General features: G+C 67.7%; 43 protein-coding genes. 32 read left to right on the top strand and 11 right to left on the bottom strand.

Annotated elements, in window-relative coordinates:
* Positions 1–212: 212 nt before the first annotated feature.
* From MZC64_RS19770 to MZC64_RS19760, 3 genes are all read right to left on the bottom strand, one after another.
* The gene (locus MZC64_RS19770) at positions 213–1,148 is read right to left on the bottom strand and encodes a hypothetical protein (RefSeq protein WP_247758242.1); all 936 of its coding nucleotides are present in this window, start codon (positions 1,146–1,148) and stop codon (positions 213–215) included.
* Positions 1,149–1,348: 200 nt separating this feature from the next.
* Positions 1,349–2,233, bottom strand: coding sequence for a hypothetical protein (locus MZC64_RS19765; protein ID WP_247758240.1), 885 nt, complete (start codon positions 2,231–2,233; stop codon positions 1,349–1,351).
* A 59-nt stretch (positions 2,234–2,292) separates the two neighbouring features.
* Positions 2,293–3,093 (bottom strand): endonuclease/exonuclease/phosphatase family protein, encoded by an 801-nt coding sequence (locus MZC64_RS19760; RefSeq protein WP_247758239.1) that lies wholly within the window; start codon positions 3,091–3,093, stop codon positions 2,293–2,295.
* Between the two features lie 77 nt (positions 3,094–3,170).
* On the opposite strand from MZC64_RS19760, the gene MZC64_RS19755 reads away from it, so the two are divergent.
* Positions 3,171–3,980, top strand: coding sequence for a hypothetical protein (locus tag MZC64_RS19755; protein WP_247758237.1), 810 nt, complete (start codon positions 3,171–3,173; stop codon positions 3,978–3,980).
* A 46-nt stretch (positions 3,981–4,026) separates the two neighbouring features.
* Here the strand turns inward: MZC64_RS19755 and MZC64_RS19750 are convergent, their stop codons facing one another.
* Positions 4,027–4,263 (bottom strand): hypothetical protein, encoded by a 237-nt coding sequence (locus MZC64_RS19750; protein WP_247758235.1) that lies wholly within the window; start codon positions 4,261–4,263, stop codon positions 4,027–4,029.
* Positions 4,264–4,453: 190 nt separating this feature from the next.
* Here MZC64_RS19750 and MZC64_RS19745 point away from each other — a divergent pair, with 190 nt between their 5' ends.
* Positions 4,454–4,879 (top strand): hypothetical protein, encoded by a 426-nt coding sequence (locus MZC64_RS19745; protein ID WP_247758233.1) that lies wholly within the window; start codon positions 4,454–4,456, stop codon positions 4,877–4,879.
* A gap of 177 nt (positions 4,880–5,056) precedes the next feature.
* Here the strand turns inward: MZC64_RS19745 and MZC64_RS19740 are convergent, their stop codons facing one another.
* On the bottom strand, positions 5,057–5,377 hold the full coding sequence (locus MZC64_RS19740; protein ID WP_247758232.1) for a hypothetical protein: 321 nt from the start codon (positions 5,375–5,377) through the stop codon (positions 5,057–5,059).
* A gap of 108 nt (positions 5,378–5,485) precedes the next feature.
* Between MZC64_RS19740 and MZC64_RS19735 the strand changes: the two genes are divergently transcribed.
* The 5 genes from MZC64_RS19735 (at position 5,486) to MZC64_RS19715 (ending at position 12,159) form a co-directional block, all read left to right on the top strand.
* Positions 5,486–6,421, top strand: a complete 936-nt coding sequence (locus MZC64_RS19735) for a hypothetical protein (protein ID WP_247758230.1) — start codon at positions 5,486–5,488, stop codon at positions 6,419–6,421.
* Positions 6,422–6,486: 65 nt separating this feature from the next.
* Entirely contained in the window at positions 6,487–7,200 is a 714-nt protein-coding gene (locus MZC64_RS19730) for a dirigent protein (RefSeq protein ID WP_247758228.1), read from the top strand.
* A gap of 723 nt (positions 7,201–7,923) precedes the next feature.
* On the top strand, positions 7,924–9,798 hold the full coding sequence (locus MZC64_RS19725) for a hypothetical protein (protein ID WP_247797723.1): 1,875 nt from the start codon (positions 7,924–7,926) through the stop codon (positions 9,796–9,798).
* A gap of 548 nt (positions 9,799–10,346) precedes the next feature.
* Positions 10,347–11,303, top strand: a complete 957-nt coding sequence (locus MZC64_RS19720) for a hypothetical protein (RefSeq protein WP_247758225.1) — start codon at positions 10,347–10,349, stop codon at positions 11,301–11,303.
* A 331-nt stretch (positions 11,304–11,634) separates the two neighbouring features.
* Complete coding sequence (locus MZC64_RS19715; protein WP_247758224.1) at positions 11,635–12,159, top strand: hypothetical protein; 525 nt, start codon at positions 11,635–11,637, stop codon at positions 12,157–12,159.
* Positions 12,160–12,663: 504 nt separating this feature from the next.
* Here the strand turns inward: MZC64_RS19715 and MZC64_RS19710 are convergent.
* On the bottom strand, positions 12,664–13,272 hold the full coding sequence (locus MZC64_RS19710) for a hypothetical protein (protein WP_247758222.1): 609 nt from the start codon (positions 13,270–13,272) through the stop codon (positions 12,664–12,666).
* A 9-nt stretch (positions 13,273–13,281) separates the two neighbouring features.
* Positions 13,282–13,440: a hypothetical protein gene (locus MZC64_RS19705; RefSeq protein ID WP_247758221.1), complete on the bottom strand. Its 159-nt coding sequence runs from the start codon at positions 13,438–13,440 to the stop codon at positions 13,282–13,284.
* 196 nt (positions 13,441–13,636) lie between these two features.
* Here MZC64_RS19705 and MZC64_RS19700 point away from each other — a divergent pair, with 196 nt between their 5' ends.
* Positions 13,637–15,397 carry a hypothetical protein gene (locus MZC64_RS19700; RefSeq protein ID WP_247758219.1) on the top strand — a complete coding sequence of 587 codons (1,761 nt, stop codon included), beginning with the start codon at positions 13,637–13,639 and terminating at the stop codon, positions 15,395–15,397.
* A gap of 249 nt (positions 15,398–15,646) precedes the next feature.
* On the opposite strand, the gene MZC64_RS19695 is transcribed toward MZC64_RS19700, so the two are convergent.
* The 3 genes from MZC64_RS19695 to MZC64_RS19685 form a co-directional block, all read right to left on the bottom strand.
* Positions 15,647–16,105 (bottom strand): Imm1 family immunity protein, encoded by a 459-nt coding sequence (locus tag MZC64_RS19695; RefSeq protein ID WP_247758218.1) that lies wholly within the window; start codon positions 16,103–16,105, stop codon positions 15,647–15,649.
* A 362-nt stretch (positions 16,106–16,467) separates the two neighbouring features.
* On the bottom strand, positions 16,468–17,016 hold the full coding sequence (locus MZC64_RS19690) for a GNAT family N-acetyltransferase (RefSeq protein ID WP_247758217.1): 549 nt from the start codon (positions 17,014–17,016) through the stop codon (positions 16,468–16,470).
* A 3-nt stretch (positions 17,017–17,019) separates the two neighbouring features.
* Positions 17,020–18,036: a hypothetical protein gene (locus MZC64_RS19685; RefSeq protein ID WP_247797722.1), complete on the bottom strand. Its 1,017-nt coding sequence runs from the start codon at positions 18,034–18,036 to the stop codon at positions 17,020–17,022.
* A 1,045-nt stretch (positions 18,037–19,081) separates the two neighbouring features.
* Here MZC64_RS19685 and MZC64_RS19680 point away from each other — a divergent pair.
* The 6 genes from MZC64_RS19680 (at position 19,082) to MZC64_RS19655 (ending at position 21,999) form a co-directional block, all read left to right on the top strand.
* A complete protein-coding gene (locus tag MZC64_RS19680) occupies positions 19,082–19,672 on the top strand; it encodes a hypothetical protein (RefSeq protein WP_247758215.1) in 591 nt (196 codons plus the stop codon).
* Positions 19,673–19,675: 3 nt separating this feature from the next.
* A complete protein-coding gene (locus tag MZC64_RS19675; RefSeq protein ID WP_247758214.1) occupies positions 19,676–19,945 on the top strand; it encodes a hypothetical protein in 270 nt (89 codons plus the stop codon).
* Between the two features lie 238 nt (positions 19,946–20,183).
* Positions 20,184–20,699, top strand: a complete 516-nt coding sequence (locus tag MZC64_RS19670; protein ID WP_247758212.1) for a hypothetical protein — start codon at positions 20,184–20,186, stop codon at positions 20,697–20,699.
* Positions 20,696–21,040: a hypothetical protein gene (locus MZC64_RS19665; RefSeq protein ID WP_247758210.1), complete on the top strand. Its 345-nt coding sequence runs from the start codon at positions 20,696–20,698 to the stop codon at positions 21,038–21,040. Before MZC64_RS19670 ends, MZC64_RS19665 begins: the two co-directional genes overlap by 4 nt.
* On the top strand, positions 21,037–21,450 hold the full coding sequence (locus MZC64_RS19660; protein WP_247758209.1) for a hypothetical protein: 414 nt from the start codon (positions 21,037–21,039) through the stop codon (positions 21,448–21,450). Before MZC64_RS19665 ends, MZC64_RS19660 begins: the two co-directional genes overlap by 4 nt.
* Positions 21,451–21,537: 87 nt before the next feature.
* Positions 21,538–21,999 carry an Imm1 family immunity protein gene (locus tag MZC64_RS19655; protein WP_247758208.1) on the top strand — a complete coding sequence of 154 codons (462 nt, stop codon included), beginning with the start codon at positions 21,538–21,540 and terminating at the stop codon, positions 21,997–21,999.
* 17 nt (positions 22,000–22,016) lie between these two features.
* On the opposite strand, the gene MZC64_RS19650 is transcribed toward MZC64_RS19655, so the two are convergent.
* A complete protein-coding gene (locus MZC64_RS19650; protein WP_247758206.1) occupies positions 22,017–22,223 on the bottom strand; it encodes a hypothetical protein in 207 nt (68 codons plus the stop codon).
* Between the two features lie 478 nt (positions 22,224–22,701).
* On the opposite strand from MZC64_RS19650, the gene MZC64_RS19645 reads away from it, so the two are divergent.
* From MZC64_RS19645 to MZC64_RS48735, 18 genes are all read left to right on the top strand, one after another.
* Positions 22,702–23,583 (top strand): hypothetical protein, encoded by an 882-nt coding sequence (locus MZC64_RS19645; protein ID WP_247758205.1) that lies wholly within the window; start codon positions 22,702–22,704, stop codon positions 23,581–23,583.
* 195 nt (positions 23,584–23,778) lie between these two features.
* Positions 23,779–24,363: an ATP-binding protein gene (locus tag MZC64_RS19640; protein WP_247758204.1), complete on the top strand. Its 585-nt coding sequence runs from the start codon at positions 23,779–23,781 to the stop codon at positions 24,361–24,363.
* A 639-nt stretch (positions 24,364–25,002) separates the two neighbouring features.
* Entirely contained in the window at positions 25,003–25,416 is a 414-nt protein-coding gene (locus tag MZC64_RS19635) for a hypothetical protein (RefSeq protein ID WP_247758203.1), read from the top strand.
* A gap of 133 nt (positions 25,417–25,549) precedes the next feature.
* Complete coding sequence (gene cas3u / locus MZC64_RS19630) at positions 25,550–28,510, top strand: type I-U CRISPR-associated helicase/endonuclease Cas3 (protein ID WP_247758202.1); 2,961 nt, start codon at positions 25,550–25,552, stop codon at positions 28,508–28,510.
* Between the two features lie 505 nt (positions 28,511–29,015).
* Complete coding sequence (locus MZC64_RS19625) at positions 29,016–29,906, top strand: hypothetical protein (protein ID WP_247758201.1); 891 nt, start codon at positions 29,016–29,018, stop codon at positions 29,904–29,906.
* A gap of 124 nt (positions 29,907–30,030) precedes the next feature.
* Positions 30,031–30,180: a hypothetical protein gene (locus tag MZC64_RS19620; protein ID WP_247758199.1), complete on the top strand. Its 150-nt coding sequence runs from the start codon at positions 30,031–30,033 to the stop codon at positions 30,178–30,180.
* A gap of 274 nt (positions 30,181–30,454) precedes the next feature.
* Positions 30,455–30,589 carry a hypothetical protein gene (locus MZC64_RS47910; RefSeq protein WP_282105470.1) on the top strand — a complete coding sequence of 45 codons (135 nt, stop codon included), beginning with the start codon at positions 30,455–30,457 and terminating at the stop codon, positions 30,587–30,589.
* Positions 30,590–30,843: 254 nt separating this feature from the next.
* Entirely contained in the window at positions 30,844–31,014 is a 171-nt protein-coding gene (locus tag MZC64_RS19615; RefSeq protein WP_247758198.1) for a hypothetical protein, read from the top strand.
* Positions 31,015–31,300: 286 nt separating this feature from the next.
* Positions 31,301–32,182: a hypothetical protein gene (locus MZC64_RS19610; RefSeq protein ID WP_247758196.1), complete on the top strand. Its 882-nt coding sequence runs from the start codon at positions 31,301–31,303 to the stop codon at positions 32,180–32,182.
* 1,250 nt (positions 32,183–33,432) lie between these two features.
* Positions 33,433–33,837, top strand: a complete 405-nt coding sequence (locus MZC64_RS19605; RefSeq protein ID WP_247758195.1) for a hypothetical protein — start codon at positions 33,433–33,435, stop codon at positions 33,835–33,837.
* 435 nt (positions 33,838–34,272) lie between these two features.
* Complete coding sequence (locus tag MZC64_RS19600; protein ID WP_247758194.1) at positions 34,273–35,331, top strand: hypothetical protein; 1,059 nt, start codon at positions 34,273–34,275, stop codon at positions 35,329–35,331.
* A gap of 91 nt (positions 35,332–35,422) precedes the next feature.
* A complete protein-coding gene (locus MZC64_RS19595) occupies positions 35,423–35,881 on the top strand; it encodes a hypothetical protein (protein WP_247758192.1) in 459 nt (152 codons plus the stop codon).
* A gap of 139 nt (positions 35,882–36,020) precedes the next feature.
* On the top strand, positions 36,021–36,608 hold the full coding sequence (locus tag MZC64_RS19590) for a hypothetical protein (RefSeq protein ID WP_247758191.1): 588 nt from the start codon (positions 36,021–36,023) through the stop codon (positions 36,606–36,608).
* Between the two features lie 31 nt (positions 36,609–36,639).
* Positions 36,640–37,440, top strand: coding sequence for a hypothetical protein (locus MZC64_RS19585; RefSeq protein ID WP_247758190.1), 801 nt, complete (start codon positions 36,640–36,642; stop codon positions 37,438–37,440).
* Positions 37,441–37,511: 71 nt separating this feature from the next.
* Positions 37,512–38,390 carry a DNA-processing protein DprA gene (gene dprA, locus MZC64_RS19580; RefSeq protein WP_247758188.1) on the top strand — a complete coding sequence of 293 codons (879 nt, stop codon included), beginning with the start codon at positions 37,512–37,514 and terminating at the stop codon, positions 38,388–38,390.
* A complete protein-coding gene (locus MZC64_RS19575; RefSeq protein ID WP_247758187.1) occupies positions 38,387–39,184 on the top strand; it encodes a M48 family metallopeptidase in 798 nt (265 codons plus the stop codon). The genes dprA and MZC64_RS19575 overlap by 4 nt, the downstream gene beginning before the upstream one ends.
* 643 nt (positions 39,185–39,827) lie before the next feature.
* Positions 39,828–41,633 carry a hypothetical protein gene (locus MZC64_RS19570; protein ID WP_247758185.1) on the top strand — a complete coding sequence of 602 codons (1,806 nt, stop codon included), beginning with the start codon at positions 39,828–39,830 and terminating at the stop codon, positions 41,631–41,633.
* Between the two features lie 522 nt (positions 41,634–42,155).
* The gene (locus MZC64_RS48735; protein ID WP_247758184.1) at positions 42,156–42,863 is read left to right on the top strand and encodes an acyltransferase; all 708 of its coding nucleotides are present in this window, start codon (positions 42,156–42,158) and stop codon (positions 42,861–42,863) included.
* Positions 42,864–43,075: the final 212 nt, after the last annotated feature.

Below are 43,075 nucleotides of genomic sequence, written 5' to 3'. Positions count from 1 at the left end.
TCGGTCCTCACAAACTGATCTTGAACACCCTTCGTCCGTCTCCGGACACCACCCAGACTTAGGACTTACTCATCTAGTACAGATGCTGCAGCCGTTGCCCGGGGGGCCAGGTTCGCGCGGCGGTAAACAATGTCTGCAGCACCAGTCCAGGCCGGGATAGCTCGGCTGCAGGTCGCCGCGAACGAGCGCGGTCCGCGCCGCGGCCACCGCAGTCATCGGCGACCCGCCTCGGCGCTAGCGGCCAGCTGCCCCAGCCGGATACCGCAGGAGGCGGTGATGTGCCACGCCACCTGCAGTCGGGTGGCGTCATCGGCAGTCACGATGGCCTGCGAAGCCGCCGCGCCCGCGACCGTGTCGCCGCGCTCCACCGCATCCAGCAGGTCGCTCACCAGCCCGGCCACCGGGTCACGGCCGGTGTAGACCCCGGCCAGGGCCCCGTTCTCATCCAGCACCGCCAGACGCCGGCGCCCGCCGCGGAAGAGCACATCCATGAGCGGCATCAGCATCTGCAACTGCGCGTCGACAGGCCACTGGCTGATGTAGTCCACCGCCTCGTCCGCGTTGCCGACCGAGACCGCAGCCAGGGCCAGGGACACCGAGGTCAACGGCGCGAGCAACGTCTCGACGGCCCGGTCTCCGACAGCGGCTTCCAGGGCTTCGGCGACCGCGGCCCGCACGTCGGCGAACCGGCCGTAACCGCCGACGGAGTCCGCCACCGGCGCGGTAGCCGTGGCCAGCACCATCACCAACTCCCCCACGATGCGGTCGCGGAAGGCCCGCCGACCCAGATCCATCAGCGCCTGTTCCTCGGCCCAGGTCCATCCCCGCAGGGAGGCCTCGACCAGCATGCAAGCGTGGCGCAGCACCGCCACCTGGTGTTGCTCGTCGATGGCCTGCCGCACCAGGGCGTCCAATTGTGCGGTGACCTCGGCCTCGGTGTAGGCGCCGCCGAGCATCCGAGCCCAGCTCACCAGCACCGCCACCACACTGCCCTCGGCGGCCAGGTGGTCAAGGGCGGGGGTCCAGGCCGCCATGTCGACCGTGCCATCGGCCCGCCAGGAACCCAGCAGCGCATCGCTGTGCGCCTGCACCTGGCCGTAGACCTCCTCAAAATAGTCCTCGTACTCCGCTTCCTCCGGGCCGATCATCTTCCTTACCTTCCCCCTGTTTCTCAACGCTGCGGCACCGCCACTGGTGAGGTGGCCACCGTGGACTCCAGAATGTCAGGGCTGCCAGCTCAGCGCTTCTGCACCTGGTCGACCATCTCGTGCACGCTAGCCGGAACATGCCTGGTCAACAGCCGCACCGGCCAGGATCACCGGCACGGGTGAGTCCCCCGTGTGCCTGGTCAAGTGGGCAGCAGCATCGGACCGAGCAGCTCATACACCTGGTTCGGCAACTCGGACAAGATCGCGGTCCGTTCAGCGGTGGTTTCAGCATCCGGCCCGAAGCCCACGTGGACCGGGTGCCGCCACGGGGTGATCAGATCCAGGCAGGCGCGCAATACAGCCAGCCGGACACGCAGCGAGCCGTGGTAGTGCGGGTAGGCGGTAAACGAGCCATGCACGACGATGAGGCCCCGCTCCGGTTCGCGGTTCCAGGTCGACCCTGGTGCGACAGCGGCGATGAGCAGGCCCTCATCGACCAGTTCGCCCTGGTAGAACACCCGGATTTGCTCGACCACCGGTTCCCCATTGGATTCCGTGCGCGCCGGATCCGGCAGCCGGGCATAGATCACGCCGAGCAGGCCCTCGGGGTGCAGCCACACCTCACGCTGCCAGACCGGCCAGCCACGGCGGTCGCTGGCGATGTCGTGCACCGGAGTGAACCCGTCCTCGGTGAGCAGTCCGCGGGCGGCGACCAGGGTGCCAGTGCCGGTGGGGTGCCATCCGTCCAGGGCTTGCCGCTGCAGCAGGGTAGTGGTGTGGCTGGTGACCTCCGGTAGCCACTGCATCAGCTGGCGCCGCCATTCACCGGTGACCACCTCCTGGGACAGCCGGATACCTTCGGCGATGAGCGAACGCTCGTTGGCAGGGGCAGCCTCCTCGGCGCGCAGGGCTTCCTCATAACTCAGTGGAGGTGGTGCCGGTGGATACATCGGGTCGTTGGCCTGCCGGTATGCCACCCGGGCCGGGGTCGAGTCACGGGGAGAGCGCAGCTCGCAGTCCCGGAGTCGGCGCAGGCGGTCCAGAGCTTGTGCCCGCCGAGTGGTCGAGGTCTCCACGCTGCCCATGCCGCGATCGTAACCGGATGCGCACGCGGTGCAGCCGGACCGCACCGCGCCCCCTGCTGTTACAGCTCGATGATCAGCGGCCGGTGGTCAGAGGCGGTGTTCAGCTCCGGATCAGCCTGGAGGTCATCCAGCACCCGGTAGCCGCTCACCGCCAGCCCCTGGGCCGTCCACGCCAGGTCCAGGCGCCGGGGCACGTCATTGGGGGAGTAGTAGCCGGCGGTGGGCCGCCGGTTGCCGAATTCCGCGCCCACATCCCGCCATCCGGATGCGGCCAGGGCCTCCAGTGGTGCCCGGTCGACTAGCTCCGCGCCGAGCTGCCGTGAGTTGCCGATCTGGTGGGCGGCCTTTACAGACAGGTCCGGCTCCGGATCGCCTGGCGGCACGCAGTTGGCGTCCATGACAATCAGGCTGGGCAGGCCAGGGCGGAGAGTGTTACGCAGCCACGAAGACTCGATCCGCTGGAGCGTCGGATCGTAGGGATTGAGATGGGCCACGATCAGCTCGACCTGCCCGTGGCGGGGAAGGCCGAGAGTGACCTGGAGGTAGCCGTGCCACCACGCCTCAGCCTGGGGCTGGTGGTAGGCGCGCACCACCTGGATACCCGAGCGGCGGGCCACCGCCAGGGCCATGCAGCACCGCGTTTTCGAGCTGTACAACTCGACATGGTCATCGCCGTGGCTGAATCCGAACGCCTCGAACGCCTCAGCGAACTCCTCGGTGGAGTCGGTGGCCCAGCCCCAGCCCTCAGTGACCGCCAGTACGTCTGGTTGTACCCGCCGGATGACCGCGGCCTGTTGCTCCCGCCGCGTCCGCCCGTCCGGCTGTTCTTCGTCCGGTCGTTCGTAGAGGTTCCAGAACATCACCTTCATGGTGCCCCCAGGTTGGTCATCACTCCAGTCTGATCGCTGTAGCAGCGTTCGCGCACTACGGTGGCCTCATGCGGTCGAACCGGTCATCCCGCGAACCCAACTCCTGGATGAGGACCTGCCCTGGCTATACCCACGCGGTGGAGGAGTTCGCCGAGGCCATCACTCCGCTCATCCGGGCCCGGCTGGCCGCCGACACCGGGCACGCACCACAGGAGATCACCGAGCAGGACCTGGTGGCAGTACTCACCGAACAACCTCACCCCGAGGCACTCCTGGACTGGTGCACCGTGCACCGCGACGCGGACTCCGAGCTCAGCGCCCCTCGCAGGGCGGAGCTGAGGAGACTCGCCCGTGCAGGCCTGCCCGCCTCCGGGATGCCAGTGTCCCCGTGGGAGGAGTGCGCCATCGTGCTGACCTGGTGGATGGGGACCGGTGCACCGGCCGTCGAGGCGGACCATCGGTTCCAGCACTACGACTACGCCAGCGATCACGCCGAGATGATGTGCCGGGTAATGCTCTACATCGTCTCCGGGAACAACCACACCACGCCAGCCACGACGCCCCCGGCCACCGTGGCCGCGGTCGTTCGCGCCATTCGCAATGACGGAGACCCGATCCAGGGCCTGAAAAAGCTGGACACCTGCATCGGGGAATCGATCTCCCTCCGCGGCCACCACACCGACCTGGACAGCGACCCGGTCAGCAAGGCCTTGGTGTGGCTCCGCCAGCCGCACGGCGGCTTCTATCTCACCGACGGCGGATGGGTACCGACCATGGTGCACGGCACTCCGCACCGGCCTATGAGCGAGGCAGTCCGGCCGATGCTGGTGGTCCTCGACGCGGCAGCAGCAGATCCCACACCGATGCCCCGCAGATAGTCAACGGGATTGGCGCTGACCCACCGTAGGGTGGCGCGCGGTACCGTCACACCCGCTCGCCCAGATCCGGAAGCTCCGGCAGTCTGTTCAGGTCGGCACGGCCGTGCTCCTGCTGCTGGCGAATCCACTCGGCCTGCGCCATCGACTGATCACCGGCCGTGGGCGGTGTGGCCGGAGCGGAGGACTCCGCCCACCAGCGGACGAGCACCACCTGCTCCTGCGGCGATGGCGGTGCGCCGAACCGGATCGAGGTGCCATCGGCGGCGGCCGCGGCGAGATCCACCCGCACACCCCCAGGGGGTGGTCTGGACACCATCGGGTCCGCTGGCCAGGTAGGCCACCAGCTTCGGCAGGGATTCGCCGAGGCGGTCGGCGTCAGCGAGTGCGGTCACGCCGGCCATCGTCCCGTGCCGCCGTGGGTCGTCGGGCGCGGTTTCCCTCGCGCCGAGCAGCCACCTGGTTACCATCCGAGCATGCCGATGACCTGGACCGACACCCAGCAGCAGGCCGTGGCCAGGCTGTGGGAGCTGCGGGCCCAGGAACTCACCTGGCCTGGGGACTCAAGCCCGGCGCGGATCGCCGAACGGCGCCTGCACGACCTCGTCTACCAGGTCTGCAACCCCCCGCAGGCGGATGCCCCGGTCACGCTGCAACATGATCACCCCGACGTTGTCCCGCTTCGCCTGGCCGCAGGCATCCGCCCGCCTCAACAGGTGGTTACCGGTGAAGACCGGGCCACGCTGCTGCAGTGGCTGCCCGAGGTCGTCCGCTTCACCACCACGCTCCAACAGCGGATGGCCCTGGACGGGTGGCGCACCAACGAGGACCACTTTGTAGTCGGTTCGCTGGATTCGGCCCGGGAGTTGCTGGCCGGTGAGGGCTTCGCCGGAGGTCCTTGATGTCGACCACGCCGACCCTGCCGAACCTGCCACTGCGCGAGGAACTGCCCTGGGCGCTGGCGCTGCCGGATACCCGCGATCGGCGCAGCGACACAGGACCCGGACCACGCCCACGATCAGCGGCCCGGAACCCGACCGCAGTGCCCATGGCTGTTGCCGACAGCCACAGTACGATGATCAGCGGCCAGGGGCCGGACGGTGTGCCACGGTGCGCGTACGTAGTCCCAGGATCGGCGTGTAGTGCTGACGCAGCCAGTTCTGCTCGAACTGCTCACGGCCCTCTACACTGCGCAGCATGGCGACCGCGCCGTCGGCTCTCTCCTCGGCGGGCCTGCAGATGACCGCCATCAACGCGTGGAAGTAGGCCACCCTCGCGGCCGAGTGGCGCCGGAACCGCCGCGTCTGGTCCCACTCGAAGACAACGCCAGCCAACACAGCGGCCAACACCGTACCGGCCGTGGCCAGCACGGTTGGCCACCACCAGATCAGTCCGTCCATGATGCTCACCGTACCGACGACCAGCCGATGCCGCCGAACCCGTGACCTGCGATCAAGACCGCGCCTTGCACCCCCCCCCAGCAACACCCCGGTCGCTACGGTGAGCCGGTGACCGATTCCAGCCCCGGCACCTCGCCGGAACACCCCAACGACTTCGCCACGGTCCTGCGGTTGACCGAGGCGATCATGGCCGGGATAGGGCCAGCTGGGGAGCTGGACCCGACGGTACTCCAGCCACCCGTCATCGAGATGGGCGACATCGGCGCAACCGGCCTGGTGCTCACCACATGGGCACAGGTCCTGGCCGCGACCCAGCCCTCCAGCACAGAGTCGCTGCTCAGATTCAGCGCCTGGACACCCGAGCCTTGGCGCGCAGGCACCCACCACAATGCCACCCGCATGGTCACCGCTGCGCAGGCGACCATGCGCAGTGATCCAGACACGACCTGGCTGAGCCAGGAGATGTACACCATCCACAAGAGCATGGGCCGCGACATCTGGTGGCTGACCGCCCTCATGGCCCAAGCCACCGCGCCGGTGCTGCGCGCTACCGGCGGACTGGAACGCTTCACCGCGATCCTCGAACTCACAGCGACCTGGGCCGCACCCGGAACGCCACCGTATGCGATCTCGGCCGCCGCTGCCGGGCTCGCATCGATCATCACCAGAGACGTCGATGCGGCCCGCGACTTCCTGGGCATGGTCGACCCGTACCTGCTGATCTGCGCGCTGGTCCCCATCGCCGACCGCGTGTTCCCCGATCGTGGCCAGGCCAGGTTCGCCACCCTGGCCCTGGACAAGGAGACCGGCCTTCCCATCGGTGTCGGACCGGTGGAGGAGGTCTCAGATCAGATAACCAGGCGGCTACTGGCCACCGTCACCACGCCCACACCGGACACCGATCACCTCAAGGTGGTGATGGCCGAGATCAAGGCAGCCGACCTCGACATGCAGGCCCAGGTGTCCTGGATGATGGCCCATACAGTGGGTCACTACCTCGCTCGCACCCTCACTTCCCAGGGCTGGCCAGGCCGACCAGGCTGACCTGCGCGAGGGACCAGCCCCGCCACCATCCACGAACCGGAGCCAGAGTCGCTGCGATGCCGTCCATGACCGAGAAAACCCCCGCCACCGACAACCCCCTCTGGAACCAGGCTCTGGGCCGGGGCGGCGAACTCACCCAGCTCAGCGTCACTGTCTCCACTGGTGCGTCCTGGGACTACGTAGCCACCCGCGGCGTCATCGCCACCGCCCTGTACGCGCTGGCCGTCCGCGGACAGTGCGCAGTCTCCACCGTCGGACTGGATGCCCTGGCCTACCCACTCTGGGAACGCACCGACTACCTCGACCTCGTCACCGCGCAGATGGCCGCTGCCGGACACCGTTTCGACCAGCCCGACCCCACCGACCCGGTCAGCCAGGCATGGGCCTGGCTGAACCGATACTGGCCCACCCGAGATGACCTGCCAGAAGGCATGCCGGCTTGGGACGGGCTGGCTCGTGGGATCGCGCTGGGCCTGCGCCGGACCGCGATCGACATCTGCCTGTTCTGGGCCGCAGCCGCGGTCGGGCGCGCCTTGGAAGCCGAACGCGGCGCCGTGCCCCGCCGAACCCCTGTCGTGGTGAACACAGGCGAGTTCGCTGGTGCACGCGGGTTCGTCGAGTCGACGGTGTGGCCAGTGAACGCGGCGACAATGATCGTGGAGCCAGGGCTCCCTCTTGCCTACATGATCAACCTGGGTAAGGCGCACGGATCCCAGGCCGAGCAGCTGCTCCGCCAGGAGTTTGATCTGATGGCTGACGAGGAGAAGGCAACGCAGTGAACGGACAAGCGGAAGGGGGACACACCTCCGCCTGAACCTGTTTCCCCGGCCAGACTCTGCAACGCCTCGATCGTGATGCACGGCGGTGCACCGCACCAGGGCCTGAGCATGCTTCCAGGGCTAGATTTGCGTCGAGGTCCGAGATCTTCGTGATGAAAGGGCGAGCAGGGTGCATACGAATGCTGACGAACGGGTGCGCATCGTCGAATACGGTCACTACAGTGGCTCGCCACACACGTTCGACGGCACCTGGAGTTCTCGCGTGGACGCAGAGCTCTACGTTGACTTCCTGGCCGCTGAGGCAGCCTTGGCAGGTCGGCGTGAACGATACGAAGTCGTTCCTGCTAGTGGCACGTCGATTTCTGCCTGATCTGCCACAGCCCGATCGACCTGGGCTCAGCTGAACGCATCTGTCACCACGGTGCATCACGCCAGTCCATCTCGATCCGCTCGTCCGGCGAGACAGGGATCGTTCCCGCGTCGATTTCGACCCGGCTCGTCCGCAACAATATCGGCCGCGAACACGTCTCTCGTGACCTCGTCCAGTGGGCAGTCGTTCACCTCGCAGGCGTCCTCCAGCTTGCGGCCGACCATCGCGACCGGTCGGCCTGCCTGTTGTCGACGGACGTGGCACCAACCTCATGAGATGGCACAGCTGGTGGCAGAGATCTCCCGCTCGCAGATGCGGCCACCGGCGGTGAACTGACGACTACGCTAGGCAAGGTGAGTAGCTGGCCGCGATGGCAAGACGCACTGGTCCACGCCCGCACTCTCCATCTGCGATGCCGCCTCGCGAGCCAGAACGGCCGTACCCCGGAGGAACCGGAGCCACGTCGCGCCCAGGAGTTCTACGCCTTGCCGATCCTGGCCATCGCAGGGGAGAACGGTCAGGCACCTGCGACGGTCACCGCCGCGCAGCTACGCCACCGCCTCACCGATCAGACCGAGTACACGCTGTGGCTACACGCCACGCTCCAACGCATGGGCTACCCCCTCAGCCCGCTGCGCGTCCCCGGCTTGGGTGGCCGTGACGCCGACATCGACGCCACGGCCACCCTCCTACAGGAGCTCATCACCAGTGCGAGCCCTGCCTCGGACGACCCGGTGATCACCGTGTGGCGACACGCCGCACGGATCTCAGGTGGCACCAGCGAAATGACCTGCGGCACCGTCGTCGATGAGCCCATGACCTGTCCATTGTGGACTCGACGCGCCGAGATGATCGCCGAGCTGGACACGCTGCTCATCCACGACCACGGCGGCTACCCCGCCGGGACCTGGGTCCGCACTCGCGGCATTCCCGGCTACATCGACCCCAGTGGCCAGACCGCAGCAGAACTTGGCCTGGTTGCCGACCGCGCCCTCATCAGCGGCCCGGCCTGGACCCACGATGAGCAGGCGCGCCAGGTCATCGTCCCGCCCACCTCCTACTTCCTCCGGTTCCGCCCACTCGACCCGTCCCACTGGAGCGCGGCGGTGTCTAGCTCCAGATTCGGCCCTGTGCCCCAGGACAACCTCGAGCTGGACCTGGCCGGGTTTCCTCTCAACACAGCATCTCCCACGCCAAGGCCGCACCCCGCGACGCGTGCAGAACCCGCAGATCCCCACCTGACCCCGCCCGCCGTCGCTCCCGACGGAAGGGAGAGCCCCGACCCCGACTCCGACACCCGTGAGGCCCTCACCTTCCTGGACCCTGACCGCAGTGCTCACCTGCCCCGGGCACTGGCCAACACCGAGGACCCCAGCCGGGCCGCGGCACTGCGGCGCCTGTGGCGTCTGCGCGATCAGGAACTGACCCACTGCGGCGAGACCGACCCCAAACACATCGCCGAGCGCGTCGCCGCGGGATCCTGGTTTCCCCCAGAACAGCCTCGGCACTTCGACGCTCTCCTGTTCAGCGAACAACTCCGACAAACAGGCCACTACACGACCCGGCGGGCGGACTGGTGCGAACCAGATCAACCCCTCCTGCTCGGCGAACCTCGCCAACAGATGCTGGCCTGGCTGGACGCCCTACGCCGGTGCAGCCGCCGGCAGGCCACCGAACTCGACGGGTGGGATCCGCCGGTGAGACTGCCAGCTCTGCGCAGGATGCTGGCCGGAGAGGGGTTCACCGAGGTCCTCGACGTTCACGACAACGTCGATGCCGGCCAGGGCAGCGTCGAACTGTTTTTGGTCCACCACGGACAGGGATGGCTTGCCTCGGTCTCTGCCGTCGACCACGGCGACGGACCCGAGCCGTCCCACGTCACGATCTACTTCAACACCGCCGCAGTGGATCGGGAAATGCTGGCATTACTGCCCTACGACGGCGGCCTGGCCCGAGACAAGCACGACCCTGACGCGGCGACCAACATCCATGCCGGTCACTTCACGGTGCGCTACCGCAAAGGCCGACCATACCGATCCCTGCGGCTGCCCCTGACGATGCTGCTGGCGCTCGGACGCCCCGTGCTGCCGTGGTACTCCCCACCGAGTCTCTACCTGGGCCCAGGCGGCACACCACCGCAAGTCCAGCAGAGCATGCTGGACCGGCTCCCGCCCGAGGTACATACGTTGCTTGGCCCGAACCTCACACTCCGACTTCCCCCGACCTAGATAAGCAAGTCCTGATTCGGTCAGTGGTCGTAGGCGGTCAGGGATCGGGTGACGGGCTGGCCGGTGGCCCGGTTGTGTCAGATGGTCGCGGTGAAGGCGAGGATGCGGTGGTCGCTGCGGGCAGTGACCCCGTCGATGCTGCCTCCACCGTGTGATTCGAGGTCGAATTGGCCTTGGAGGGTGTCACAGGCCGACTCGATGAGCTGCCGGAGCGCCTTGAGTCAGGTGTTGCCCTGGGTGTGGGGTGCGGATGCGGTAGCTGGGGCGCAGCAGTTGTGCCCCAGCTGGTTGGACGGTCCACACACTGCCAACTCAATCAGCACACCGACCCCCCGGCTGCCCCGACCACCTGGGAACGAATCAGGCTCGCCAGACTGCCTGCGGTCGCTCACCGTCAGGCCACAGCTGGCCAGATGCCGGGAGACACCTGAGGATCCGCTCTCCTGCCACCCCCGCACCCTGGCCCAGGCACACCGCCCCAGCCGTGAAAGACACGCCTGGGGGAACCTGTTCGGCATGCCCCAGCGACAGCGGAGATGATGAGAGATGTGAGCGCGATGCCCTTGCCCGCCTATCTGGCCACCGGCCCCTCCGGGCTGCACGTCACTGCCTGCGGCCAGCACCTCGATCTGGCCGCGGCGGCCGGCACCGGCCAGGAACTCACCGTCGGCCCGCCGCCCGCCAGGGGGCAAAGTCACGAACTGGCCACCTGGTGGAGCACAAGATTGACCATCGACCGTGCCCCGCTGCTGTCCTCAGGAGCATTCGCGTGCGTCGTGGCCGCGACTGTGCCAAGCCAGGTCTGGGGACAGCTCCCCGACAGCGACGCCCAGGGCGCCAGGCTGTGGAAGGTGCATGGCGAGCCGATCACCGCCCACACCACCGGCGACACCCCGGTGCCGCTGTGGGTAGGACGCGGCGGTACCGCGCTGTTCACCCGGTTCACCGTGCAGAAGGAGGTGCCGGCGTGGTGGCTGGCCGGACCGTGCGGGCGCACGGTGTTCGGGCTGGCCAAGGACATGCCCGCCGACTGGAACACCCCGGAGGTCAGCGCGAGCGCCGAACAGCTGTGGCGGAAGGTGGACAAGGAGACCGAGCTCATCCACCAGGTCATCGCCAGCGGCCGCAGCGGAGCCCGCTCCTGGGCCGGAGCCGTGGCACGTGCCCTCGCCCCGCAAGGTCTGCTGGCGCACTGGCTGCACACAGTGCTGACCGGCTACGTGATGTCGGACTGGCCAGGCGCTGTGTCAGTGTGGGGTAGCTGGGAACGGCATTTCGGTATGCCAGTACCCACCGGGAGGAAAGCGGCCTATCCCCAGCCACCGATGGCCGCGATCCTGCCCGGCCCGCCCGTGCCGCCAGAGGAGACCACGCGCAGGCTCCGCTGGGAACTCGCTACTGAGCTACAGCGGCTGGAACTCGAACAGGCGTCCCGGCAACGGCATGCCGATGAACTGGTCCCCAGGATCGAGAGGCTGACAGCCCGACTCGCCGAGCTGAACTAAACGACCGCGGGCATCGCGCAGTGTGTGCGGCAGTTCGCCTCGTACTTGTCGCACCAGCAACCACGTCGTCGGCGGTGCACAACCGCATCAGACCCGGCTCGCTGCAGCTGAGGTGATGGCCACCGTGCGCCACTCCACGGTGGCCATCGAGCCTGTGCACATGATCCAGCCCAGCTGCGGCCGTGTACGCGGAGTCTCGGAAAGTCAGGGCCATCCGTGGCGGCCCTGACCTCTGTCGGGAGGTGGCCACATCGATGCTGAGGGGATCCCCGGTGGTGCACCACAGCAGACGGAAACCGGCCGCTGCCGAGGATGCGGCAGAATTGACTCTGTGGCACAGCCCCATCAGCATCAGGACGCCCTGCTGGTCTATCTCAAGGCAGTCCTCGAGGTATGCAGCAGCGTCCCGGTGCCTTCCGATTGGAAGTACGTGCGCCCAGAGGATCTGCTCATGGACCGCGGCCGCTGGTTCCAACCCCACCCGCTGCCAGGCCACTACACCCGGGGAACACCCCGGCGGTGCTACCTCAATGCCTACCGGCATGCCCGCACCACAGGCTCGGTCTATGTCGAGGGCTACGCACTGGACTCCTACGGATTCGGGCATCCGCACGCCTGGTGTTCCACCAGCGATGGCCGCGTTGAGGATGTCACCTGGCAAGACGAAGAAGGCTTGGCCTACCTGGGAATCGGATTCGCCCCGCACGTACTGCAACGACGGCGGAACAGCGACTTTCCAGGACTGCTGACAGACCTGCACTCGACTGATTTCCAGATCCTTCGCCACGGCATTCCGGCAGAGGACCTGCTCCTGCTGGGTGAACCGCATGAGCGGACCGCGCCGGCGGATGACTGACCCACCTCGACTCCGACCTGCGCCACACTGACCGTTCAAGTCGAGGGAACTCCTGCCGAGCCGGAAGTCCCCTTGGCGTCCGGGGCAGGCACGCACTGACCGTGGCCGCGCGGCACCACGGCCTCAGCGAGCCTCCCGGTACCGCCGTCGCCTCCACAGAGACAGTGCTGGCCGATGAGACACGCACATGCGGTCACCGTGCCGAGCACTCGGGTGGTCCTGGCGCCGGCGGAGATATACCTGCGACTGCCCCCGATCAGGGAAGCCTGCCCCCTTCGGCGAGTCCGAGAGACCAGGACGGTCCTTCAGCACACAGCACAGGGGAGTTCCTGGACCAGGTATGGACGCCCAGGGACCGAGGGTGCGCAGTTGCACGGTGCTGGATGACCTCCAGGCTGAGCCGGAACTGGACACCGCCGCCAGCCGCTGATCATCGAGCTGCAGACGAGCGCGCCCTAGGCGTTCTGGCCCGTGGCACAGACCATGGGCCACAACGCCGATGACCTATCGTTCCGGGGTGAGCAGGCGGTCCCCGATCGTCTCGACCATCGTGTTCTCCAGTGCGCGTCGGGCCGCGGCGAACTCCGGCTGTTCCAGCGCCCAGGTGGTGACCGCGGCAGCCGCGTGCACGCAACCGCCCGGATCTGCCATCAGCGCAGCGATGAAAGACTCGCTTGGATACCCGCCCCGCGGGGCCAGCATGTCCGGGGCGAACTCCTCGAGCATGCGCACCCCGGTCTGCCAGCTGCGCACCGGGCACATCACCACCAGGTAGCGGCGAGCCTCGACCGCGCAACGGAGCCAGCTCTCAACGCCCAGATCCGCCGCCGCCCGGTCGGCCGCGAACGGGGCACGGCGCCAGATTCCCTGAAACGAGCCGATCATCATGCTGTCCAGTGTGCGGTCCTGGCCGGGCATCCCCAGGGCCGTGAGTGGGTGCAGGTGGCCCGTGATCGTCTCGACCGCGCGGGCGCGGCGGGCCTCGGCCAGCTCCTCGGTTTCCCCGAAGGACCTCCTGCCCAGGTCCTGCAACGCCTGCACCGGCAGCGCCTGGGTGGAGTCCTCACGAGCACTGCTCAGGTAGGCGGCCAAGGGCAGCAGCGCGGCTATCATGCACACATCCTACGGCGGGTAGCCACCCGGTAACCGGATGAAGCAGGTCCCCCAGTCGAGGGTCACCTCCCACGCCGCGGCGCGGCGTTGGAGGACAGCGAGCTGATCACTGGTGTCCCGCAGTTGCATGCCCAGCATCGCCACATCCACTGCCGTCGCGATCAGCACCGGCGCGCTCCGAGGTAGCGGCTCGTGAACCCGGCAACACCCAGGAACTGAGTGCAGGGACCGAGTTCGCTCCGCATCTCCGAGCCGCTTCTCGAGCAACCAGATCTGCCAGAGTAGGACCACACTGTCACACTGCGCAGATGCGGCAAGTACACCGTGGCCACCGGTCGACGCGCCTCCAGCGGAGCGGACACCCATGAGCCGGTCACCCCGATGGGACGAGGCGCTTCATCACGGCGATGACCTGCTGAGTCACTGCGTCGCCGCGACCAGGGATGCGGTCCCAGTGGCCGTGCGGGAGACGAGATGGTGGGCACTGCTGGTCTATGCCACGGCAGCCCAGCATGAGCTCCCGGTTGGCCAGGTCGAGGCGGCACAGGTGCGGTACCGGCTCACCGACGCGGTGAACTGCCTGGTGTGGCTTGGCGGCATTCTGCACGCCAGAGGACACGCCGTCACCGTGCCGCGTGTGCCGGTGGCCATCGCCACCGGGGAGACCATCCCCTGGGAACTGGCCCGAGTGGAGCGGAGGGAGGCAGGACTTGCCGACGATCCAGTCGTCACAGCCTGGGAAGCGGCCACCGCGTTCGACGAGGGAAGCATCCTGCCCCTTGGCGAGGGCTTCGAGACCGTGACGCCGACGTGTCCACTGTGGACGGCACGGCCTTTCATGGCCACGCTGCTGGATGCCCTGCTCATCCACGACGGCGGAGGTTGGCCTGTCGGTACCCGCGTGCGCACGACCACTGCACTCACCGTGCCCCCAGAAGAAGAGGTCGCCTCGGACCGCGGGATCGTGACGGCCCCGGTCTGGATCCTGGATGAGGCCACCGGCCAGGTCCTGACCCCACCCGCGGGCTACCTGCTCTGCCTTCGCCCCCTTGACGCTGCCTCCGACTTCGGCGGCGTCCCGGTCGAGGTCGCTGCCCACAGCGTGCTCGCCGATCCCGGCGGATGGCCACCACAACCAGAACAGAGCCCCATCACCCCGGTGCCGGCCACAGGAACTCCGACCAGCACGAACCACGCCCGCGGGATCCCGCCTGAGCGCTCTGCGGCCGAACGCGACCTGTTCACCCCGGACCTGCTGACCGCACTGGAGGTCGCAGTCCCCGGCCAGGACCGCTCCACGCTGCCCTACGCCATGGCCGCCACCCAGGAGCCTGCGCGTGTCCGGGCACTGGAGCGGCTGTGGCGGATGAGGCAATCCGAGCTCGACCGCCGCTACGACCAAGCCTCACCGCCGATTGACCTGCCGCTGGTGGGGGAGCGGATGCTGCGACTGGGCGAGGAGACCCTGCACAGGGTGCGCCAGAGCCCTCGCGCCGCCTGGTGCCCGCCAGATACCCGCCTGCTGCGGGACCGGCCGCGGTGGGAGATGCTGGCCTGGCTCGCGCAACTCATCCCCACCGCCACTGCCGATCAGGTTCGCCTGCTGGATTTCGGCGGCCAGCCCGCCAGCATGTCCGGTGTCCGCGCGCTGCTGGCCGAGGAAGGCTTCCTCGAGGTCACCGAGCAACACCCCACCAGTCCGGAGGGATCCGTCGGAGGTGGTGATCTGGTCGCGGTCAACCCTGGCAACGGACGACTGGTACACCTGCAGGTGCACACCGTCGCCGGTAAGGCTGAAGTGGAGAGCGTCACCTTCTGGCACTGCACCGCACTGCTGGATGCCGAACTCGGCGGCTACGGCGCGGGATCGGGAGTTTTCGCCCGCGACGCCGACAATCCGGCTCTGGCTACCAACATCAGTTGCGGCCAAGTCGCATCCATCTACTGCTACGGCGGTGCGCGAGCGGATTCGCTGCGACTGGCCTTCGCCGTCCTGGACGCCGCAGGCGATCCCGTGCTGCCGTGGTACCAGCCACCACCGGGCCTGGATCCCGGACTAGTCGCACGACTGCCGGACTGGGTACACGAACTCCTCGGCCCACACCTGTACCACCGCCACAGGTGAGTCCACCGCATCCGTGGTGCCGAACCCACCACGATCCGACACGCCTTGGCAATGCCAACCTTGCGCGCCACAAGATCGCGATATGGCTGGCGGTCGGCGTTCAGCCTCCTCAATTATTGTGGTGACCGGACCGCACGGATCTCGAACAACTGCAACTCGTGGACAACTAGGTGTTGCAATCACCACTGGAATCTTAGGACAATGCCGGGGCCAACTCGCCACGTCGCCTTCTCTAGGCTGGTCAAAGCCTTACCAGCTCTCCACCGGTTGCCAGTCCACGCAGGTTGGCCGTTGCCCGCCCTGTTCCCAGAACTCAATCAGGGCAGCGCGTACCCGGTCGAGCGGGATCACCGCGTTCGGCGGATACACGGCATCGCCGCCGAGGTCCTGGTACAGCGCCGGCGGATCAGACACGAATTCGGCCGCCAGGGTGATGAACGCACCGCCGCCGTTGAGGTCCGCAGGAACCTCGCCGACATAGGCCAGCGCGCCCAGCCCGCGGGCGTCGCAGACGTCGATCTTGAGTCCGTGATCGGGGATCTGGACCGGGCCGAACCTGGGGCGCTCGAGGATGTGCACCGTCGGGGTGTGGAGGTGACGGGCCACGAGCAACCGGGCCAGCGCCTGCTCCACCGTGCTCTGGCTGGTGGCGATGATCGCCTCAAGCCCGTCGGCGGTCTGGACATCGAACTGCGCGGTCCAGGTCATCGCTCGACTCCGCCCCTGCCTTTGTAGGTGTGTTTGCCCTGATCATCATGGATCTCCTGAGTAGAGCCGAGGGCAACACCCATTCCAGCAACCGGTGACAACCGTAGAGGGCCCTGTCCACCGTGGTGTTGATCGCCAGCGTGAGATGACGTGTTCCGCTAGTGCGCATCCGGGCTGGCCTGGTGCGCCACCGGATCACGCGGACCCCGCCGGGTGTGGGGCCAATCGAGGTGACGAGCCTGGAACCGCGCCGCGTGCTGCGCCCCCGCGCGGTCGAGGGCGGCGGCGTCGAACCACTGTTCTGACCGGCGGGGGCGGAAATGAGTCGGGGCACCCGATGATTGACCAGGTGCCCCGACTCATCAACTCAATACATGGATCTTGCGCTTGTCAGATTCAAGCAGGGAATACAGGAGCGAATTCCGCCACGCGCCGTTTGTATGCACGTGGTCCCTGATCTCGCCTTCTAGCGAGAAGCCAAGCTTGTTTACCAGTTTAATTGACGCCTTGTTCTCTGGGCCGATGGCTGCGCTGATTCGATGCAGGTTCAGCTTGTCAAAGCCAAAGTCGATCAGGGACCTGCATGCGTTGTAGGCGTACCCTTTCCGCCAGTGCTCGGCCGCAACGGCGTAACCTAGCTTCGCGGCATTTACGCCGTTCAGGCCAAGGCGGGCGAATCCAACTAGGCGATCGACGTCGATAGTCGCGATGGCGAAGTAGTACTCAGTCCTTGGGGTAGCGGACGATCGCTTAACGGCGTCGATAAGTCGCTGTTCTTGCTGCTCGCGACTCAGTGGATCGAAGGAAAGATTCCGCGTCACCCTAGGGTCCCCGACGATGCGCATAGAGTCATCGAGGTCGTCGGAACGGAACTCGCGCAGGCGCACCACGTCGCCCCTGATCTCGACCACTTGTTACAGCACCTTCGCGTCAGTGAACGGGTTCTCAATTGACAGTGGGCATCTTCTAAATTCGACAATTTCGTCAGATAGAGACTTTCCGGCTCGCCCCTGATGCGGGATTGTGGAGAGAGTTTTCTCTACCTCTTCAACTGAGGCGACGATTCCGTGGATTCTCATTGGTCGAGGAAGTTCTAGAACAGGTTGGATCGCTTCCGCGGCTCCCTCTATGTTGCCCAGGTGAATCCGTGCGATCGCAAGGTCGCACCTGCTGCCAGCCTCATCGCCGAATGACCGGTTCTCTGGGGATGCCGACGAGTATGCGGCCAATGCGCGACTTGCAAACTCTTCGGTCTCTGTCGCGCAGTCCTTGCGCCCCCGAGCTAGGGCATCGGCGGCGTAGTACAAGCCACGGGCCGGACTGAAGCTGAACAGGCCGCCAATCTCGTCCAACGTGTCAGGAAAGCTGACCTCTCGGATTCGGTCAGCCGCTTCAATCGCCGCCTTCGCCTCGGTGATTCGACCTTGCGCAGCCAACGCGCGAGCCTCGCTGCTTGCGAGCCAAATAGCAGAACTCCCGCGGTTTCCTGGCGTTAGCTCGATCCCGCGCCGTGCAGACCTTGCGGCCTGCGAGTACTGATTTGTCCAGTACTCGATCATGGATCGCATTCCCTCGGCCCACGCTTGCAGGCCAGGATGTCCGGCGAGACTGGCGCATTCAGCAGCTGTCCGCGCATGCGTCATGGCTTCTCGCGGATTCCGAAGGTCATGTGACGCCTTGGCGAGCAATCCGGACGCGACACCGGCCAGTAAATGAAGGTCGATGGAAACAAGCGGAGGTTGCTTGCCTCTCAAGTAGTCGAAGATTTCGATCTGAGTCCGCGCGAGTTCGGGAATCAGGTCCTCAACCGGCTTGACTGGATAGTCGATGGCGAGGGCCTTGATGTCATCGGCTAGTTCTTCAATCTGTGCCCTGCCGACGTTCGATTGACCTGCACCCGAGAGGAATCCGCGAGCTTTCTCGGCGCACATTGCCATCACCTGCCTTTGCCAGTCTGCGTGGTCACGTCCGTGATCAATGTGCCCCAGTCGATGGTGACCAACAGGGAGCCACCTTGGCCTCTCGATCGGCGGACCGAATAGAGTCTCGACGTTTTCGCCGAACATCTCCTCAAGTGCAGCCCTAGAGCTTGGATACGGCAGGGTTTCGATCTCGCGCCTAGCCCACCGATAAGCCTGCCTTGGACTAAGAGGTTTACCGGTCTTCTCCGAGAACCGTTTCGCAAACTCTTCAAACGTCCAGTTCGACTCACGGAGTAGCTGTTCGAGTCTCGTTTGCGGAGGTCCTGCGGCTGCCATCCCCACCTCGGAAGGTCGACGTCGACTACTCCCACAGTACGGCGGACGGGTTCCGAAACGTAAGCCTGTCGCCCAGAAGGCGTCAGAAGTCAGAAGAAGTCAATAGAAGACAACAGTGGCGACATACCGATGTCGCAGGTCGCTGCCGATGCTGATCGGGAACCGAACCCCAGGACGAGCACGGTGCAGCTTCCGGACGGCAGGCCAAACGGGGAGGGCCACCGCGCAGTTGTGGCGCTGTCCGTGTTCTAACGGGTGGACGAGGCGTCCTGGCTCCCTCGCCGAAGGTCCCGTCCATCCGTCCCAGCAGCGGAAGAGGTTGGCGTGCATGGACGGACCACACAAGATCATCAGCACGATCCTGATCGTCGGCTGTTCTACGGGCCTGGCGAGCCTGTGGACCTGGTTTCCGGCAGGCCACCATGACTAACCCCGCCGAGAGACCCAGCCCCACCATGCCGAACCTGACTGCGGACCCCTGCCCTGGCGGCTGCCAAGCCACCGGCACGGTCAACAAGTGGACGCAACTGCCCAACGGGCAATCCTCCCGCGAAGTCCTGTTGTGCCCCAAGCCGGACTGCGAGTACCGCGCCCGCGCCCAGAAGCGGCGGGCCTTAGACGGGGTCCCCGAACTAGCCGGGGCCAAATCCAAGAGGCAACCGGCGCCACCGAAACCGTTGCCCGGCAAGGCAATCTCGATCTGGAAGGCGAGTTGAGTATGACGGCCGCGTTCACATGCGACCAAGGATTCCACCGCTGGGCAAGCCCGATCAACGAACCGCTCGGCAACAGCCTGGTCGAGGCGGACTCAGCCTGCCTGAACCCGTACTGCACGGCGACTCGGACGGTGCTGTTCGGCCCGGTCCACACCATCGGGCAGCCGGAGCTTGCCGCGCCCGGGGCGTTCGAGGTGATCAACGAGGTTGCCGCAGGTGCTCACCTGGCCGAGGCCGACCAGTTGCCCTACCGGCAGGCACTGAGGGAGAAGCGCAGCCCCTACCGGCGGTCGCGCCGCATGTACACGGTGCTGCTCGCGGCACAGTTGTTCGCGGTGGGCGATGCTCTCGTCGGTCTGGTGACGACCGGGCTGGGCTGGGTGCCATTGTGGGGCGGACTGCTGATCATCGCCCTGGCGCTGGTGAGCCTGTTCATGGTCTCCACCGCTGCCATGGCCGAGCGGGAAACCCGACTGGGCGTGCACACGCTGGTGCTGGCCAAGCTGATCCGCCCGGACACCCGTGCGAACAGCACCGGCAAGCCAGACTCCGCCGAGACACCGCCCGGCCCGGCACCGGCGCTGCCCGCCTAGCTCATGCCGTTCTGGCTCCTGGTGCTCGCCCTGGCCGCGGCCGCCGCGCTGGTGCTGGCCGGGGCCGCCGGATACACCGGGACGCTGACCGCGCTCGCCGACCTGCTCGCCCGGCCGGCCGAACCGCCCGGGTCGGTCACGAACGGGCTCGTGGCCACCACCACGCAGCAACGCACCTGGCGCCGACAACACCACCCGGTCCCGCTCTGCCTCGCCTCACCCGCCCCGGCACGGACACCCCGTCACGCCGCATCCCCTCCCTACACCGTTTAGCCGCGGCCGGGCGCTGTCGCCTCCCACCAGGACAGCACCGGCCGGCATGGGGCGCGGGCCACCACCTGCCCGGCCCGCGCCCCCAGTTGACCCGAACCGCCAGCACTACGTGGAGGACGACCCCGTGCCCGATGACCCCACGCCCAGATCGCGGGCACACCTGCGGCTGGTCACCTCACCCCCACCACCCCCACCACCCCCACCAGACCCACCCGCCCTGCCTCCGCGCGCCAGGCCCATGACCCTCGACGAAATCTATGCCCGGGACGCCGAGGCCGATGCGTTCGTCGAGCAGCGCATGCGGGAGGAGGCGGTGAGCCGCATGCGCGTCTCCCTGCTCTGGGAACCCAGGACGGTCGTGACCTTCGGCAGAGTCGACCTCGCGCCGCGTATGAACGTGGTCTTCGCCTGCCCACAGCCCGGCTGCACCATCACCGTGCCGATGTTCACCGAGGCAACCGAAATCCCGCTGATGTGGGACTGCATCCGGCACCGCGCCACCGCCCGGCGCATGGACCCTGTGCCGCTGATTACCGAGGCCCCGCAACCGGATAGGCCGTTCACAGCAGGCACCACCCGGCACGACAAACCGAACCGGGTCGAGCAGACCCCGCGGGTCCGCCTGCATGAACGCCCCCCGGAAGTGGAGCTGATCGCCTCGGCCGAGGACCACCTGGCCAAACTACGCGGCCGCGCGGACCGCGTCCGGACTGGTGCCCGTGCCTCCGCCCCGGAGACCAGGAAGCAACCGTGATCGGGTTCAAGGGATGGCCGACGGAGTTTCCTCGGCCGGTCCTGCGTGAGGCCATCGAGTTCGCCGTCCTCCAGATGGACGGCCGCCCGGAAAAGACGACACTGTGGCAGAGCATCCAGGCCCTGCACGTCACCGCCGAGGAGTGGAACAGGCTGTGCAACACCGGGGAGCGCGGCCCCGAGATGCTGGCGACGGTGACACAACTGCTTGCCGCACGGGCGCAAGAGTTTGCCGAAGCCTCGCTCGCGTACTTCACCGCCAACTCCGACCTCACCGAACAGCACGCCCCGACCATCCAGCGCTACACCGACACCACCGAGGAGGAGGACGAGCCGGAATGAGCGGGGACTTCGACGAGCTGCCCGACGACACGAAGCAGATGCTCTACATCGCCTACGGCTACGGCATGGTCTCGCTGCAAGCCTCACCGGAGGCGCAGCGGCTTGCCGAAGCGCGGCACAACCTGATCGAGCTGTTCGTCGGGTTCGAGCAGGTGGCACAGGCTGAGGTCTCCGCCTTGCCGCCGCAGGAGGTGGTGGGGTACTGGGGCCACTGCATGACCGGCCTGCCGCAGGTGCTTAACGAGCACGGCGCTGCGCTGGTTGCCTACCGGGAGGCGGTGGTGGCCGAGGCGGAAGCGCTCAACGCACTGTTCCCCGACGATCTCTCTCACAGCCAGCGCCGCCAGAGGGACCGGTCCAACAGACGCAAGAAGCGGGCGGTGACCAGCAGAGTACGGCGGAAGCGGTGACCGCGCTTATCCAGCAGGGTTCCATGCTGGTGGTGTGAGAGCGCGGGGCGACCGAACCGAAGGTCCTGAAAGGGAGAAGGCAACGCCGTGACCGAGACCGTGGTGAGCGTGCTGGTCGGCAACAGGCTCCGGTACGCGCGGCAGCCCAGCGAGGTCGAGGCCCTGATTGCCGAGCTACTGACCCCCGGCGCGGCGGTGGTGCAGTGGTTTGTCTCCGACCGGGAGGCGTCCACGGGCGCCGACGGCCGGGAGCGGTACTACCCGGACACCAGGCTGTTGACCTCCGTCGGGGAGGACGGCGTGGTGGCCGCGGTGAGCTACCTCGCCCGGAAGTCTGCGGTGCCCCCGAAGGGGGTGCTTGTGGACTCACTCGCCGCACAGCCAACCCCTGAGCCGGTCGAGTTGATGTTCGACCGGGAGTCACGATCCACCTTCCGTGCGGACTCCGCCGTGCCGATTGCAGCGGTTGCGGAGGCTGCCCGAGAATTCTGCCGGACCGGTGGGCAGCAGCCAACGGCGGTCCTGTGGCAGCCTGGCCAGCACATCTAGGTCCCTGACCTGCGGGTTTATCCCGAATCGGACCATGTCCCCTGGTTCGTTACTTGACCTTCCAGTTCGCGATACCCGAGCTGGGTTAGCTCAAACTCACCGCGGTGGACGCCCTCCAGCCAGGCCAGCCGTTCACCCCTGCCGAACAACAGGACGGTCAGCACGGTGCAGATCCGCACGGCGATGTAGGCCGTGCCGTGCACCTCGGCGACGGCGATCTCCACGGCTTCGGCCGAAGCAGGGAGGTCGCCGAGTCGTCACCAGGTCAGTTGTCGAACGTCGACCAGGCGGGCCGACTTCGCATCGAAGCGGGTCGACAATGCCGACTTCACGGCCCTCTGAGACTGCACCGCCGACGTCAGCCGCCGAGAAACCCCTGACCCACAAGGCATTCAGACAGTTCCAACGCCGACGTCGCCATTGCTGCTCTGCCAGCGCCTTGCAGGCCGGTTTATCCACCATGTGCCCACCGACCCTGGCAACGAACAGGACACCGGCGGGCCCCACGGAGCCGCACTCACCCGGACTGCGGCGACCATCTGCGCGACCGGCCTGAGCGTCCACCCACACCGGTGGACGGAGGTAGCCCCCGGGAAGTGCCACGGAGGGGGCGGCGCATGCCCACCCTGCAAGAACGGCTGCTCGGACGACCCGCCGCCCCACCTCAACTGATCGTCGGCTCAACCCGAGAAGATAGGGACCGTGACACAACGCAGTGAATGGGCAGACCTCCCCTCCCCGGTCCGAGACGCCGTGCAACAGCACTGCGGCGAGGTCACCAGGGTGGAGCACGCCACCGCGGGCATCAACTCCGCGTTCGCCGCCACCCTGCACACCACCGGCGGGCCGGTGTTCTGCAAGGCCACCACGGACCCCACGTCGGCCATGCACAGGACCGAGGTGCAGGTAGCCCCGTTCCTGCCTGCGGTCGCCCCCCGCCTTCTCTGGAACGTCGAGGTGGACGGTTGGCTGCTGCTCGGCTTCACGCATGCTGCCGGGCAGCACGCCGACCTATCCCCGCACTCGCCGGACTTGGCACTCGTCGGCGAAGGAGTGAGCACCCTGGCCAACGAGTTGACCCCGTGCCCACCAGTCCAGGTGCCCGCGCTGGCCGACAAACTCACGCGCGTCGCCCCCTGGCGTCGCCTCCGGCACAACCCACCGGAAGACATGGACCAGTGGGCGCGCGAGAGGTTCGACGAGTTCGTCACCCGGGAGGCGCTGGTGACCGAGGCAGTCCGCGGTGACACGTTGGCCCATACCGACCTGCACCCGCTCAACATCCTGGTCAGCAACACGGCCCACGTCATCGACTGGGCCTGGGCACAGCGGGCTGCTGTCTGGGTCGACACTGCCTACCTGGTCCCGCGCCTCATCGCAGCCGGACACGAACCTGCCGACGCCGAACAGTGGGCCTCCGGCCTGCCCACCTGGTCCAAGGCGTCCCCGGAGGAGATCACAGCGTTCGCCACCACCATCTACGGCTGGTGGGAGTGGCTGCGCGTGCAGTACCCGGCACCGCACCGGGCCCGCCTCGCCGAGACAGCCCGAACCTGGGCAGAACACCGACTCCAGGCCACCTGAGCGAACAAGCAGCGGTCCTAGATGGACAGTTCCCCCATGGCAAAACCGGTTTCTACCAGCGGCTGCTCCCTCACAGCGGAGGCCGCCGTAGCACGGACGAACAGCACAATCCCGTCCATTCCCTTGCGGAAGTACCGGAGAGCCCCAGCCGAGATGACCGCTGCCTCGGCTACGTGGGCGCTACCGTTGATCGTCATGGGCAACCTCGGCCAGCCGCAGCCGCCGCTTCCGGAACCGACTGCCGCACTGATCCGCTGTATCAGCAAGCATGCACCGTGCGTGGTGGTGTTGCTCGGCCCGCCCGGAGCAGGCAAGTCCACGCTCGCCAAGGTCCTGACTGACCAACTGGGAAACAGGACCGCGACATTGTCCTATGCTGCTCACCGCGCCGAGGTGTCCGGAGATCCTGCCGATCCGGCGGCGGACCCGATGGCCGGCACGCTTCTGAGGGAGCGCCTCGCGGACCGAAGCGCCGCAGGGCTGACAACTATCGTCGACGGCACCCACCACCTCGCCCGCACCCGAGCCGCGCTGCTGGCCATCGCAGCCGAGTCCAGCCTGCCAGCGGTCGCGGCAGTGCTCTCCACCCCACTGGAAGTCTGCTTGGCACGGCAACGGGACCGGCCACCACACGAACCGGGCAAACAACACAGCCTGCGTGTTCCAGAACCACAAGTGCGGACACTTGACCGCGCCATCCACGAAGCCCGACCCGACCTCGCCCGCGAAGGATTCATCGTCCACATCCTCGGTCCTGACGCCACAGCAGGAACCAGGTAACCCAGCCCCATCCTCCCGACGACAGGTCTCGACGACCTCTGCCGCGGCAGGACCCAAAGGTCGTTGCCTGCGAGGCGGTCGCGGATCAGCAGCGCCACCATTTCGATCATGCACAGGGCACCTCAACTTCAGCCTTCGGTGATCCCGTCACCCGGCAGGGGCCCGGTCACGCGATCACCGATCCGGCCAGATCATCGCGGGGCACCGACAGAGCAGACGCCGGCGTCGATACGCCGATCTCACCCCGCGCGGATGCAGAGAAGTCCGGTGCTGGCGCCGCACTAGTCCGGGTGATCGAGCTGCGGTGGCCACCACCCCGGACTGAAGCGGCGCGGAGTCGTCGGCGCCGCCCCAGCTCCCACTCCACCTCCAGGCGGCCCTGTCGACGCCCAGCCCCGCCTCAGGGTAGCCTGGACGCCGCTTGGTGCCACCCTCATTGCAGGGTGGCCGGATGTTGGCACCGTGCGCTGGGTCTGACTCTTCAGCTCAGTCTCGCCCGCTTCGGCGGGCCCTCCTTGGCACGGTCCACCGGCGCGCATCGTCGTTCGCCACGGCTTCGGCCGTGGTCGTCGTGGCCCAAGCATCTGCCCCGGCGCCACCCGGCTCCGGGTACCGGATGCTGCCCCGAGGACGATGACCATGACCGACCACGCGCTCCACCGCACCGAGAACTCCAGTCGCCCGTGCCCAGCGTTGCCTGCGCCCACCGGTCACCAGGTGCTGGTGACCGACGCCTTGGTGATCACCGCCGACCTGCTGCTGGAGCTGGGCCACGCCAGCGACGTGCTTACCCGCTCCGTCATCCGTGAGGCCTGGATCCGAGATTTCCCTGAGGACCGGCAACCGCGACTGGTGGGCCCAGGTGAGATCGCCCGCCGCCGCGCCCATGGTGAGCGCCTCAACCCCCACCGCCGCGTCACCCACGGCACCCGCGCGGCGACCACGCTGAAGAACACCCTGCGCGACCTGGAGTACCTCGGAGCCCTCACCCGCCACGGCGAGGAGATCCACCTGCGCGACCGTGCGGTGCTGGCCCGGCTCAAGCAGATGTGACCCGGTCACCCGCGGCCGCCGCGGAGTCCGCCCTCCATCCCTCCCCTGGTCTCGTACCCGGGTGGGCGACGGATCCTCGGCATGGCTCTATCCCGCCCACTTCGTCCCGTTCCTCCCAGGCAAGGCGAGCATGATGAGTGAGTTCACCCTCGGCGGTTTCGCCGACTTCCTCCAGCAGGTCCATGGCCACACCCCGTTCCCGTGGCAGGAACGCCTCGTCGAGCACGTCCTCACCCGGCGGGAGTGGCCGAGTCTGCTGGATGTGCCCACCGGGTTGGGCAAGACCACGGTGCTGGACGTGGCCGCCTACACCGCCGCGGCCGGGATCAGCCCGCGCCGGGTGTTCTTCGTCGTCGACCGCCGCATCGTGGTCGATGAGGCCTACGCCCACGCCCAGCGCCTGGCCGCTGCATTGCGCAACCCGACCGGCGTGGCAGCCCGGCTGGTGGCCGAGAACCTGGCCGGGCTGGCTGCTTCGCTGGTGCCGGGGGAGCCGGTGTCGGTCACCCGGATGCGCGGGGGCGCCAGCTGGGACTGGCGGTGGCTGGACCGCCCCGACCGCTTCGGCATCGTCGTGGGCACGGTCGACCAGGTCGGCTCCCGGCTGCTGTTTAGGCCCTACGGCACCTCGGCGAAGCTGGCGCCGATCGATGCCGCTCTGGTGGGCACCGACGCGCTGCTCTTCCTCGATGAGGCCCACCTGTCCGAGCCGTTCCTGCACACCGTGACCGCGGTGCAAGACCTGGACCGCCCAAGCGAACCGGTGGCCGCCCCGATGCGGCTCGTCCAGCTCACCGCCACCCACCGCGCCGCCACCGGACCGGTCGAGCCGATATTCGACCTCGAGGAGAACCTCGCCCACCCAGTGGCGGGGAAGCGGTTGCGGGCGGCCAAGAAGCTGGTCACCGTGACCTGCCCGCACCGCAAACTCACCGACGTGCTCGTCGCGGCCGCGACCCGTGCCGCGCAGGCGCGTCCGGGCGGGTTGATCGGGGTGGTGGTCAACACGGTGGCCCAGGCCCGCGCGGTGTTCACCCACCTGCGCGGCCAGCACGCCGACGGGGCGGAGGCGGTACTGCTGACCGGTCACTCCCGGCAGGGGGACCGGGACCGGCTCCTGGCCACCTGGACCGACAAGATCATGATCGGGTGGCGTAAGGCGGACCCCGCCGCGCACACGACCCGGTTCGTGGTGGCGACCCAGGCAGTGGAGGTTGGGGCCATCCTCGACCTGGACGTGCTGATCACCGAGTCCGCTCCGTGGGATGCCCTGGTGGGGCGGCTCGGTCAGCTCAACGGCCTCGGCCAAGTCCCGGCCACCGCGGTCGCGGTGATCGTGCACCCGGTCACCACCACCCCGGACCCCGTCTACGGCCCGCCACGCCAGCACACCTGGGACTGGCTAACCCAGCTACAGCCCGCCGGGGAGTGGCCGGGTGCCCGCGCGGTCACCGCCGAGATCTTCACCAACCCCGACGGTCTGAACGTCAGCCCGCAGGCGCTGCGCGGGCTGCGGGCCCCGGCCGAGGCGCTGAGCACGACCACGCGGGTGCCGGAGATGTTCGCCCAGCACCTGCACGGGTGGGTGCGCACCGCCCCGATCCCCATCCCCGATGCCCCGGTGGCGCCGTTCCTGCACGGAGTGGGCCGCCGCCCCACCACGGTGCGCCTGCTCTGGCGCGCCGACATGCACCCCAAGGACACCCAGAACTGGGCGGCCACGGTCGAACGGATCCCACCCCGGACCGAGGAGATCCTCGAAGTCCCTATCAGCGCGGTCCGCTCCTGGCTCCAGTCCACAGAGGACAAAAGCGTGCTGGCCGACCTGGAGTGCGAACCCACCGAGCCCGACCGCAAGCCCGTGCGTGCCGCGCGGCCGGTTCTGGTGCTGCGTACCGACCAGCGGCCCCGCGTGGTGACCGACGCCGGGCAGTTGCGTGCCGAGGACCTGCTCATCCTGCCCGCCACCTACGGCGGCCTGGACGCCTACGGGTGGGCGCCGAACAGTGTCGGCCCGGTGCTCGATATCGCCGAACTGGCCAGCCTTGGTGCCCGGCGCCGCCCGGTGCTGCGACTGGACCCGGCCACCCTGCTGCCCCTGCTGGCAGCCACCGCCGACAGCGAGACCACCGCGGCGATCGCGCACCGGCTGGACCAACTGCGCCAGCACCTGCCAGCCACCATGTTCTATGCCGATCTGCCCGCGATCCTGCCCGCACCGCGACAGCATGATCTCAAGGCGGGCGAGTCCGCGATCACCGAGACCCTGGCCGACCTTCGCTACCGGCTCGGCGCGTGGTGGGCCCGGCTGCACCCCGGTGCGCCGTTTCCCCACAGGTTCGCCAGCCCCCACCCGGCCAGCGCCGCGGAGCTCGTGCTCGTCCACCGGGGCTCCCCGGGGGTCCGGGAAGACGTCGCCGGGCACTCCTCCACCTCCGACCGTCAGCTGAGCCTGCACCAGCACCACGACCAGGTCGGTGACCTGACCGAGGAGTTCGCCCGGAACCTCCACCTGGACCCGATCGTGGCCGCCACCGTCGTCCAAGCGGCCCGCTGGCACAATCTGGGCAAGCTCGATCCGCGGTTTCAAGCAATGCTGCGCCGCGGATCGCACCTGGCAGTCGAAGCCGCGGATCACCCGCTGGCCAAGTCGGATATGGATCCGGCCAATCGCGCCACGCTCATCCAGGCGCGCAAGTACAGCGGCTACCCCGAGGGGGCCCGGCATGAGGGGCTCGCAGCGTTCCTGGCCAGCCACCTTCTCGACGCCGGGGTGGTGAAGGGAGTGGACTCCGATCTGCTGGTGCACCTGATCGCAGCCCACCACGGCCACAGTAGGCCGCTGTTGCCACCGGTGCCCGATCCCCAGCGCCCCAGCAGCATCGTCATCCTCCGCGACTGCGCCACCTTGGACCGGGATGTCGAGGTCGACATCACTGCGATGTCCTCTGTGGACTGGGAGAGCTGCGTTCGGTTCGAAACACTCTGCCAGCGCTACGGATACTGGGGTCTGGCGTTGCTGGAAACCCTCGTCCGGCTCGCCGACATCAGCTGCTCTGCCGGTGACTACCCACCCCGCACCCCGGAGAACTGAACGAGACCGTCACCTCGTCACACTCAACCTAGGGGCCCGGCTCCAGCTCAGCAACGGCCTCACCCCAGGTGCCCTCGTGCGACACCGCTGGCTGTTCCCCTGGTGGCCAAGGCCAGGACGGCGCCGAGTTCGGGACTGGGCAGAACTGGCGCGGTGAACGAGGGCGCGGCCGACGTCGAGGAGTCTGTGGGCGAACAGGACAAGCGGTTGCTGTTGACCAGTTCGTGGGCCGACACCGGTGTCGGGGACAGTCGCTACACTCCGTGCTACCCAGCATGCGAAACGCGCCGAAACGACCATGGCCGAGTGTCCGAAGCGAGAGGGTGTTCGTCATCCTCTCCGCACGGGCATGAGGTGCTAGTGAGTGAACCGCAGCGGGTTGCGCTGCTCCGCACCGGAACCCGCACGGGCGCCGACCGCCCACGCACCTGGCCCTGCCTTCGGCGGCCGGGCCGCGGGATGGCGCGAAGCTGTGGTGCCGGAGCCTGCCGACAACGGAGGATGTGTGTCCCAGAAAGTCGATCCCGCAGCGGTGATCAACCAGGTTTATGGCAAGTACGCCGCCGCGGGGCACCGGTATCATTCCGAACTCCCCCCGGAGTTGGCCCCCTGGTATTGCTACATGCCCGACAGTGGTCACAACGTGGTCGTCCTGCTCGCCTCCGACTACCAGGAGCGGGCCGGTGCGCCGGCTTCCGCCCTTGACGGGCGGACCGTTCCCGCGCCGGTGCGAGCCGTGCTGCGGGCAGGGTGGACGGTCTCCCCGGAGGGTTTCATCGTCTGCGACCTTCCCTATGACCCGATACTGGGCCTGACCACCGACCCCGCCGATGATGAGTTCGCCGGCAGCCAACCCGCCCCGGAACAGCTGCACGTCCTTGCCGTAGGCCATCTCTACCACCCGAACAAGAAAAGCTGGCCGGAGACGACGCAGGTGACGTTGTCCGAGCAGGGCGTGGAGATTCTGCTCTTCCTGAAACGACCGAATGACCGTGAGATCAACGACGTGAGAACCGGGGTGGCGAACTTCCTGCTGATGGCCGCCGACGAGGTGCTCCTGCTGGGGTGGCAACTGGGCGCCTCGCTCTGGCAGGACGGCACCTGGGAGGCAGCCAGGCAGACCAATCGCACTGCCGGTCTGCCAGAGACCGGGACCGCGGGCGGCGTCAGCGTGCGGATCGTGCTCGTGGACGCTGCCACTGGTCTGGTCGAAGCGATCCGGCTAACCCCCTGGACGCCCGCGTTCACCGCCGAGGTTCGCCAGGCCATCGCCCGGCAACTCCGCACCGGCGGCAACCCCAGCAAAGCCCAGAGCACCTGTCAGAAGTGGTACTACACCTACCCTGACACTGCCTCGATGGTCGACAGCCCGGCCGCGATCGTGATGAACCGCTAGGTCCGAACGGGACTGGCTACCGAGGGTTTCCGGAACGGTTGGGCTGTCCGGCCAAGTGGCCGGCCGCGCCTGTCCGGCGTTCTGCCTCCACGCAGAGCGGGCATCGGGTTGCCGGCCGCACGGCGTGGCCGGGGCATTGTTGGACGGCAGCGTCACCCAAGGCTGGTACGCCCGCCACGACCACGGCTTCCTCGGCTTCGAGCCCGACCCGGGCCTGCCGGTGTGGGACGCCGACCTGGTCGAGGACACCGTGCGCTGGCGCCGCCACGACTGAGCAGGCGAGGCATCCGAGCCGGGTGTCTCGCCCCGGGCGGCGCGGCGCACGCTGGGCGACTCCGGCCCCGGAGTCAAGCCGCGTACTGGCGAACTCCGCTGCTCCCCTCAGCTACCAGCGGCACGCCAGCACGCGGCTTGACACCAGCGCCTGCGCCGCCCCCAGCGTCAGCGCCCCGCCCGGGGCGAGACACCCGGCATCCGGATGCCAGATGGTGCCGACACCGTCACAAGCTGGTTCCCGTGCCGCGCAACGGGTGTTGAGAAGGACGGACATGTCCACCCATGATCGCTTGGACATCATCCGCCAGATCGACGCGCTCACCGAACCAGGCCCGGACGCGGCGACCTGGCTCTCCAGCTACACCCACATAGTGTCCCAACCGGATCCCTGTCACCCGAGACCATGATCGCGATCTTTGCTGAGGATGGACCACATCGCGATCGTGTCGATCAACCAGGTCCGCCCGGGGGAGGACATAGCCCGGCTACTAGAGGATCCGATCACCGGGCGCACGACACTTCTCACCGAGGTCGGCATCTGGTCCGGCAACGACAGCCTCTGTGCCCATCCGCCGAACAGCAGAGCGAACCACGGTCAGCCAGCCCGCTCAGTGCGACCTTTCAGCGCTGGTTCAACACGACTGTCCCCGCTGACGGCACAGTGGGCGAAGCGATCGAGTGCTGGCTGCACGATCAGCTGAGTAGCTTCACCGAATTCAGCGGCCTCATCATCTGCAGTGTCGGCGCCTGCTCGGATGAGGAAGAGATCGGCAACACCGATTCGCCGGGACCGTCCCGGCGGGCCTGGCCGGAGCGCCGCGATCGCCCATGACCAAGCCTCATACGACACAGCACACCACCACCCTCGCCAACGCAGAGCATGACAGGCGCGACTCGGAGCCTGCCCCCAGCCTCACATCCCCCGCGCAGTGCCGTCACCACGAGCCTGATCCTCCACAGAGGACGGAAACCTGTGGGCGAGTCGGCGGGATGCACCAAGCCAGATGAAGCCACCACATCAACACCCACAGTCGCCTTCCGCGGGAACACCACGAGCCGTGGCAGTCCCCATCAGCGCGCGTCGACCGTCCCCGGCATCGCCTACCCCCAGGAAACCCATGCCCTACATGAATGTGCTCGTTGCCACCCGGGCCACCCACGGTACCCGCCACAACGACTTTGCCCACGCCCACGAGGCCGAACTCGTGTGTCTGCCTGCGATGTGCGACCTTGACCAGCAGGACCCCGACAGCAGTTGTGGCTGCGGTCGAGCATTTCTCGGGCTGGACTCCCGCAGGTCCACCACCACCGCCATGATCGTCACATTAGAATTGACCTTCGACGAGTACCACGACAATGTCCACCGCGGTCTCCTGGCCGCCGGAATCGGCAGGCAGGATGACCGCGCCACGCTGCTCGCACGGACAACTGCGATTGCGGAGGACCTGGCCGAGCGTGCCGCCAGCCATCCAGTCGGCACGGTGCTGGAGCGGCGAGGTACGACGGTCAACGTCCGTCGTCAGCCCACACTCAACTTTCCCATGTCTCCCAAGGGCACTGCGTTTGCCGACAGTGATTCCCGGCAGGACAACGCATTCGTCTACATCTACCTCTACGGGCGCGGAGAAGGTAAGTGGTTCCCGGCCTGGGTGGATCCCACTGCGCGATGGAACGGCTGGGTCCTGCCCGCCTTCACCCGCGAAGCCGCCGAGCACGTCGTTGACTGGACGAACAAGTTGCACAGCGAGGAGCCCGACGAGTTCTGCTCCGCCAGCTGGGACGGTGTGGATGTCCTCCTGACCTCGCCCGAGGCCAATGAAGACGCGGACCCGGAGTGCTACGTCCCAGACAGACACGGCCGCTACGACTTCGCCGCGGGCCACTGGAGATGGCAGGCAAAGGAATGCGGAACCTGTGAGGCCCAGGCTTATCCGGATCCCGCCGACCGCGTCCTTGTCCTGCCCCACAACGATGCCTGCCCCACGCGACCGATCCCCTGACACCGACTTCGACACTGGAGGCCATCTCTAGGTCGGGTCCCACTCGGTGCACTCCGGCCTGGTCTACACCGGCTCAGCTGGACCAGCACCCCTCTTCAGCGCTGCGCTTGGCCTCTGCAGGAACCCGGTTCGCCCGCGGCTACGAGCTGTCACGCCCTCGATGTCGCCGGACAGCAGTGATCAGCTTCGCCGGAGCCGTGGGGTCTCCGCCCACCATCGCCGTCAACAGCCCGATAATCTCGGGATCGTGCAGGTATGGGCGGAGTTGAGCAATCTGGTCGTCCAACGAACTGCCCCCTACTTCGAGACTGGTCACCAGCAGTTCCAATGCCTCACCTGCGCTGAGAAGCGCCCGCCCATCGGCCGGACCGCAACCATGCGGGCACGGCATGGACTCGGCAGCTCCCCAGATCCGGCACACCATCGGCCGGATCCAGTACACCGAGCACGTGCCAAGAAAAGTGAGCGCTGGGCACCCTGACCCTGGTTGGCTGTCGTGCCGCTCAGGGATGTTGCATCCAGCCTCACTGATGCGCCTGCGTTCGGCCTCGCTCATGTCAATGCCGGACACGCACGAGTGACCGCACTTCCCCACACACTCCAGCGGGGGCACTCGGGCGTAGAGCTCCTCCAGGAGAGCGACCTGGGTCAGGTCTCGGCGAGTGGTCATAGTGAATGCCATCATGCCCGCTCCAGCGAGTCTGGGCAGGCAGACCATCCCGACGGTGGTTGACGCCGAATCGGTACCCCTGGAACAGAAAATGGGTCGCCGGCGTGTAGGCGTGTCCCAGAACACCTCAGGATGACCGCCTGCATGCCCGGGGCTCAGGTAGCAGGGTTCGACGCTGCAGACGGTGTGGTGGCACTGGCCACGCAGGACAAGTCGACATTGCCATGACGGCCATGGTCGGACCTGATGTGCCGATGTTTGGTGCGAACCCCAGCCACAGCACTGCGTGCTGGCCGTCGTCAATCTCGAGAATCCGCAAGTTGGATGCCTGTTCAGTCGCATCAGCCAGACGTTTCCCAGTAGTGCACGGACACCCCCGATGGGGGATACGGGAGAGCTCGCTGTGCGCCCGCGTTCGGCGGGGGCGACGCACTCTGCACCACCGCGCCGGTACTCACCGAGCGCGCCCCGCCGAAGCGGGACACACCACCACACATCCACGAGGAGACGATCTGTCATGGGTGATTGGACCTCCGGAGCCCTCACCATCCACGCCTGCCCCCCACACCGCGTGCGTTCTGTGCTCGACGTTCTTAAGGAGTACGACCTCACCGAGCCTGACGCGGACGCCCGCGCGGTTGTGAAAGTCGGCGAGCCCTACCGCGCCGACACGTTCCCCTGTGGCCACGCCATCAAGCTGGCCAACGACCTGATCCAGAACGCCCCAGAGGCGGCGTTCACCACCTACGAGGAACCGGCCTACGACTGGCTCGGGATCACCTGCTTGTACGTGCCCGGCCTCGGGCAGTTCACCGCCTACTGCGACGGCGACGGCAATCCGGTGTTCACCCAAACCGAGATTCTGCAACTGGCGGCCGAACCCGACGAGGTCCGGCTGGAAAAGCTCGGCGTGCCGTGGCTGACCGCGATCAGCGCCATGCCCCAGACCGCCGTCGCCGCCCCGGACTGCCAGACCACCGGCTGAAGCTCACCGCGGCGCCTCCGCGGTGGGCGTGCAGGTGACTGGCTGCACTCCGTCGGTCACCGGCGCTACCGCGCGCGTCCAGGTTCCCGGAACCGGCTGGCCCGAACCGGCGCAGACCCGCCGGAATCACACCTTGTCGTCCCTCCTCGACACCGGGGAGTACGCCCATGAGTCCCACCTACCGCGACCAGGGGCCCAAATCTCGGCGCAGTCACGCCGACCTGTCCCCGCCTTGGGACCCCTCAGTCCACTGTGGACATCACGGCTGGCGCGCCGGAGACCGCCGCGGCGTACAGGGGCGCCGGGCACCGTCCGGCTCCGCCTGAACCCCGCGGATTTCCAGCACACAGCCGAGAACCGTGTCCAGGGCGACCCGGACGGCTCGGCAGGACGGACGTCCTGCTCTGCCCGTTGCACAACCCGCTCGGTGACCGAGTGCCCGAGCGGGTCGCGCAGCAGGCCCTCCACCAGGCGCACGCCGTGCTCGGCCTGCCGCGCCGTCGTCACCGCCGACGGCTCGGCCGCCGGCCTCGGTCCGAGGCGAACCGCCGCCGCCGACTGACCGCTGTCTCCAGCACCTCCGGAATTCACCCGCACCGACCAACGAAAGCGACGATCACCATGACGAACGACAACTCGGCCACCGTCGACGCGCTGCGCGCCGAGCTCGACCAGGAACGTGCACGCGCCGATTCCGTCGAAGCGCTCAGCCGCATACAGGCCGCCAGCCTCGCCGAGCTGGCCGCGCTCGCGGCGGAACTCCGGTGCCAGGTTGCCAACCTGGCCGATGACGCACTCAGCGCGAAACCCATGCCGGTGCGTGGCCTCCGCAACGTGACAGGCCGGATGGTCGGCTTGGCGGAATCCTTGAGCCGCACGGCCCACGCCTACGCGGGTGCCCGCACCACAGACATGCTGTATCCGACCGTGGCCGAGGACCTCCGTGCGCACAAGTGGATGCCTCGACCCGACCAGGGCCTGGACGGTGCGTTGCCGCCGGTCCCGGCCAGCGAGATGGGCGGGTTTCGGGGCTATGCCCGCGGCTGGCATCGAGGCCCGCAGTGGATCACGTTGTGGTTCACCGGACCGTGCGCGCTGGCCTACGCCGACAGCAGTGACCACGGCCGGCTCACCAGCGCCGAGGCCGTGCGCGCCGTGATCACCTCCGCCCGGTCGTTGTCCGCGTCGGCGCTGGCCGAGTGGGTCGCGATCCGGCAGAAGGCCCACGCCGCGCCCTTCGACGCCCCGTATGTCCGGGTGTTCGAGCACCTCCGGTCCGGTCCGTGGTCGGCAATCGAGATCGGTCGGTGCGACGAGTTCGGAGTCCCCATGCCTGAGGGCAGGGGCAACACCTCCGTGTGGGCGTGCCCGAGCGACCCCGATTTCCGGCTCTACGTCTGGGGAATCGGCAACGAACCAGTCCATGTCCGCTACTGGGCCGGCCCGGTGGTCGACATGGCCCACCTCGTCCGGATCACCGGTCAGTGCCGCTGACCACGATCACCGATCCATCCGCCCCACGCACGAGGTCCGAAGACGGGTGCCGGCCGAGTGCTGGCGGCCCCCGCGCTGAACCTCCGGCGCGTTGATCACCTACCGAAGGAGACACGTTCCCCTGTCCGACACCACGCACCCCCACACCACCGACGTCGTGACGCTGTGGGTCAATGGCCGAGATTCCCGCGACGGCACAGCAACCCTGACCCCGATCGTGGACACGACCAGTGGTCACACCGTCCACATTGTCACCATCGACGAGCGCGCCGCCGAGTGTTACGGCCTTCGCCAGCCCGTCAGCGTCATCGGTGGCCTGGTCCGAATTCGCAACCGATGGTCACCCACCGCCTACCGCGACCGTGCTCACCTCCTCGGCGGCGGGGGACTCGTCTACTTCCTGCCGAACGTCCCGAGCCGAGTTCGTGCGGTCCGCGCGCTGCTGCGCTGGTGGTGGGAGGTCACCTGGCGTGCCCGTGAGGGTGCCGATCCGCGCCACCTCGACCCGTGCCAGGAGTTGCCTGCGTTCCGTCTACGGCTGCTGGCCTAGCCACACATCCCTTCCCACATGGCCACCGTGACGGTCGGCCACGTCTTGAGTCGGCCTGGCGCATCGGCCGGACTCACCAGGCGGGCGACCTCTCATCCCTCCGCTGCACCACCTTCGGCCGGAAAGAACTCACACTGCCATGACCACCTCCTCCACCGCCGACGTGGCAGACGTCCTGGGTTGCGGCCACAACGCCACCCCGGCCACTCCCGGCACCGGAACCGGCATCGCGATCGACACGCACACCGGTGCCACGAGCTGCTACCCGTGCTCGAATGAACAGGAACGCGAGGCGATGACCCGCGCGAACATCTTCCTCGCCTACGTCTCCACCGACGGCGACGCGCTGACCACCTGGCCCGGCGGACATCTCGCCACGATCGATCTGGCCGATACCCGCCAGCCCGGCCGGCGCACCTACACCCCCTCCGGCGGGATGTGGACCCGCTACCTCTGGCACGCCACCGACACCTACGGAGGCCGCTGGGCCGGCGTCAACGGCGGCCCCGGCCTGCTCATCCGCCTCCGCCGGCTGCGCGCGTGCACCAGGCTCACCGAGTCCGGCAACGGCCGCGGCCCTCGCTACTGCCACCGCCGCGCCACCCACGCCGGCCAGGGCGGAGCTGCCGACCTCTACTGCCCCAGCCACGCCCGCCAGGTCTTCGACCTCTACGGCTGGACCACCACCGCGCTGCCACTGCGCACATCCGCCCCGATCACCGCGTGAAACCGCGCCACCACAAGGAAAGGACATCGCAGTGTCTCGGTTCGACCTGCACCTTGCGCACATCGACGGACTCGTCAACGCCGGACTGCAATTCGGCCTGATCGGCATCTTCGACGATCTCACCCCGGTCGGCCAGATGCTGCTGCAGCAGCACCGGCCCCATCACGATGGTGGACAGCAGGACGGCGAGTCGCCGGACTACGTCGCGACGGTCACCGCCCGCGCGCTGCATCCGATTGCCGCGCTGTGCCTGCTGGAGTGCTACGAGTACCAGACCAGCGGCACGATCGGCTGGCACACCAGTGAAGCGCACGCCTGGACAGACCGCCTGCGCGCGACGGTGCTGACCCGGCTGCCGGCCGAGGCCACAGCCTCTGTGCGCCATGGAGCTGGCCACGTCCCGGCTTACCGGCTTCTGCCGGCCTACACCGAAACACCGTGGGGTATCACGGAACTTGACCAGATCCCCGAACTCGGGGACGGCCTCATCGACGTGCCGGTCGTCCGAAAAGGACTGCGTGCGGAGATCCTGACCGGCCCGTTCCACAGCCCCAACAAGGGCCTGTCCTCCCGTGTCCGCCACGTGACGATCCTCGGTGTCGGGCAGGAGCGGACGCTACCTGCCTTCGCCCGGATTGCCGAACCTTCAGACGACGCGCCGGGCGTCTACCTCCTCTTCGAGCACGGCCGCTACGTCGCACGCCCCGCCGCCGCCCCGCCCGGCACCTGGTTCATGGCCTCTGGAGCTCACCTGCACACCAGCGATTCCCGCTTGCGCGAGCTGATCGGGCACAGCCTGCCCATCCCACTGCACGACCGCACCGAGCCCTAGCCACACCAGTACCGACCGCACCCGCCAAGCCCACGGACCCGAGCAAGCCTGACCCGCCGAAAAGGTGAACCATGCCCTCACACGACGAACTGCGCGCCCGTCTGTTCCTCCTGCGCGCCGCCGAACCACCCGCGCCCGCCATCGATCACTACGTCACCGTTCACGGGCCGGTCGAGGCCGTCACACAGATCCGGCACGGCACCGCCCCTGCCGCCGTGCTCGGCGAACTCACCCGGCCTGACGCACGGATCGAGGACGACCTGCGGGCCCTCGACCACGGCGCGGCGCGGCTAGTCACACCCGAAGACGACGAGTGGCCGCTGGAACGGTTGACCAGCCTGTCCGGCTTCGGCACCCCGCTCGCCCTGTGGGTGCGCGGCGGCGGCTCGCTGGCTCAGCTCACCAGCGCCGCCGTCACAGTCACGGGCTCCCGTTCCTCGACGGCGTACGGACACATCGTCGCCTCGGAGTTCAGCTACGACCTTGCGCGCGCCGGAGCGACCGTTGTGAGCGGCGGCAGCCTCGGGGTCGAGGAGGCTGCGCACCGCGGCGCGCTGGGCGCCGGCGGCCCGACGATCGTCGTGCTAGCCAACGGCGTCGACCGGACCCATCCACACCAGCACGCTCGGCTTTACCAGAGCGTGATCGAGCAGGGCGGTTTGCTGGTCAGCGAGTACCCGATCGGCACAGAACCGACTCGCATCCGATTCCACACCCGGTGCCGTCTGCTCGCCGCTCTCACCGCCGCGACCCTCATCGTCGAAGCCGGGCAGCGCAGCGGCGCCCTCGCCGTCGCCCGAACCGCCGGTGAGCTCGGCCGTCGCGTCTACGGCGTACCGGGATCGATTCATTCCGCGATGTCCACGGGCGTCAACGAGCTGCTGCGCACCGGCGCCGCCACCGTGGCCAGCTCAGTCGAGCACATCAACTACGAGCAGGGAGCACGATGACCGACCCTGACGCTTACCGCGCCGCTCTGGCCGCCCTCGACCTGCCGCCCGAATGGCAGGTCGAGGTGGCCATCCGTCTTCGACGCCGGACGACCGGCATCCAAGTCAATCCGGGAGGCGGTGTCGAGGTGCTGATCCCGCCGACGGCCGCCCCGGAACAGGTTGCGCGGGTTGTCTACAGCCATCGTCGATGGATCACCGAGAAGGTCGACACCGCCACGCGGCTGGCCCCCGATCACGCGGTCAAACAATTCGTCGACGGCGAAGAGTTCGACCTGCTCGGCCGGCGCTACCGGCTCCAACTCGTCAACGCCTCGCCCGCAGATGCCGCACAGATGCCCCTGATCACACCCGACGGCGTCCTGACCGCGCGCAGACAGCGGCCAGAGCTGGCCCGCCGGGCGGTGATCAGGCTGTACCGGCAAGCCGGGCTCGCCTGGTTGCGCCGTGAGGCAGGCCAGTACGAACTGGATGGCCACATCACCGGCTTGAGCTACGCGGTTCGCGACCTTGGCCGACGCCGCTGGGGCATCTACGAAGGCCCGCCGAAGCACAAGACCACGCTGCACTGGGCCGTGTTCGGCCTGCCGATGCGGCTCATCGAGTACGTGCTCGTCCACGAACAGGCACACGCCACCCAGCCCGGCGGACGCCCACACGGCCGCCCATGGCAACGGCGGATGCACTTCTGGATGCCCGACTGGCAACAGCGACGGACCGAATTCGCCGAGACCGGCCGGCACGCCTGGCTTGGCGACTGGAACCCAACGCCATCACCCCCATGTTGCCCGTAGTGCGCTGGAGTCTCGTGTTTGGGCCAATGGCAGCCGGCCCGACGGATGGCACGAACGCGATCAGCGGCCCGCGACTCGAACACCTCCTGGTAAAGGTCGTCCAGGATTGAGCCAGGCACCAACTCCGACGTTTTCTGCCAGCAACGACCGTGACGGCTGGGCGCACCCCGTTCCGGCGGATGTTCATTCCGCATGTTCTGGTCACCAGGCCCCGGTCCGCGAACAGGATTGACCCGCGGCCCGGCACCCGTCCGCTCGCTGAACTCGAAGACCGAACCCGCACCGCCACAGCACGACCAGGCGAGACCACGGGCCCGCTGCCGCCCGCTCGTGCTGCGCGCGATCCCACACCAGTCAGCCGAGCCCACCGGCCCTGGCTGTGCCGCACGCGCCCGATCCTGCCCGCGACACCCCAGAAGGACCGGGGGAGGTCTCCCGCCCTGCACGGGGCCACCAGACGGCGATCCGAGACGCGTGGGCTGGCCTTGCCCGCGATGCCCTGTACCCGGCCATGGCGCTGTGGCATGTGCCCTCCCGCCCCGGGACAAGCACACACACGACTCAACCCCGTATCTGCGGAGCACGTTTCCCCATTTCTTCACCATTTTTCTATTCCGATCCTCGCGTGAACTGGAGAACCCCTATGCCCACGACCGAACTCGCCCCCGACATCACCATCCCGTCCGACACCGTCTTCCAGGACGTCACCGCCCCCGACATCGACCCAACGGTAATCGAGTTGGTCCTGCCGACCAGCGCGGAGGAGGTCAAGGACTACACGCTGCTGCACGTCGACCCCGACGAGCTGGTCATCGGGCCCAACGTGCGACTGTTCGACCCGCAGCGCTTGGAAGACCCACAGGACGAGGAGTACGCAGACTTCGTCGCCGACCTCCTCGACCAAGGCAACACCATCCCGATCATCGCCCGCTACGACGCGCACGGGCAGTTGATCGTGATCGACGGGCAGGTACGGACCTACGGCCTGCGAAAGGCGAAGAAACGAGCTACCGAGAGCGGCGAGGTGTCCTGGAAGAAGGCCTTTGTCATCGCCCAGGCCCACGGCATCTCCGACGAGAAGGCCACCGCGATCGAGCGCATGGTCGAACAGCACGGCGCAAATTTCCTGCGATTCGCTATGACCCAGGCCGACCAGCTGCGCACCGTTCAGGGCCTGCTGGAACTGGGGGTCGAGCCCGTGACGGTAGGCAAGCGGCTGCGGCTGAAAAATGACGACGCCGCCGTCCTCATGGCGGTCGCACAAAGCACCCACGCCGCCGAGCTGGCCCATCAGGGCGTGCTGGGACTGTCCGAGAGTGCGGTGATCGCCGAATTCGAGGCCTACGGCGACGAGAGCGCGGCGGTCGAGGAGCTGACCGAATGCGCCCAGACCAACCCCGGCCAGATCCACAACATCGCCCAGCGGCTGCGTGTGGCGCGCACCGAACGTGTGGCGCTGGCGGCCGCGGCCGCGGAACTGGCCGAGCAGGGCCTGACAGTCATCGAACCCCCAGATACCCTCCGCGGCCCGCAGATCCGCCAGCTCGCCGACCTGCGCCCCACCGCCAAAACCAAGCCAGGCGGCACGCTGAGCATCAAACGGCATGCCACCTGCCCCGGCCACGCCGCCTACCTGACCTTTCACCGCGTGTGGCCGGACAAGGAAGGCACGGTCACCGTCATCCACGTCTGCACCGACTTCCAGCGGCACAAGCACGCCGAGCGCAACGCCGAGCCCGGCAAGACCCTCATTGAACGCCCCACTTACCCCACCGGCAGCGCCGTCCAGACGGGCCCGATGACCGCGGAGCAGAAGCGGTACCGCAAGACGGTGATCGCCCAGGGCAAGGCGTGGGACTCGGCCACGATCAAGCGGATGGAGGCGCTGGAGCTATTCGCCAAGCGACGCACCCTGTCGCAGGCCGAGGACACCTGGCTGGAGGCGATGCGAGCCAGCAGCGCTCGCTACGCCGACGCCGCGGGCCGGGGGCACCGCCTGGCGCTGACGCTGCTGGGCTGGGACAGCAAGTTCGCCGGTAACGGCAATAGGGCCGCGCTCAGGGCGGAGATCCTCAAGGCCAAGCCGGAGCGGGCCCGCGTGATCAGCATGGTCATGGTGCTTGCCGCACTGGAACAAGGCGTCAGCCGCCGCAGGACGTGGGAGAACCCCAACGAGGAGGAGATCGCCTACTTCGCCAAGCTCCGCACGCTCAAGCTGCAGACGCTGGAGCCCTCCGGACCCGCCGACTGGGTGCCCTCCGAGGTGGAAATGCTGGTGCTCGATCGGTCCGAGCCGGTGGACGCGGCCCTGGCCGCCGCGGTGGAGGACGAGATCGAGGTCGAAGCCACCCTGGACGACGAGGACCCTGGCGCCGACGACGAGCCTCTGGCCGACGGCGAGGATCTGCCCACTGACGGCGACGCCACCGAGGTCTCTGACGCACGGTGACCCCGAACGAGGCCGGAGCCGCATCAGCCGAGCACGACTACCAGACGGACCTGACCGCCTGACCGTTCCTGGTGGGGCTGCCCGCATGGGCGGCCCCACCAGCCGTCGTGCCACATGCTCGCCACCACGCCTGAGGAAACCTGTGACCGCCACGCAGGCGCTGTTCGGGGTGCCCTGCAACAGCAAGATTGCCCATCGCGTGCTCCAGGACGAGTTCGACCGCTCACTCCGCTTGCGTCAGGCGACGGGGGAGGTTCCTGTCCCGCGTGAGGCGCGGCTCGTAAGTACTTCAACGGTCAAAGTGATGAGCCCACGCTTCTCGTTTCAATCGGCATGCTACGGCTCACCAGGCCGACCTAACCCAGTTCGCCGCCGTCAAGGCCCTCATCTCCGTAATGCTTGCGACCTCCATGCTCAGGGAAGCGCGTCACGTCGAAGACGAGGTCGCAGCTGCGAACAACTCCGAGAACACCGACTGACGGCGGGCAGGTCATGCGAATGAGTCGGTTGTAGGTTGCTTGGGTGGACAAGGAGATTGGGGACTGGACTCTGCGTGAGCTCATGGCGAACCCTAGTGCGGGAAGCGTGGTCCGGCAGGTGTGGTCGTGGGCGAGAGAGGTCGGTACGATCACTGAAGACGACCCCGAGGCGGCTCGGTTCCGAAGCTTCGGCCCTGGCAGCAGGATCGAGTTTCCGCAGTTGCTCTTGCAGAACACGGACTGGATTTCGTTGGGGTCGAACACCGAAGTCGGCCCCTTTGCAGTGCTGTCGGTCGGCATGATCGAGGGTCAGGACAGACTCGACACGGGACCGCGCGGCACCGAACCGATCATCACAATCGGCGAGCGGTGCGGGTTCGGCCGGTATTTCCAACTAATCGCACATCTGCATGTGGAGATCGGTGACGTAACGTGGTTTGCTCCAGACTGCTTTGTGACTGATCAGAATCACCGGTATGATCTCGTTGACCAGCCAATCCATGATCAGTGGCCGCCAGAAAGTCGTCCGGTGTCGATCGGGTCGGGTTGCAGTATCGGCCGGAACGTGACAGTACTGGCCGGTGCTCGCATCGGGCGGAACACCTTGGTCGCCGCGAACTCCGTGGTTGCCCGGGGCGAATACCCGGACTTCGCTGTTCTGGCGGGAAGCCCGGCTCAGGTGAAGCGCCGTTATGACCCGGATAGTGGGTGGGTTCCCCCACGGCCTGTGGAAGCACCCACGAGCCGGTAGGCCAGGCCGTCACCGATCCGACGGGCACACCGACGCCAGCATGCTCACGTTGCTGTGTCAGGCGAGCACGGCCAGCAAGGTCACGATCTCGATGTGCTGGGCGGTCACCCAGGAGGCCGCCCAGCCTTGAAGGTGGTCAACTCGCTGGCCTCGCGGTCTCTCGTGGCCAGTCACCGCCCGCTGGCGTCAAGACAACAGCGCCACCGAACACC

The organism is Crossiella sp. S99.2, assembly GCF_023094165.1.
Classification (GTDB): domain Bacteria; phylum Actinomycetota; class Actinomycetes; order Mycobacteriales; family Pseudonocardiaceae; genus Crossiella.
Note: the sequence above shows the minus strand (reverse complement) of the source record. Positions and strands in the feature narration are given on the sequence as shown.

What these genes read in the sequence shown, in the direction of transcription:
- MZC64_RS19770 (WP_247758242.1), bottom strand. Translation starts at nt 1,148, where the DNA reads ATGATCGGCCCGGAGGAAGCGGAGTACGAGGACTATTTTGAGGAGGTC.
- MZC64_RS19765 (WP_247758240.1), bottom strand. Translation starts at nt 2,233, where the DNA reads ATGGGCAGCGTGGAGACCTCGACCACTCGGCGGGCACAAGCTCTGGAC.
- MZC64_RS19760 (WP_247758239.1), bottom strand. Translation starts at nt 3,093, where the DNA reads ATGTTCTGGAACCTCTACGAACGACCGGACGAAGAACAGCCGGACGGG.
- MZC64_RS19755 (WP_247758237.1), top strand. Translation starts at nt 3,171, where the DNA reads ATGCGGTCGAACCGGTCATCCCGCGAACCCAACTCCTGGATGAGGACC.
- MZC64_RS19745 (WP_247758233.1), top strand. Translation starts at nt 4,454, where the DNA reads ATGCCGATGACCTGGACCGACACCCAGCAGCAGGCCGTGGCCAGGCTG.
- MZC64_RS19740 (WP_247758232.1), bottom strand. Translation starts at nt 5,377, where the DNA reads ATGGACGGACTGATCTGGTGGTGGCCAACCGTGCTGGCCACGGCCGGT.
- MZC64_RS19730 (WP_247758228.1), top strand. Translation starts at nt 6,487, where the DNA reads ATGACCGAGAAAACCCCCGCCACCGACAACCCCCTCTGGAACCAGGCT.
- MZC64_RS19710 (WP_247758222.1), bottom strand. Translation starts at nt 13,272, where the DNA reads ATGATAGCCGCGCTGCTGCCCTTGGCCGCCTACCTGAGCAGTGCTCGT.
- MZC64_RS19700 (WP_247758219.1), top strand. Translation starts at nt 13,637, where the DNA reads ATGAGCCGGTCACCCCGATGGGACGAGGCGCTTCATCACGGCGATGAC.
- MZC64_RS19695 (WP_247758218.1), bottom strand. Translation starts at nt 16,105, where the DNA reads ATGACCTGGACCGCGCAGTTCGATGTCCAGACCGCCGACGGGCTTGAG.
- MZC64_RS19685 (WP_247797722.1), bottom strand. Translation starts at nt 18,036, where the DNA reads ATGTGCGCCGAGAAAGCTCGCGGATTCCTCTCGGGTGCAGGTCAATCG.
- MZC64_RS19680 (WP_247758215.1), top strand. Translation starts at nt 19,082, where the DNA reads ATGACGGCCGCGTTCACATGCGACCAAGGATTCCACCGCTGGGCAAGC.
- MZC64_RS19675 (WP_247758214.1), top strand. Translation starts at nt 19,676, where the DNA reads ATGCCGTTCTGGCTCCTGGTGCTCGCCCTGGCCGCGGCCGCCGCGCTG.
- MZC64_RS19670 (WP_247758212.1), top strand. Translation starts at nt 20,184, where the DNA reads ATGACCCTCGACGAAATCTATGCCCGGGACGCCGAGGCCGATGCGTTC.
- MZC64_RS19660 (WP_247758209.1), top strand. Translation starts at nt 21,037, where the DNA reads ATGAGCGGGGACTTCGACGAGCTGCCCGACGACACGAAGCAGATGCTC.
- MZC64_RS19640 (WP_247758204.1), top strand. Translation starts at nt 23,779, where the DNA reads ATGGGCAACCTCGGCCAGCCGCAGCCGCCGCTTCCGGAACCGACTGCC.
- MZC64_RS19635 (WP_247758203.1), top strand. Translation starts at nt 25,003, where the DNA reads ATGACCGACCACGCGCTCCACCGCACCGAGAACTCCAGTCGCCCGTGC.
- cas3u (WP_247758202.1), top strand. Translation starts at nt 25,550, where the DNA reads ATGAGTGAGTTCACCCTCGGCGGTTTCGCCGACTTCCTCCAGCAGGTC.
- MZC64_RS47910 (WP_282105470.1), top strand. Translation starts at nt 30,455, where the DNA reads ATGTCCACCCATGATCGCTTGGACATCATCCGCCAGATCGACGCGCTC.
- MZC64_RS19610 (WP_247758196.1), top strand. Translation starts at nt 31,301, where the DNA reads ATGCCCTACATGAATGTGCTCGTTGCCACCCGGGCCACCCACGGTACC.
- MZC64_RS19590 (WP_247758191.1), top strand. Translation starts at nt 36,021, where the DNA reads ATGACCACCTCCTCCACCGCCGACGTGGCAGACGTCCTGGGTTGCGGC.
- dprA (WP_247758188.1), top strand. Translation starts at nt 37,512, where the DNA reads ATGCCCTCACACGACGAACTGCGCGCCCGTCTGTTCCTCCTGCGCGCC.
- MZC64_RS19575 (WP_247758187.1), top strand. Translation starts at nt 38,387, where the DNA reads ATGACCGACCCTGACGCTTACCGCGCCGCTCTGGCCGCCCTCGACCTG.
- MZC64_RS19570 (WP_247758185.1), top strand. Translation starts at nt 39,828, where the DNA reads ATGCCCACGACCGAACTCGCCCCCGACATCACCATCCCGTCCGACACC.